The following is a 57,671-nucleotide window of genomic DNA, read 5'->3' as shown; positions in this document are numbered from 1 at the left end:
GGCGACCAGGCGGGCGCCAAGACGCACCTCGATGAATCAATCGCGTTGTACGACACGATCGGCGCCCCGCCGATGGGACGCGGGCAAGCGCTGTTCTGGCAGGGTATGCGCCTCTTGGCGGCGGGCCGGCACGAGCAGGCGGCGCCGCTGTTCGACCACGTCCTGACGATCACCGCCGTGCTGGGAGACCGGCACGGGCAGGCCCAGGCGCTGCGCGGACTCGGCATCTGCCAGCACCGGGCGGGCCGGATCCCGCAGGCGCGGGCGACGCTCGACGAGGCACTGCGGCTGGTCCGGCAGCCAACGCCCTCGATCGTGGAATCGTTCGTGCGGCGAACCGTTCGCGATCTCTTCGGCGGCGGTGATTGACCTGGCCGGCAGCAATGGACACCACGAATGCGGCATAGACGTTACGATCCTGCTGTCCATCGACACATCGACATAGGAGACCAGTTTTGAGGAAGCGTATCGCTGCCGTGGTAGCTGCTTTCGCCATGGCTCTGACCGTCTCCGCTCCGCAGGCGGCCCCGACCTCGCCGGCATCACCGTCCGCCGCCAGCCTGGCGACGGGCTGCGACTGGTGCGCGCCGGAGAACTGAGCCGGCTCACGCACGACGACGGCCCTCGATGCGTCCGCGGGCTATTCCGAGTGCGTGCGGGTCACACCGGATGACCCGGTCGGCCGACGGTCGCCCCTCCGGTGCGAGGGGCGACCGTCGGCCGACCATTCCAGCGTCAGTTACCGAGATGCTTGACCAGAAACTCGCCCGCGTCCGCGAAGGCCTTGGCCTGATTCTCGCGGCGGAGCAAGCCGTGCCCCTCGTCCTCGAAGATCTCGTACCGCACATCCACGCCACGCGACCGCAGCCGCTCCACGATCTGATCGCTCTCCCGCTGGGGCACCCGGGGATCGTTGGCCCCCTGGATGACAAGCAACGGGGCCCGGATCTGGTCCGCGTGGGTCACCGGTGAGCGGGCCATCAGCCGGTCCGCATCCGCCTCCGGGTCGCCGATCACCGCCGCCACGAGTGACCGCCACGTCGGCGGCGACGCCTTCGCCAGAGTGACGAGGTTGCTCGGTCCGTACAGGTCCACGCCGGCCGCCCAGTTCACCTCGGGCAGCCGGCTCAGGCAGGACAGCACGGCGAACCCGCCGTACGAGGCGCCCATGACCCCGATCCGGGCGGGATCGACCCACTCCTGGGTGCGCAGGAAGGCGACCGCGTCGGCGAGGTCCGTCAGATCTCCGCCGCCCCAGTCCCGGTTCACCAGGTCGGAGTAGGCGCGGCCGTATCCGAGGGAGCCGCGGATGTTCGGGGCGAAGACGCCGATCCGGTGCGCGAGGAGGTACTGGTAGAAGCCGTCGTACATGTAGACCGGCAACTCCTGCCAGGCCGGACCACCGTGGACCGAGATCAGGACTCCGGCTGGCTCACGGTGCTCGGGACGGTAGAGGTAGCCGGGAATCCGGCGGCCGTCGCCTGCCGGATAGCGGACCAACGTCGGCTCGACGAAGGTGGCAGGGTCGGCCGCGACCGGCCGGGCGTCGCTGAGCCACCGGAGTTCTCCGGTCTTGAGGTCGATCAGGAGGATGTTCCACGGCTGGGTCGCGGTAGAGAACCGCAGCACGACGAAGCGCCCGTCCGCGGAGACGGTGAGGCCGGTCGCCGCCCCGGCGGGCAGGTCCGGCATCCGGAGGTCGGCACCGGTGCCGAGGTCACGGCCGCGCAGCTGGCAGAAGCCGTCGACGTTGACGTTCCACACCAGCACCCGCCCGTCACCGGAGAGGGCAACCTCCTGCACATCCCAGTCCGGGGTGTCCAGCCAGGTGAGGGCACCGGTGTCCGCGTCCATCACCGCCAGACCGGTGAACTCCCGATCGGCGTTCGACAGGACCAGGAAACCGCTGCCGTCCGGCAGCCACGGGCCCAACCAGTACGTCGCCACACCGTCCGGCGACGTCAGCGAACGCGGCTCGGCGCCATCCAGGGACGCGACGTACACCAGGTGGTCGCTGTTGGTGGTCCTCCACTCGGCGACGGTGAGCCTGGTCCCGTCGGGAGACCAGTAGCCGGGGTACGTCCGCCCACCGCCGTCGTACACCCGGCGTACCTCGCCGGACGCCAGATCGAGGACCAGCACGTCCTGGTCGGCCGGCGTCCGATCGTTGCCGCAGTAGGCGACGAACCTGCCGTCCGGAGAGAACGGATCACCCTCGGCCGCGGCGAACTGCACGTCCGGTGTGTCGGTCAGCCGCACCGGGTCCCCACCCTCGGCGGCAATCCGGTGCAACTGCGTGTTCTCGTTCCCGTGGTCATCGGCCAGGAACAACAGCCACTCGCCGCTGGGGTGCCAGGCAACCCGACGGACTGTCGAGTCGGTGCTGGCGGTCAACCGACGCGTCCCGCCATCCGACAACGATTGCGTGACCAGGTTGAACTGGCCGTTCCGGTCGTCAACGTACGCGATCTGGGTGCCGTCGGGGGCGATGACCAGCGTCGGCAGGAATCTCAGGCCTGACTGAAAGTCGCGATATCCGGGCATGCAGAAGATCCTAGGCACTCGATGTCCCGCAGTGCTCGACCGATAGCCGGCGGCCGATCCCGGCCCTGAACGCGACGCGGATAGGATGCCGTCGATGAAGGTCCTCACCTGGATCCCGGCGACACCAGAGGATGCCGTGCCGCTGGCAGCTCTCTTCCGGCACGCCGAGGCGATCGCACCGGTCGGCCTGGACCAACACGCCGAGATCGTCCGCACGCGCCTGGCGGGACTCGGCCCGGACCTCGCTCGGCACACCCGTGTCGGCCTGGACGGCCAGGGGGCCGTCGCCGCGTACGCGGAAGTCGCGGACATGGGGGTGGCGGACGGCGTACTCCGGATCCGGCTGACGGGTGTGGCACACCCCGAGCTGGCGGGCGACGGCCGCGCGGAGCTACATCGGTGGCTCGTCGACCAGGCCGAGCAGTTGCGGCGGGCCGGAGGGCCGACCCAGGCGGCCGTTCTCGGCACCCGGTGCGCCGAGAACGACAGCACCGGCTTCCGGCTGCTGACCGAGAACGGCTTCACGCTGGTCCGGCACGAACGAGACCTCGTCCTGACGGTGCCGGAGCTGCCACCCACCGTGGGGCTGCCGCCCGGCCTGGCGCTGGAGCCCGTCGACGAGCGCTACCAGGAACTCGCGCGGCTGGCCCACAACGAGGCCTACGCCCAGAGCCCGGCGGCCGTCCGGCCGGACCAACGCACGTGGCCACAACACGCCATCGCACACCCGCAGTTCCTGCCCGACCTCTCCTGCCTGCTGCTCGCCGAGGAGGACCAGGACGAGAACCCGGTCGCGGCCTTCCTGTTCGCGTTGACCGACGACGACGCGGACGAACCGACAGCGATATTGCACTGCCTCGGCACCCGACCTTCCTGGCGCCGCCAGGGCCTGGCTACCGCGATGATATTGCGCGCCGTGCACCGGGCACGATCATCGGGCTTCCGCCGACTGCGACTCCAGGTGAGCGACACCAACCAACCGGCGCTGGCGCTGTACCGAAGGATCGGCTTCACCGAATCGGGACGCGGGTACGCGGTGCTGATGCGCCAGCTCGCCGGGCCGACAGCCGAGTGACGGCGTGGCGCCACTGCTCTTTGGGCGGTGTCGGCGTACGGGTTCCAGTACAGCGGCGGATACGCCCAAATGTGCGGAGGTCCGGGCACCCGATTGGAATTCGCCGGGCCTTCGGACCGCCGCCCCACTTGTGTCACCGAGCCTTCCGTGCGGAAGAATGCCCTCATGACCGAGGACCGGGAGTTCCCGTCGGGCTCCAAACTGGACACCACGGTTCCGCACTCGGCGCGGATCTGGAACTACTGGCTCGGCGGCAAGGACCACTTCGCGGTCGACCGGGCCGCCGGCGACGAGGTGATCGCACACATCCCGGATATCCCCATCGGGGCCAAGTCCGAGCGCGCGTTCCTCAAGCGCGTGGTCCGGTTCCTCGTCGAGGATGCCGGCATCCGTCAGTTCCTCGACGTCGGCACCGGCCTCCCCTCGGCGGACAACACCCACGAGGTCGCGCAGGCCCTCGACCCGCACTGCCGGGTGGTCTACATCGACAACGACCCGCTCGTCATGGCGCATGCGCGTGCGCTCCTGACCAGCGCGCCCGAAGGCCGCTGCGACTACGTCGAAGCCGATCTGCGGCAGCCGGACACGATACTCGCGTCCGCGCGACAGACGCTCGACTTCTCGCAGCCAATCGGGCTCATGCTCCTCGGCGTCGTCAACCACCTCATGGACGACGACGTGGCGTACGGCTCCGTCGCGCAGCTGGTGCGGGCAATGCCCACCGGCAGCCACCTGGTGCTCACCCACTCCACCGCGGAGATCCACGGCGAGCCGATGCTGCGCGTGATGCGGGAAACCACCGAGCGCGGCGGCACGCCGATCCGCGCCAGGACGAAGACGGAGCTCGAACGCTTCTTCGACGGATTGGATCTGCTGGAGCCCGGCGTCGTCACGTGCTCGCGCTGGCGTCCCCACCCCGAGTCCGACGAGCCGGAGGTCTACCTGTTCGGCGGCGTCGGCCGCATCGGCTGAGCTGAGCCTCCGCACGTCGCGATCCTCGCCCGGTCCGAGAACCGGACGCAGAGCAGGGAGGGCTACCCGTCCCAGCGCGTGCACTGCGCGGGCCGCCAATTCCCACCGGGTCGGATCAGTCCGGGTCGGGCATCAGACCCTGCTCACGGAGATCGTGGACCTGCCGGGCGGGCGGTGGATACGAATCGAGGTCCGAGGGGCGCGGCCCTTCCGGCCCGTCCGGTCCAACCCGGACGAAGGTCTCGACCCGGGTCACCCGGCACGGCACGCCCTGCACCTCGAAGTCGTCTGTGGACGGCGGCCGGTGCGCGGCCCGCGCACGCTCGTACGCCGCCATGACCTCCTCGATCGGGGCATTCTCGCCCGGGGCGAAGGAACCCACGGAGAAGGAACCCGCGTCCCGTGCCGCCTGCGGCGTCGGATAGGTAGCCGCCGTTCGGGGTCGCCAACCGCCGTCGACATACGCCCCGATGGTGTACTCGACCGGGAGGAGAACCACGTTGGGATGGGTGCTCACCGCGAGGCGGGAGTCGGCGCGGACATCCTCGCCGACGACGTCGGTCTGCAGGTAGCCCGAAATCATCTCCATCCGGACCAGCCCGTCGGTGAGCCCGGTACCCGCGGTCGGGTCGATGACGAACCCCTCCATCGGCGAGTTGCCCCGCTCCGCCTGGCCCGGCGGGTAGGGGTCCGGGTCGGTGGGCCGAGGCGGCTCCGGCCCGTCCGGGCCCATCCGGATGAACGGCTGGGCGCGGATGATCCGGTAGCGGCGGCCGTTGACGGTGAGCTCGTCGAGCGGCTCCCAGTCGAGCAGCTCGTACGCCGTCTCGTACGCCGCTCTCTCGGTCGCGTGCTCGGCGGTCTCCGGCAGCGCGCTGTGCAGCTTCCGGAAGTGCGACGCAAGGCCGTCGCGGGCATGCTGGGGCTCATCGTCACCGAGCTGGAGCAGCCGCCACCGACCGTCGACCTGCTCGACGAAACCGAAGACCGGCAGACCCCACATCAGCGTCGGATAGGCAAATGATCGCTCCCGGGCGTCGTCCTCGGAGAGCTCCGACACCGGGTCGTCCCGCTGCTCGATCCTGACCAGCAGATGATCAGGCACCCGCTCATCGTGATACGTCATGTACGCATTGTGTCGCCTGACCGCAGAGGCGCCGACTCGCACCGCCGCAGTGGCTGACAGACATCGTCGTGCGGTCTGCAACCCATCACGTTGCGCACGGCAGGCTCGGCTGCGGCGCTTTCGTCCTCGAACGTCACAGCACCACCCGCGTCGGTCCGAACGTCAGCCCCGGAAACGACGCAGGCGGTAGTACGCGTACCCGCAGAGAAGCACTGTGAGCAGCACGAACAGCGCCAACTCCCACCATTGAAACGTCCAATAGCGGTCGCCGGGTTGGTAGGTGACGACCTCATGGTAGTTCTCGCCGATCCGCCTGACGCAGTCGTACATCCGCTGCCGAGCGGCTTCCGAAGCCGGGCCGGCCGGGCCTTGGGGCCCTTCGCCGAGACCCGGGCAGGTCGCCCGCAGCACCTGGTCGGTGAGCGGCAGGCCGGCGGCGTTGACGACGCGGACGGACTGGATCCAGGCGTTCGGGATGTCCGGCGTCGTCGGTTCCAGTGCGCTCGGCCCGACGCCAAACAGGATGTTCCCGCCCGAGCCGTACCCGGTCGTGGCGGGGTCGAGCGGCATGGACACCACCCGCGGAGCGATCGGCACGATGTCGCGTTGGTCGAAGGTGCCGTAAACCGCCGCGGCCGCGCGGTCCAGCGGTGTGGCCCACCACGTGACGAGCGCGCTGAGCAGCGCGGTCGCCACGACGGTCACGGTGCCGACGACCGCCAGCTTCACCGCCAGCCAGCGGCTCCGACTGATGCTCTGTGTCCAGACCAGTCGGTAGGTGCCGGCCTCGAACTCCCGAGCGACCAGCGGCGCACCCCAGAACGCGCCGATCAGCGGGGGTACCACGGTCACGACGAGACCGAAGACGGTCCGCGGGGTCGTGTTGTCGAGTACGAACGCGGTGAGGGCGGGGCAGTGGGGGTCCGATCCGCAGGCGCGCTGTGCGGCTGCCGCGGCGTCGGCGAAGTGCGGCCGGGTCGCCAGGGCTACTGCGGCGACGGCCACGAGCCCGAGCACTGCGGTCCACGTCGACGTCCGGAACTGGCGGAGCGCGAGGCGGATCATGGGGCCTCCCCCGTGGTCGTGGCGATTTGGTTCGGGTGGCCTCGTCGGTCGCCCGGCCGAGCTGGTCAAGGACCACGCGCTCCAGCTCGGCCGGGGTGCCGCACAGACCGGCGATCGCGGCGGCGAGCCGGATCTGGCCCCCGGCGACGACCACCACGTCGGTGCAGATGTGGGCCAAATCGGCGACCAGGTGCGTGGAGAGCACCACTGCGCTGCCGGTGGCCGTCGCGGTCGCCACCGTTTCGTCCAGGAACGCACGGCGCGCGAGCGGATCGAGGCTGGCCACCCAAGAACCGGAGTCACCCGGTGGTCGCGGAGGTCCGTTCCGACCGGGGATCCACGACAGTGGCTGGTGGGATAGAGGCGTGCGGGTCGAGCCGGCGTTGGAGTCGTCGCAGCGGGGCGGGGGCCCACCAGTTGGCTCGCCCGGCGAGGCGCATGAATGCCGGCACCAGCATGGCGCGGATGATGGTCGCGTCGATCAGGATCGCGATCGCGATGCCGATGCCGATCATCTGGAGGTACATGACCCTGCCGGTGGCGTAGAGGGAGAATGACACGGCCAGGATGACAGCGGCAGAGGTGATCAGGGGAGCACTACGCTGCAACCCCTCCAGCACCGCTCGGGTGTTGTCGCCGGTGGCCTCGTACCGCTCCTTGATCCGGGAGAGCATGAACACCTCGTAGTCCATGGATAGTCCGTAGGCGACGCAGAACATCAGGATCGGGAAGGCGGGGTCGAGAGTGCCGATCGGCGTGAAGCCGAGCAGTGACGAGAACGCTCCTTCTTGGAAGACGAACACCAGCGCGCCGAACATGACGGAGAGGCTGAGCAGGTTCAGCACGGTGGCCTTGACCGGGATGAGCAGACTGCCCGACATCAGGAACAGCGGCACGAACGTGATGGCGAGGATCAGCGCGGCGACCAGCGGCACCCGTTCCATCAAGGTGGAGCGGAAGTCGGTCAACTCGGCCGGGTACCCGCCGACCAGCACGCGCTCGAACGGCGCCGGCTCGGCCCGGATCCGCTCGACGAGTTCGGAGACCTCGGTGCCGGCGAGCACGTGGCGGGTCGGGATCGCCTCCAGACGGGTGCCCGTGGCACTGGTCAACCGTTCTGGTTTCGGTGCCGGGCGTGCCAGCGTACCGTCGACGAAGACGCCGACGGCCGAGTTGACCTGCGCGATGCCGTCGATGCGCGAGAGTCGGGCGGCGTAGTCGGCGGCCCTGGCGTCCGGGCGTCCGGCTGGGGCGAGGATGTGAATGGCGTCGTTCGCCTCCTGGGCGAAGTTGGCCCGTAGCTCGTCGTACGCCTGGCGGGTGGACGCCGACGGCGGCAACACCCGGTCGTCGGGCAGGCCGATCCGTAGCCCCAGCGCCGGCGCGCCGAGCACCGCGATCAGGACGAGCCCGGCGGTGCCGAACAGCAGCGGCCGTCGCATCACGCGGGCACCGAAGCCGTACCAGCGCCGGCCACTGGCCGCGCCGGGCGATGCGCCGCGGGGCATCGCCCGGGGGCCGAGCACGGCGAGCGCCCCGGGCAGCAGGGTCAGCGAGCCGAGCACCGCCATCGCGACGACCAGGACGCCCGCGTAGGCGAAGGAGCGCAGGAAGGGGTACGGGAACACGAGCCGCCTACGGCGGTGACCGGCAGCTACGCCGCGACCTGCAAAGCCACGGAGTGGGTTACGTCCTGGCCGTGGCCAAGAGTCACCGCGTCACCGCCCGCCCGGTCGACGGTCCGGTCCGCGCCGACCGCCTCGCCACCGACCTCCCCGCCCGAGCGTGAAACCGGCTGTCCGCCGGAGCCGGTCAAAAGGGGCCCGCGACTACGACTGGGCCTGGACCGGCATCACCGCACCCCTCGACGAGAGCACCGGCCATCACTGGCTGCTGATCCGCCGCCGGATCAGCGACGGCGAGCTGGCGTTCTACCGCTGCTGGTCACCCCGACCCGTCCCGCTGCGAGTGCTGGTGCGGGTGGCCGGGACCCGCTGGTCGATCGAGACCTGCTTCCAGACCGGCAAGACCATCAGCCTGGACGAACCCCCGGTCCGCCGCTGGCACGCCTGGCACCGACACGTCACCCTCGTCATGCTCGCCCAAGTCATCCTGACCGTGATCGCCGCCCACGAACGTGACGACCGTCCCGCAACCGACCAGAGAGCGATCCCGTTGACCCTGCCCGAAATCCGCCGCCTCTTCGCGAAGCTGATCACCAACACCGTCCACCCGATCAGCCACTAGCTGACCTGGTCACACTGGCGACGCCAACACCAAGCACGTGCCCGGACCAGCCACTACCGCAGCCGCACCCAGCCGACCAATCAACCAGCATCTACATAACGATCCCGGGCTGCCGTGTTAAGCAGCCGTCAACGGTTACGCGTCGATCTTGGTGGGCCAGGCGAGCATAGCGGCTTCGGCAACGGCGAGAAGTTCATCCGTGCCAGCGCCGTCGCGCGCGTGCTGGGACATGCCCTGCAAGATGACGCCGACGAGGACGGCCAGACGGTCGACGTCGGTGCCGGCGGGCAGCCGGCCGTCGGCGACATCCGCCTCGATCCGCTTTCGCAGCGCGGTGATGTTGGCGGCCCGTTGGGCGCGCAGCAGTTCGGTGATGTCAGCCGACGCTGCGGTGCAGTTGACGGCCGCGCTGATGACGAGGCAACCAGGTGGATGCTCGGGCCGGGTGTACTCCACGGCAGCGGCGCGTAGCGCGCGGGCGACGCCGTCGCGCACGGACTCCTCCGCCGCGAGTGCCGTCGCGAAGAACGCGCCGTGAGTCTGCTGATAGCGCTCGACCACCTCGCGGAACAAAGTCTTCTTGTCGCCGAACGCCGCGTAGAGGCTGGGTGGCGTGATGCCCATGGCCGCGGTGAGTTCGGCCACCGACACCGGCTCGAAGCCCCGTTGCCAGAACTCGTGCAGCGCCGTCAACAGGGCCTGGTCCCGATCGAAGGCTCGGGGCCGGCCACGCCGGCGGGGACGATCATTGGCCATTGACACATTCTATAGCGCTCGCTAGCCTGATGCTCAGACAATACATAGTGAGCACTACAGAAAGGTCTCACGGCAACATGGCACTGCTCAACGGCAAGACTGCTCTGGTCACGGGCGGCAGCCGAGGCATCGGTCGGGCAATCGCCACACGACTCGCGGCGGACGGCGCCCTCGTCGCCGTCCACTACGGCACCAACGAGGCAGCCGCGAACGACATCATCACTGCCATCACCGAATCCGGCGGCCGCGCGTTCGCGGTCCGCGCTGAACTGGGTGTACCCGGCGACGCACAGGCGCTGTGGTCCGCCTTCAACGCCGGCCTCACCGAATCCGGCGCCGAACCGGGCGTCGACATTGTGGTCAACAACGCCGGCATCGCGAACTCCAACGACCTAGCCCGCACGACCGAGGCCGAATTCGACAAGATCTTCGCCGTGAACGTGAAAGCCCCGTTCTTTATCCTTCAGCAGGCCCTGAACCAGTTGCGGGACAACGGCCGGGTCATCAATATCTCCTCCGGCACCACCCGCATCGCCGCACCCGCGATCGTCACCTACTCGCTGACCAAGGGCGCCATCAACACTCTCACTTTCACCCTTGCCAAGCAGCTCGGCGAACGCGGTATCACGGTCAACTCAGTGGTCCCCGGCATCGTCGACGTCGACAGCAACGCCGCATGGCTGCGGGACAACCCCGAACAACTCGCTTTCTGGGGCTCCTTCTCCGCGTTCAACCGGGTCGGCCAACCCGCCGACATCGCCGACGTGGTGGCCTTCCTCGCTTCCGACGAGGCCCGCTGGGTCACCGGCCAGCATCTCGACGCCACCGGCGGCGCACACCTGTGAACACATCCCTATGCGGAAAAGCCGCATTGCGGGCACTGTCGGGACTCGTTGGCCAGCACGTCTGGACGGCCCTCAGTGCTGACCCGGCACCCGTGATTCTTGCGTCCAGACGCCCGCTCGATCAGGTGCGCACATCTGCCGCAGATAACGCGCAGTCCCGGCAGCACGAGTCGTCACTGTACGTGAGCGAGCTGCGGTCGGATTGACGACCACGCGGGACTGGTCTATTTCGTAGCGCGGCCAAGTCCGACCAGCCCCAGGCCACTAGATGGGCGACCGAGCCATCGGCACGGTGCCGCCCTAACCAACAGGCCGCTGCCGTGAGGCCGGCATCGGAATTGTCAACGCCCGCAATCGCCCGCAACGTCGGCATCTTCAGCATCGCCGAACAACCACTGCCAGCCAACGAGGCTGACAACGCGGTCCGTGGCTTCCACCGCCTGCTCTGCCAACCCGCATGTTTCGGTTGCCGCGCAACGCAACTGTCGCCATGACGCTCCGCCAGGGTTGTCGGCAACGCTACCCGTAACGGCACAGCGCCTCCGGATAAGCAACCGCTAACGGGCAACGGACATCGTCCAAGTCATGGCGCGGCTCCACACCCTCGAAGCCCTCGCGCGGTTGAACCACGACGACCGCCGGCGCGGGCCCGGCCAACGCGCTCATCGAGAAAACGACAGATCGGTGAGAAGATGCGACCGACAAACGGTAAGAACGTCCGGCCGACCGCAGGTCATCGGCCTGCCCGACGACAGGATCACCGAGGAAGTCGACCGACACGATCCACTCGACCGGTTGGCCGCTCGTCGAACACGATCGCTCAAGGATCCCACCGATGAGGTCGGCGGAACACGATCTGCCGGCCGTGCAGCGCTCGGGCGACCAGGATCAATCTGCTTGGGAGCGCGGGGCGGCGGCTCGATTGCTGCGGCCCGGTGGGATTGTTCAGCTTGTGGGGTGGGGGTCCTCGGTGAACGCCGCGGCGTGGTCGGCGGCCCACTGCCGGAACGTTCGCGGCGGCGTTCCGAGGATGTCGGCCACCGTGGAGGTGACATACGCCGGCTGCCCCATCGCGGCGTTCCATGCGGCCAGCAGCATGTCCACCGCCGGGCGCGCGGCTTCCGGGGTCTCGCGCCGGAACTCGTCGGACGACAGTTCCTCGAACGCGATCGGGCGGCCCAGGACGTCTGCGATGATGTCTACCTGTTCGGCCTGACTGAGGGACTCGGGGCCGGTCAGGACGTAGTCGCCGCCGGCGTGTCCGTCCTCGTACAGCGTCCGCGCGACGACCGCAGCCACGTCTCTATCGTCGATGGGGGCCGTCTCGGCCGCGCCGTACGGCCACCGGACCGGGCTGTCGGCACGGATCGCGGCGGCCCACCAGAGCAGGGTGTTCGACGCGAACATTCCCGGCCGGATGATCGTCGAGTCGAGTCCGGCGCCGGCGATGAGCCGCTCGATCTCGGCGTGCAGCGCCGCCATCGGGTTCGGTTGCTGGAAGAACGGGTGCGGGGTCCGGTGCGGCGCGGACAAATAGACGACCCGCTGTGCGTGGGCGGCCAGCCGGTCGACGACGGCCGCCGCGCTCTGCGGCGGGGCGGTCCACACCAGGAAGACCGTACTGACGGCGTCCAGCGCGGCGTCGAGCGATTCGGGCACGGTGAGATCGCCGGTGACGATCTCGATGTTGGTGGGCAGCGTCGCCGCCGTCTCGGAACGGCGCACGAGGGCCCGGACCGGCACGCCCGCGTCGGTCAGCAGGTCGACCACGGAGCGTCCGACCCGGCCGGTCGCCCCGGTGACGAGCACTCGAGGTCCGTCAACAGGTGTCATGGCAACCTCGCCAGCACTGACGTGGCGCGGCGGGTGTCTGTCTGTTCCATGGTCCGATCAAATCGTTACCGAGTTAAAAATGCAACCCGGTAATGGATGTTACCTTGGCGGGGTGACCGAACCGGTCGGGCTGCGGGCCCGCAAGAAGGCGCGAACCCGGGACGTGATCGCTGATGCGGCGATCTCGCTGTTCCTGGCGAACGGCTTCGACCAGGTGTCGGTGTCCGACATCGCCGCGGCGGCCGAGGTGTCGAAGCCGACCCTGTTCCGCTACTTCGCGACGAAGGAAGACCTGATCCTGCACCGGTTCATGGACCACCAGGGCGAGGCCGCACGCGTGGTACGCGACCGCCAGTCCGACCTGGCACCGCTGACGGCGTTGCACCGGCGCTTCCGGGCCGGCCTCGAACGCTTTGAGCCGGTCACCGGCCTCAACGACCACCCCGAGGTGGTGGCGTTTCACCGGCTGGTGTTCGCCACACCGAGCCTGGCGGGACGACTCATGCAGTACATGCTCGACGACGAGGACGCGCTGGCCGCCGTCCTCGACCGAGGCATCGCGGCCCGACTACAAGCCGCCCAGGTGATCGCGGTTCAACGCGTACTGGCCCGGACCAACTGGCAGAAGATCGCCGACGGGCGGACCGCACGCGATGTCCAGCCCGAGGCAGTCACCGACGCGGACCGGGCCTTCGCCCAACTACGCCATGGAACGGACAGCTCCTAGCCCCGCTGCGGCGACAGCTCACGATCGATCTCGGCCTGCACCTGCAGCGCATCAGCCCTTCAGGAGCTCCCGCGCCATGACGATCCGCTGCACCTGGTTCGTGCCTTCGTAGATCTGGGTGATCTTGGCGTCGCGCATCATCCGCTCGACGGGGTAGTCCCGCGTGTAGCCGTAACCGCCCAGCAGCTGCACCGCGTCCGTGGTGATCTCCATGGCGGCGTCGGAGGCGAAGCACTTGGCCGCCGCGCCGAAGTAGGTAAGGTCGGCGTCGCCCCGCTCGGACTTGCCGGCCGCCGCGTAGGTGAGCTGCCGGGCGGCTTCCAGCTTCATGCCCATGTCGGCGAGCATGAACTGGACGCCCTGGAACTCGGCAACCGCCTTGCCGAACTGTCGACGCTCGGCCACGTACCCCTTGGCGTAGTCGAGCGCGCCCTGCGCGATCCCGACGGCCTGCGCGGCGATGGTGACCCGGGTGTGATCCAGGGTCTTCATCGCGGTGGCGAAGCCGGTGCCCTCCGCGCCGATCATCCGGTCGGCGGGGATCCGCACGTTGTCGAGGTAGACCTCGCGGGTGGGCGAGCCCTTGATGCCGAGCTTCTTCTCGGGTGCGCCGAAGCTCACGCCGGGATCGGACTTCTCGACTACAAATGCCGAAATGCCCCGAGAGCGGGCGGTCGGGTCGGTGACGGCGAAGACGGTGTAGAACTCGGACACGCCCGCATTGGTGATCCACCGCTTCACGCCGTTGAGCACCCAGTGATCCCCGTCACGAACCGCGCGGGTCGTCATCGACGCGGCGTCGCTGCCCGCCTCGGGCTCGGAGAGGCAGTACGAGAACATCGCCGCACCGGAGGCGACAGGCGTCAGGTAGCGGCGCTTGATCTCCTCGGAACCGGACAACAACAGCGGCATCGTGCCGAGTTTGTTCACCGCGGGGATCAGCGAGGAGGACGCGCAGGCGCGGGCCACCTCCTCGATCACGATGGCGGTGGCCAGCGCGTCGGCGCCGGCACCGCCGTACTCCTCGGGGATGTGCGGGGCGTGGAAGTCGGCGGCCCGCAGCGCCTCGTAGGACGCCTTGGGGAACTCCCCGGTCTCGTCTGCCTCGGTGGCGTGCGGGGCGACCTTCGCCGTGCAGACGGCACGTGCGGCCTCCCGGATCGCCTGGTGCTCCTCGGGCAACTGGTAGACGTCGAACGACTCGCCTGCGGCCATGTTGGCCCCTCCCCTTCACCGCTATCATGCGCAGTCTCTGACGACTCCGGACCGCCGACCGCGCAGACTGAAGACTAGCGACTGCAGTTCAAGTGATGTTACCGGCGCGTAGGTATGGGCATGAGGGTGCACCCAGGCCGCTGGGCAATGATGGAGGACAACAGTGAGCCACCCCTCCGGTGCCCCGCCAGGCGCCGCAGCAGAATGCGACGCGACGACGCGCCGCCAGTGCGAGCGGAGAAGACAGGCGTGACGATCCCCTACCCCACCATCCAGCCGACCCCCGCCATCGCCGCGGTGACACCGCCCTCGGGCGCGCCTCGGCCGCGGGTGACGTTCCTGGGGACTGGTTACCTCGGTGCGACGTACGCCATCTGCTACGCCGAACTGGGCTACGACGTGCTCGGGTTCGACGTCGACGCCGACAAGATCGCGATGCTGAACGCCGGGCAGGTGCCGATCCACGAGCCCGGCCTGGACGAGCTGCTGCGGCGCAACCTCGCCGCCGGCCGCCTCCGCTTCAGCACCGACATCGCCGAGACCGCCGACTTCGGTGACGTGCACTTCATCTGCGTCGGCACCCCGCAGCGGGCCGACGGGATGGGCGCCGACCTGTCGTACGTCGAGGCGTCGGTCACCAGCCTCGCGCAGCACCTGACCCGCAAGGCGCTGATCGTCGGCAAGTCCACGGTGCCGGTCGGCACCGCCGAGTGGGTGGAGCAGCTGGTCGGCAAGCACACCCGCCTCGACCTGGGCGTCGAGGTGGCGTGGAGCCCCGAGTTCCTCCAGGAGGGCTTCGCCGTCGACGACGTCCTGCGCCCCAACCGGATCGTGGTCGGCGTCAAGAGCGAGTGGGCCAACGGCATGCTCTACGCCGCGCACAAGGGCGTGTTCGACCTGGCCGCCACCGAGGACCGCGAGGTGCCGCTGGTGGTCACCGACTTCGCCACCGCCGAGCTGGTCAAGGTCGCCGCGAACGCCTTCCTGGCCACCAAGATCTCGTTCATCAACGCGATGGCCGAGGTCTGCGAGGCCTCCGGCGGCGACGTCACCCAACTGGCCCGCGCGATCGGTTACGACCCACGGATCGGCAACCGGTTCCTCCAGTCCGGCCTCGGCTTCGGTGGCGCCTGTCTGCCCAAGGACATCCGGGCCTTCCAGGCCCGCGCCCAGGAGTTGGGTGCCGGCGAGGCGCTGCGCTTCCTGCACGAGGTCGACCTGATCAACCTGCGCCGTCGTACCCGGGTGTTGCAGCTCGCCGCGGATCTGCTCGGCCGCCGCTCCGGTCCGGCCGGTCCGGACTTCTCCGGCACCCGGATCGCCGTGCTCGGTGCGACCTTCAAGCCCAACACCGACGACGTCCGCGACGCTCCGGCGCTCGCCGTCGCCGCACTGCTGCACAAGGCCGGCGCCGAGGTGCACGTGTACGACCCGCAGGGCACCGAGAACGCCCGCCGTGCGGTGCCGGAGTTGACCTACGAGACCGGCATCAACGAGGCGGTCACCGGCGCCGACCTAGTGTGCGTCCTCACCGAGTGGGCCGACTTCCGCAACGCCGACCCGGTCGCGCTCGGTGAGTTGGTCAACGGCCGCAAGGTGGTCGACGGTCGAAACTGCCTCGACTCGGCGCTCTGGACCCAGGCCGGATGGGAGTACCGGGGCATGGGCCGCCCCTGATCGACAGGCGTTCGCCGGCCGGCCATCGAGCATCTCGGTGGCCGGCCGGTGTCGTTGTTTGCCCCGGACCCGCCGACAAGAGTCGAAATCCGCGCCAGCTTTGGGCATGCTGCGACAGTGGGAGTCCACAGTGCGGGTGGAGGGGTGTCGTGGCGACCTTTCAGTGCTCCTCGTGCGGTCGGGAGATCAAGCCGGCCGTCCAGTGCCCGCATTGCGGGGCTGACCAGCCGCAGTGGGTCGAGCACCTCGCGGATATCGAGCGTTCGATCGCGGAGATGAAGGCGCGCGACGCCGCCATCGCCCGCGAGCAGCGGCAGATCGCCGCGAAGATGCAGGCCGCGCTCTTCCAGCGGGACATCCTCGCGCACGCCGGGGAGGAACGACTCAAGCAGGCCACCCGGCCGCGCCGGGTGCTCCGCCGCCGCCCCGGCCGTCGGCCGCCGACGGCCACCACCGGGGCGCCGCCCCGGGTGCCCCGCCAGGGCACTCCGCCCGCGCCGGAGGACCCGCCGCCTCCGCCGCCGCGGGCGAGTTGGCTGGACGCGGACGATCCGGAGCATCCTCCGGAGGCCTCGTCACGCGAGGTACAGAACATCCCCCTCGGGTTGGGCGCGTTGCTGCTCGCGGTCTCCGCGGTGGTCTTCGCCGTGGTCGCCACCAGCTCGATGGACGCACTGGCCCGGCTCGGCATCCTGCTCCTGGCCACCGTGCTGATGCTGCTCGCCCCGCCGGCGCTGGCCCGCCGGGGGCTCACCTCCACCGCCGAGACCATCGCCGCGGTCGGCCTGCTGCTGGTGCCGCTTGCCGGCAACGCCCTCTGGGCCGTGGACCGGATCGGCGCCGGCGGCGCGTCCGGCACGGTCTTCGCCGGGGTGATCTTCGCGGTCACCGCCGCCGTCGCGTTCGGGTACGCCGGCTGGACGGGTCTGCGCGCGCCCCGCTTCGCCACCGTGCTCGCCGCGCAGCCGGTGCTGCCGCTGCTGGCGTACGACCGGATCACCGGCCCGGGCGGCTGGGCGCTGGTGCTGGCCCTGGTCGCCCTCGTCGACCTCTGGCTGGCCCGCTCCGGCGTTGCCCTGGAACGCCCCGTCCCGCAGGACCTGCCGCCCTCGGACACCACCACGTCGACACCCCGGCAGCGCGGCGCCGAGACCCGGCCGGAGGGCGACCCGGAGGAAGCCGCCGAGCTGATCGACGCCAGCGCGGGTTCCGCCGACACACGACCGTCCCGTCCGGTTCCCGGCCTGCGCGAGCTGACCTGGCTGCTGCACGCGGTGGCGGTCGCGGTCGCCCTGGCGTACGCGACCACCGCCCTCCTCCGGGCGCAGACCGTGCCGACCGCGACCGGCGCCGGGGTGGTGCTGCTGCTGGCCGCCATGGTCGGGCTGGCCGGCGCGCTGGTGCTGCGCCGACCGCCGCTGCCCGACGTCGCGGCGGGCATCGTCACCCTCGCCGTGATCGGCGCGCTCAGTCGGATCGCCTCGGTGGCCTACCCGGGTCGTGCGCTGCTGTTGATCGCGGCGGTCATCACGGTGACCGGGCTGGCCGTGCGTGCGGTGCCCGAGGCGGCCCGCCGCGGCCCGCAGATCGCCTCGGCGGTGGCGCTGACCGTCAGCGGGCTGGTGGTCGCCGGAGGCGCGCTACGCGCCGGGTTGGCACCGGTCCGGGCGGCACTGCCCGCCTGGGATGCCGACCTCGGCCGGTATCCGGCCGAGTTGGCGGCGGCCGTCGGGCCGACCTCCTGGCAGTTGGCCGGCGCGGCGTTCCTGCTCACCATCGCGGCGGTGCTGGCCCTGCCCACGGAGATCCGCAGCGAGTTCGCGGTCGCCGGCGCGGCGCTGACCGCGTTGGCCGTGCCGGCGTCGCTCGGCCTCGGCTGGGCGATGGCGCCCTGGCCGATGGTGGTCACCGCGATCGGCATCGGGGTCATCGGCCTCTCCGCCCGCACCGACCGGGCCGCGGCGGCGCACGCCATCGGGGCGGCCGTGGTGGGCCTGCTCGGCGCCGGCGCCAGCCTGTCCCGCCCCGCCCTCACCGCCGCGGTCCTGCTCACCCTGTTCGCGGCCGGCACGCTTGTCGCGCTGGCACCCCGGATCCGGATCGCCTCGGCCGCCTCCGACACGGTCACCGCCTGGGCCGCCGGAGGCGCGGCGTTCGCGCTGCCCGGTGCGGTGGCCGCGTTCGTGGCCGCCAGCATGCCGATCGACCCGACCCCCACCCCGGCCAGCCTCCGGGAGGTGACAGTCCCGGTCCTGGCGGCCAGTTTCCTGGCGGTCTGCGTGACCCTCGGCTACGCGGCCATCGTGCAGGTCTCCCAGCGCCGCATCCCCGCACCGCTGTCGGTCGGCACCGGGTTGGGCGCGTTGCTGGTCACCGCCGCCGCGTTCGGGGCGCCCGGTGCGACAGTCGCCGACGCCTGGGTGGGCGCGTTACTGCTGGTCGCGGCGGTGCTGCTCTTCCTGGCCCCGTCCATCGACGCCGGCCGTCGCGCCGACCTCACCCTCGACGGCTCGGACCTGGCCGCCGCGGCGGTCACCACCGCCCTGATCGCCACGCTGGTGCGGATCGGGGCGGTGTTCGCCCCGGGCGGGCAGTTGGCGGTGGCCGCCGCCCTGCTCCTGGTGGTCGCCGTGGGGGCACGCACCATGCCGGAGGAGTGGCGACGCGGGCCGATCCTCGGCCTCGCCGTCGGCGGTCTCCTCATCGGCGTCCTCGCCGGTTGGTCGGCGGCGCGCGGTGGGGTCGGCGTGCTGGCCACGCCCGGTCCGATCTGGCAGGGCGACCTGAGCGGCTGGCCGGCCTCGCCCGTGGGCGGCGCCACCTGGCAGGCACCCGTCGCGCTGGCGCTGTTGGCTCTCGCCGCCGGCATCCTGCTCCCCCCGCCCTGGCGGTGGGACGTGTCCGGCGGGGCCGTGGTGCTGGCCACGATCGGCGCGCCGGCCGCGTTCGATCTGGCCTGGTGGTCGCCGGTGCTGGTGGGCGGAATGGTCGCCACCGTCTACGGGATGGCCGCGGTGGCCACGGAGGAGGCGCGGGCCGGGCTGTCCCGGGCGACCGTGGCCGGGGTGGTCGCGCTGCACGCCGCCGGAGCCGGCCTGGTCCGGCCCTGGACCACGGCACTGGCCCTGGGCAGCATCGCGCTGATCGGCGTGGTGGTGGCGATGCTGGCACGTGTCCTGGCCGGCCCACAGGTGACCGACATCGACACCGAGGGGATGCCACCGCACCTGGTGCTGATCGGTGGCGCGGCGATCGGTGGCGCGTTGCTCGCCCTTCCCGGTGCGGTGGCGGCACTGGCCGCCGAATTCGACAACTCGACGCAGGTGGTGCTGACCGCCGCGCTGGCCGCGTCCAGCCTCGGCCTGGCCGCCGTGGCCGCGGTCCGCCGGCAGGTGCCGCAATATCTGCCCTGGGTCAGCGTCGCGGTGGTCGGCGGGGCCAGCATCAGCGCCCTCGCCGCCATCCCCACCGGCCTCCCCGCGGGTGTCTACGCGGCCGCCGCCGCCCTGCTGGGCGTGCTGGCCGAGCTGATCCGCGCGGCCACCGTGCCGCCCGCCGGCTCCGCCCAGCCGGTCCGGCGCTGGGCGGTACGCCTCGACGGCGCGCTACGGCGACTGCCGGACGACCCGGAGCGACGCCGTTGGCGGGTCAACCCGGCGGCGGGTGCGCTGGCCGCGGCGGCCCTGCCGACCGCCCTGGCCCTCGTCTCGATCGCACCCGCGCTGTTCACCGCGCTTGTCGAGCCACACCGCACCCTGACCCGGATCTGGCAGGGCCCACCGCCGGAGCTGCTCACCCCACCACCGGACGTGGTCAATCCGACCCACGTGCTGACGGCGCTGCTGCTCACCGCGACCGCGGCACTCGCCGCCACCGGCTTCAGCGGTGGTCGACGTTCCCGTGCCGTCCCGGTGGTGCTGCCCGGAGCCGCCGTCACGCTGCTGATCGCACCCATCGCGCTGGGCTGGGCCTGGCCCGCCAGCACCGTTGCCGCGCTCTCCGTCTTCACCATCGCGATGCTCGGCCTCGCGCTGACCCCACCGCCGCCGCTCGTCGAACGGGCCCGCTCGCTGCGGCTGGCCCGGGTGCTGGTGTTCGTCATGGGTCTGGCCGGTGGCAGCGCCGGGCTCGCCGGCAGCCTGGCCGACCGGCACATGACCCTGTTCACCCTCGGCAGCGGTGTCGGCGTCGGCATGGTGGCGGCCCTGTTCGGCACCACCCAACGGGCGCGCATCCTCGGCTGGCTCTTCGCCTCACTCATGGCGCAGCTCTTCGTCCTCACCGTCGGCCTGGTCGCCGGGCTGGCCGCGGTCTGGTCCGCGTTCGGAGTGCTCGCCGTGGGGGCGGTCCTCCAGGTGCTCGCCGCGACCCTGCCTCGGCTGCGCCGCCCCGAGGCGCAGCGGGAAGCCTCCACCGTGGAATGGACCGGGTACGCTGCGGCGCTCATCGCGTTGGCGCTCGCCTTCGACTCGCCCCGACACATCGCCGCCCTGCTGGCCGCCTGGGGTGCGGTCCTCGGCGTGGCAGCGACCCGGCCCGGTCGCCGGCCGGTGGAACGCCGGATCCTGTTCTGGGCGGTGGTGGTCTGCGAGATCACCGCGTGGTGGATCCTGATGCGGGTCGCCGAGGTGGCGCTGCCCGAGGCGTACACGCTGCCGTTCGCCGCGCTGGCCCTCCTCGTTGGCGTCCTGGAGCTGCGGCACCGACCGGACCTGAGCAGTTGGGTGGCGTACGGGCCGGCACTGGTAGCCACCTTCGTGCCGACGTTGGCCATCGTGCTGGCCACCGAGTCCAGCACGCTGCGGCAGATGCTCCTGCTGCTCGGCGCGGTCGCAGTGTTGATCTTCGGCTCGTCCAGCCGTCAGCAGGCACCGGTGATCGTCGGCGCGTCGGTCACCGCGATCACCGCGATCCACGCCCTGTTCAGCCTCGGCCCGTGGCTGGTGCTCATTCCGGTGGGCATCCTGCTCCTCGTGCTCGGCGCGAGCAACGAACGCCGCCGCCGCGCCCAGGAACGCCTACAAACCGCCCTACGCGGCATGAGATAAACCGGAGGGTCACGGCAGTCTGCGTGAGTGGGCGCGGCGAGTGGTCCGGGTTCCGGGACCAACCGCCCTCGTGTGTCGATCATGGAGTTGTGGTGGGTGACAAAAGCCCCGTAGTGCCTGCTTGCCGGCACCACAACTCCATGATCGACGCGGCTGCGGCCTGATCGGGAGGGGTTAGGGGAGTGTTGCTTGGAGGGCGGCTTCCTTTTTTGCTACCAGCTTTTCCAGGTCCTGTTGGTAGGTCGCCATCTGGGCGCGCAGGGTTTCGTCGTTGGCGCCGAGGATCCGCACGGCGAGCAGACCCGCGTTGCGGGCGTTGCCGATCGACACGGTGGCGACCGGGATCCCGGCCGGCATCTGCACGATGGACAGCAGCGAGTCCATGCCGTCCAGGTGCTTCAGCGGCACCGGCACACCGATCACCGGCAGCGGCGTCACCGAGGCGACCATGCCCGGCAGGGCGGCGGCACCGCCAGCCCCGGCGATGATCACCTTCAGGCCCCGGTCGGCGGCGTCCCGGCCGTACTCGATCATCGCGACCGGGGTCCGATGCGCCGAGATCACCCGCACCTCGTACGCCACGCCGAAGTCGTCCAGCACCTCGGCGGCGGCCCGCATGGTCGGCCAGTCCGAGTCGCTGCCCATGATCAGCCCGACCGTGGTCACCGGGGTCTCCTTCTCGCCCGAGGACGTCACTCGTGCCCCTCGCGCAGCCAGCGGGCGGCCCGTGCGGCCCGTGCCCGTACGTCGTCCAGGTCGTCGCCGAGCACCGTGACGTGCCCGATCTTGCGGCCGGGTCGCACCTGCTTGCCGTACAGGTGCACCTTGGCACCCGGTTCGGCGGCGAAGAGGTGGTGCAACCGCTCGTCGATCGACATCCCACCCGGCTCGCCGCCCAGCACGTTCGCCATCACCACCACCGGCGCGGTCAACGCGGTGTCGCCCATCGGGTAGTCCAACACCGCCCGCAGATGCTGCTCGAACTGCGAGGTCCGGGCACCCTCGATGGTCCAGTGCCCGGAGTTGTGCGGGCGCATCGCCAGCTCGTTGACCACGATCGCGGGCCGACCGGCCTCGTCACGCACCTCGAAGAGCTCCACGGCCAGCAGACCGATCACACCGAGCGCGGTGGCCAGGTCGATGGCGAGTTGCTGGGCGGCGACCGCCAGCTCCTCGTCCAGGTCGGGTGCCGGGGCCAGCACCTCCACGTTGATGCCGTCCCGCTGCACCGTCTCGACCACCGGGTACGCGGCCACCTGGCCGAACGGCGAGCGGGCCACCTGCACGGCCAACTCCCGCCGCAGCGGCACCCGCTCCTCGACGATCAGCCGGGTGCCGCCGGCGAGCAGCGTGGCTGCCAGCTCGGCGGCCTGGTCGGCGTCGTCGACCATCCAGACGCCCCGACCGTCGTAGCCACCCCGAGCGGCCTTGAGCACCACCGGCCAGCCGACCCGCGCACCGAAGCCGACCAGGTCGGCGGGCTCGCCGACCGGGCGCCACGCCGGGTTGGGCGCACCCAACTCGGTCAGGCGTTCCCGCATGACCTGCTTGTCCTGGGCGTGCAGGAGCGCGTCCGCCGGCGGATAGAGGGTCACCCCTTCCGCCGCCAGCGTGCGGATGTGCTCGGAGGGCACGTGCTCGTGGTCGAAGGTGACCACATCGCAGCCCTTGGCGAAGGTGCGTAGGGCGGCCAGGTCGGTGTGGTCGCCGTACTGGACGTCGGCGGCGACCAGCGCCGCGCCGTCTTCGGGGGCGGTCGCGAGCACACGCAGTGACTGGCCGAGGGCGATCGCGGCCTGGTGGGTCATCCGGGCCAACTGGCCACCACCCACCATGCCGACAACAGGCAGACCGGTACGGGAATCCATAGCGCGGCCAGCCTATCCGGGCCCTCGGCACGTCCACCCGGTGGGCCGGCGACCCGCCCCGGAAGCGCCGCGGCGGCCACCCGGCGTGCGACGTGGGCAACTACTGTGCGCTCAGCCCAGCTCGGCGACCAGCTCCTCCACCGAGGTGACCGGCCGCTGGCAGACGAAACCCCGGCAGACGTACGCGGCGGACCGCCCGTCGACAAGCGGCCGGTCGGCGAGCAGCGGCACACCGGGCTGGTCCGGACGCCCGGCGACGACCACCGCCCCGGGCGGGGCGTGCCGGTGAGCGGCGGCCACCAGGGGGTCGCCGGCCGGGTCGTCGGTCGCCACGGCGATCTCGTACGGCCCGGAGAGCAGCGCCTCGCCGACCATGGCCGCGTACCCGGCGAACCGGGGGTGCTGCCCGACGATTGGCGCGACCGTGGCGAGCGCCGCCTCGGCGGCCTCCCGGTAACGCGTCTCCCCGGTCAGCGCCGCGTACGCCACCAGCCCGGCGATCAGGGCCGACCGGCCGGACGGGGTGGCATTGTCGGTCGGGTCGGCCGGGCGGGCGACCAGCCGCTCCGCGTCGTCGGCGGTGTCGTAGAAGGCACCACCGGGCGCGGCGAAGTGTGCCAGGGCGGCGTCCAGCAGCTCACCGGCCAGCGTGAGCCAACGGCCCTCGCCGGTGAGCTGGTGCAGCGCGCAGAAGGCCTCGGCCACACAGCCGTAGTCCTCCAGAACACCGGCCGGATCGCCGACCTTGCCGTTGCGGGAGACCCGGCGCAGCCGGCCGTCCACCAGGTGTACGGCGGCCAGGTGCTCGGCGGCGTCACGCAGCGCGCCGTCGGCGACGATGGTGACGCCCTCCATCAGGTTGGCGTCCTCGTCCTGCGGGGAGGCGGACAACGCGGCGACCTGGAGGAACTCGACGATCGCGGTGATCGCCAACCCGTTCCAGGCGGCCACCACCTTGTCGTCGCGCGCCGGCTGCGGGCGGGTGTCCCGGGCACTGAGCAGCCGCCCGACCACCTGCTGCCAGCGGGCCCGGGTCTCGGGCGCGGCGTCGTCGACGTCCCGGGCGAGCCTGAGCACGCTCATGCCGTGTTCAAAGGTGCCCTCCTCGGTGACGGCGAAGAGGTCGGTGGCCCAGCGGCCGTCGTCCTCGCCCAACGCCTCGACGAGCTGCGCGGGAGTCCACGCGTAGGTAAGCCCCTCGACGCCCTCGGTGTCGGCGTCCAGCGCGGACGCGAAACCCTCCCCCGGCCGGTGCAGCTCGTCGGCGAGGAAGCGGGCGGTGTCGCGGGCCACCCGACGGGCCAACGGGTCACCGGTGAGCCGCCACACCTGGGTGTAGACCCGCAGCAGCAGCGCGTTGTCGTAGAGCATCTTCTCGAAGTGCGGCACCGTCCAGTGCGCGTCCACCGAGTAGCGGGCGAACCCACCGGCGAGCTGGTCGTAGATGCCGCCCCGGGCCATCGCCTCGGCGGTGTGTCGGGTGATCTCCAGGCTGCGCGGGTCACCGGTGCGCTGGTGGTGACGCAGCAGGAAGAGCATGTTCATGTGCGGTGGAAACTTCGGGGCGCCACCGAAGCCGCCGTTCGTCGCGTCGTACTCACCGGCCAGCCTGCCCGCCGCGGCGTCGAGCAGCGGCGCGTCCAGCGGGGCGGTGGGGCCACCCACGGCCTGCGCGCCACCGATCGCCTCGACCACCGCGGCACCCTGGCCCAGCACCGCCTCGCGCTGCTCCCGCCAGGCGGTGGTGACCGACTGGAGCAACTGGACGAAGTTGGGCCGCGGGAAGTAGGTGCCGCAGAAGAACGGTGTGCCGTCCGGGGTGGCGAAGACGGTCATCGGCCAGCCACCCTGGCCGGTCATCGCCTGGGTCGCGGTCATGTAGACGGCGTCCACGTCCGGGCGTTCCTCCCGGTCCACCTTGATCGACACGAAGTTGTCGTTCATCAGGGCGCCGACCTGCTCGTTCTCGAACGACTCGTGCGCCATGACGTGACACCAGTGGCAGGCGGCATAACCCACCGAGATGAGCACCGGCACGTCGCGCCGTTTCGCCTCGGCGAACGCCTCGTCCGACCAGGGCCACCAGTCGACCGGGTTGTCGGCGTGCTGGAGCAGGTACGGGCTGGTGGCGTCGACGAGTCGGTTCACCTGACGACCATAACCAGCCCCGCCGCGGATCGCGCGGGCTCCACCCGGAGACCGTCAGGAGGCGCCGTCGGCGCGCAGCCGGAACACGTTCGACTCCGCCGAGTCCCGTAGCGACCCCAGCACCGCACTGATCTTGTCCGCCGGCATCGGCTTGAAGAAGTGGTAGCCCTGCGCGGAGGTGCAACCCAGCTCGGCCAGGGCCATCCGCTGCTCGGCGGTCTCCACCCCTTCGGCGACCACCCGCAGCCCCAACTCGTGGGCGAGGCCCACTGTCGTCCGGACGATCGCGGCGGCCTCCGGTGAGTCGGCCATCCGGATCACGAAGGAGCGGTCCACCTTCAGCTCGTCGACCGCGATGCGGGTGAGGAAGGTCAGCGACGAGAAGCCGGTGCCGAAGTCGTCGACCGCGAGCTGCACGCCCATCGACCGGAGCGTGGCCAGCACCTCGTCGATGACCTCCAGCTCGCTCATCACCACCGTCTCGGTGATCTCCAGGACGAGCCGGTGCGGTGGCACCTGATGGCGGCGCAGCGCCTCGGCGATCTCCGCCGGCAGGCGGGGGTCGAGCAGGCTGCGCGCCGACAGGTTGACCGAGATCGGGACGTCGAGGCCCTCCCGGGCCCAGCCGGCGGCCACACCGAGGGCCTTGTCCAGCACGTAGCGGGTGAAGGTGCCGAGCTGCTCGCTGTTTTCCACCGGCCGGATGAAGTCGGCCGGGCTCAGCCACCCGCGCCGGGGATGCTGCCAGCGGATCAGCGCCTCCACCCCGGTGGGCGCGCCGGTGGCCAGGTCGACAGCCGGTTGCAACGCCAACACCAGTTGGTCGTCGACCTTCAGCGCCTCGCGTAGTTCCGCCAGCAGGGCAAGCTGATCGGTGCTGGCGGCGTCGCGGGTGCCGTCGTACGCGGCGACGTTGCCGCCGCCCTCCTTGGCCTGGTACATCGCGATGTCGGCCCGGCGCAGCAGCTCGGTCAGGTCGGCGGTGCCGGCATCGGCCACCACCACCCCCACGGAGACCTCGATCGACATTCGGACGCCGGCCACCTCGGTCGGCGCGGCCAGTCGCTCGGCGATCTCGCGGGCCTGACGCAGTGCGTACGCCATCGGGGCGGCTCGGTCGCCGAGCACCGGCACCGCGGTGAGCAGCAGCGCGAACTCGTCGCCGCCGAGGCGGCCGAGCAGATCGCCGGGGCGGGCCAGCACGTTGAGCCGGTTCGCGGTCAGCCGCAGCAGTTGGTCACCCGCGGCGTGACCGAGGGTGTCGTTGACCTCTTTGAACTGGTTGATGTCCAACAGCAGCAGTGCCACCGGATGATCGTGCGCGAGCTGCCGCAGCGACTGATCGCCCTTGCCGAGCATCGCCGCCCGGTTCGCCAGCCCGGTGAGCGGGTCGTGCACCGCCTCGTACGACGAACGGGCGGTGACCAGTCGCAGCTCTCGGTGCGTCGCGGCGTCGTGCAGGGCGGCGGCGAGCGCGTCGCCGAACGCGGCCACCGCGTCGCGTTCCCGGGCGTTGGGCGGGGCAGAGCGGGGGAACCGGACCCGCAGCCGACCGACCGGCGCGGCACCGACGGACAGCGCCCGGCTCAGCTCGTGCTCGTCCGGCTCGGGCCGGTCCGGTGGGCCCGTCTCCCGGTCGACGAACTGGCCGGTGGCGTCTCCCCGGTACCGGTGCCACCGGCCTTCGGTACGAGCCACCTCGACGTCCACCAGCTCGGCGTTGAACAGCGTCAGCGCCCCGGTGACCGCCGCACTGGCCACGCCCCGCTCGTCGAGCTGGTTGAGGGCCGCCGTGGCCTCGGCGAAGGCTCGCCAGGTGCGACGCTCCTGATCGGAGCGCAGCCGGTAGCGGTAGGTCTGCTGCAGCAACCACAGCAGCGGCGGGAGCAACAGCAACCAGCGCGCGTCGAGCTCCAACAGGGCTACGACCACCAGACCGACCGCGACGTTGCCGACGAACATCAGCAGCTTGCCGCGCAGCGCGGCGAGCAGCGGCGGCCCGATCGGCAGCCCGTGCCGCAGGCCCAACGTCACCCCGCCCAGCCAGGCGGTCACCAGGAGGTAGGTCACCGACCCGGCGATCACGGCCAACGCCAGCATCGGGGTGGGCGGGGCGAGTAACGGCCGCCCCAGCGCGGTGGCCACGGAGACGGCAAGTGCCGACGCGGCGGCCAGCGACGCGGCGATCCGGACGATCTCCAGGGCCGGACGGCGGTCGGTGTGCAGGGAGAGCACCGTCCAGGCCAGGCCGGTGCCGAGCAGCGTGGCGGACGGCAACCAGCCGGCCGGTGTCAGGTAGAGGCAGACGATCAACGCCGCCTCGCCCCAGGTGATGCTGACCATGCCCGCGGCCGACCGGAACCGCAGCCGAGCGAGCTGGGCGAGAGCGAGGACGGCGACCGCGATGCCGAATCGGGCCGGCCCACCGAGGAGGTCGTCGGCCGGCAGCCGGGCGGGAAGCGTCAACCCGACCGCGGAGGCGACCAGGGCGGTCACGGTGACGGCGGCGGTGAGCACGAGCAGGCGGCCTGGGGTGCCCCGCACCCCGAGCCGGTCGAACGGAGCGCCGGCCGGACCGGAGGTCATCGACCTCCCCCGTCAGCCGACCGACCCGCGATACGGCGGGCGGCCGGTGCTGTGCTGGTCATCGGCGCCCCCTTCCGCACACGGCTCGGAGACTTTTGGTCCCCCGGCGGAAGGCGAAGCCAAACCGGGTGGTCGCAACAGGGGGCGACCACCCGGTTCGGCGTGATTCACGTGCGGGCTACCCGTTCCGGTGCTGCTGGTGCCCATTGGGACCAGGGGCGGAGGAATCACGCCCGCCGGTCCCGTCTGTCGGATCGACGACTGCGGCATCGACCCTGGTCGAGTCGACCGGCCCGGTCTGCTGCGGAAACCGGTCCGGTAGGCGGCGCAGCCGAGAATTCATGTTGCGGATCAGCAGGATGGTCGCGGCGGCCAGCAGCAGGATGAGGAAAAGGCCCATCGGCCCGGCCAGACCACCCGTGCGGGTGTCTCCGAAGTTGTTCTCCGCGAGCACCTGGGCAGCGGTCAGCATGGCGTTCCTCCGATGTGCGGTTGGTTACCAGGGTAGCTCCGCCCGGAATCAGCGTGCGTGCGCCGTCTCCCGCACCCCCGCGAAGAGATCAGACTCGGGCAGCGGACTGTCGACCACCGAGCGGGCGAGCTGGAAATCCTCGGTTGGCCAGGCGTGGCGCTGCAACTCCATCGGAACGTGGAACCAGAAGCCGTCCGGGTCGACCTGGGTGGCGTGGGCGCGCAGCGCGTCGTCGCGGACCGGGAAGAACTCGGAGCACTCCACCCGGGTGGTGATCCGCGGGCCCTTGTCCGGACGGTCCTCCCAGCGCTGGAGCCACTCCTCGTAGGGCGACTCCTTGCCCGCGGCCAGCATGCCCTCGTGCAGCGCCATGATCTTGGCCTTGGAGAAGCCGATGTCGTAGTAGAGCTTCAGCGGCTGCCAGGGCGCGCCCAGCTCCGGGTAGCGCTCCGGGTCACCGGCGGCCTCGAACGCGGCCACGCTCACCTTGTGGCACATGATGTGGTCCGGGTGCGGGTAGCCGCCCTCCTCGTCGTACGTGGTCACCACGTGCGGACGGAACTCGCGCATCAGCCGCACCAGCGGGCCGGCGGCCACCTCGACGTCCTGCAGGGCGAAACAACCCTCCGGCAGCGGCGGCAGCGGGTCACCCTCGGGCAGCCCGGAGTCGACGAAGCCGAGCCAGGCCTGCTCGACACCGAGGATCGCCCGGGCGGCGTCCATCTCGGCGCGGCGGATCTCGCCAATGTTGGCCCAGACGTCGGGGCGGTCGAGCTTGGGGTTGAGCACGCTGCCGCGCTCCCCGCCGGTGCACGTCACGACCAGGACATCCACGCCCTCGGCGACATATTTGGCCATGGTCGCCGCACCCTTGCTCGACTCGTCGTCCGGGTGCGCGTGCACGGCCATGAGTCGCAGCTGCTCTGCCAACTTTGGCACTCCTCGTCTGTGCCGGACGGTGGACCCGACCGGGCTCGACCGGCTGACCTGCCGGGATCGTTGCTCTGCTCACCGCACCCTGTCGCCGGCCAGCACCGCAGGTCGCGACCTGCCATTCCTGCCTCTGGACCGGGTGGGAGGATGGACTCTGTCATTCTTGCCGACGCCGCCGACAACAACGCCAGGAGATACCCGCCGGTGACCGAGACGCACGCCACAATTTCAGCCGGCGCTCCGGTTTTCCCGGCCGGACGCTACGGCCGTCGCCGGGCGCCCGGCGGAGAACGCCGTCGTAGCCTGCTGGCCGCGTTGGTGCTGCTGGCGCTCGTGGGAACGCTTACCGTGATCTCGGTGCGGCTCTACCGCCAGTACGGCGACCCGGTCTACGACGCCCAGGTGATCACCTACACCAACATCACGGACACGCAGGTGGTGGTCGACTTTCGGGTGACAGTTCCGGCGGGCGGATCGGCGCTCTGCGTGCTGCGCGCCCGCGACCGCGCGGGTGTCGAGGTGGCCCGTGACCAGATCACCGTGACCGCGCAGCCCGGCAACCGGCACGTGACGACCCGACACCGCCTCACCACCACCGCGCGGCCGTTCATCGGCGAGGTTCTGCGCTGTCGACCCCCAGCCTGAGCTGCCCAAACAGCCTTCGCCACCGGGCTCGGAGGGCGCCTACCCGCGGTGTCGGATCCGGACACCCGCGGTGATGGCCGACACGCTGTGTCGTACCGCACTGGTAACTTGGTAGTTCACCTGTCAGCCAGCCACGCACAACTGAGGAGAACGCCTGTGTCCACTGGCAACGAGGCGCCCGCCACCTGGCTGTCCCAGGACGCGCACGACCGTCTCCAGGCCGAGCTCGACGAGCACATCGCCAACCGCCCGGTGATCGCTGCCGAGATCAACGCTCGGCGTGAAGAGGGCGACCTGCGGGAGAACGGCGGCTACCACGCTGCCCGCGAGGAGCAGGGCAAGGCCGAGGGTCGCATCCGCTACCTGCAGGAGCTGCTGCGCACCGCGAAGGTCGGCGGAGCGCCGGCAGCGGACGCGGTGTCACCCGGCATGGTCGTGACGATCTACTTCGACGACGACGCCGACGACACCGAGACCTTCCTGCTCGGCTCGCGGGAGATCGCGGCCACCACCGACCTGACCGTCTACAGCCCCGAGTCCGCGCTCGGCAAGGCGATCCTGGGCGGCCGGCCGGGGCAGACCTGCACCTACACGGCCCCCAGCGGCGCCGACATCAAGGTGACAGTGGTCAGCTTCGAGCCGTTCTCCGGCTGACGTCGCCGGCTGCACCGCAAACCCAGACGCACCGCCCCGAGGCGTGGCACCCACCGGTGTCACGCCTCGGCGGCGAAGACCACCTGGTAGCCGCTGGCCCGCAACGCGCTGATCAGCGTGTCCGAGTGCTCCACGCCCCGGGTCTCCACCGACAACGCCACCTCGACCTCGCCGAGGCTGAGGTGCGGGTTGGCCCGCTGGTGCTCCACGTCCACCACGTTGGCCCGGTGCTCGGCGATCTGGCTGAGCAGCGACGCGAGTTGTCCCGGCCGGTCCGAGCAGCGCACGGTCACCCGAAGGTAGCGACCCGCGGCGGCCAGACCGTGCTCGATCACCCGGAGCATCAGCAGCGGGTCGATGTTGCCGCCGGAGAGCACCGCGACCACCGGCGTCTCCACCTCGACCACGCCGGCCAGCAGCGCGGCGACGCCGACCGAGCCGGCCGGCTCGACCACCTGCTTACCGCGCTCCAACAGCATCAGCAGAGCCCGGGAGATGTCCTCCTCGGAGACCGTGACGATCTCGTCGACGAGCTTGCGCACGTGGTTGAAGGTGATCTCGCCGGGCCGGCCGACCGCGATGCCGTCGGCGATGGTGAAGAAGGCGGGCAGCCGGACCGGCTCCCCGGCCACCAGCGAGGGAGGGAACGCCGCCGCGCCGGCCGCCTGGACGCCGATGATCCGGACGTCCGGCCGCAACGCCTTCACGGCGACGGCCATGCCCGAGATGAGACCGCCGCCACCGACCCCGGTGATGATCGTCTTGACGTCCGGGCACTGTTCGAGGATCTCCAGCGCCACGGTGCCCTGGCCGGCGATCACGTCCGGGTGGTCGAACGGGTGGATCAGCACCGCACCGGTGCGCTCGGCGTACGTGTGCGCGGCGACAAGTGACTCGTCGACGGTGTTGCCGGCCAACTCCACCTGCGCGCCGTACCCCTTGGTGGCGGCCACCTTCGGCAGCGGCGCGTTGACCGGCATGAAGACTGTGGCGTGCGTGCCGACCAGGCCCGCGGCGAGGGCCACGCCCTGCGCGTGGTTGCCCGCGCTCGCCGCGACCACGCCGCGCGCCCGCTCCGCCGCCGACAACCGGGAGATCCGCACGTACGCGCCGCGCACCTTGTACGAGCCGGCGCGCTGCACGTTCTCGCACTTGAGCCAGGTCGGCCCGCCCAGTGCCGCGCTGAGCGGACGGGAGGGCTCCAGCGGGGTGGTCCGGATGACACCGGCGAGCAACTCCCGTGCAGCCCGCACGTCGTCAAGACCGACCAGTTCCGTCATGCCCCGATCGTGCCACCCGCCTCCGGAGCCCTCTGCGGCGACACCGCTTCCGGCAAAGCCCCGCACCGGTTGATCCACTCAACATCACCGAAACCGCGGTATCAACCTCGTGTGGACAGCGCGGTTTCCGCAATCCCGTGTCGATCATGCCCCGGGCGGGGCCCCCGGACGGACGGGCGGGGCCCCCGGACCCACGGGCGGAACCGCCGGACCCACGGGCGGAGCCGCCGGCCAGGTCTGAACCGCCGGCCAGCCGGGGGCGGTCGGCCACGCGGGCTGTGCGCGGGCGATGCGGGCCTCCTGTGCGGCGGAGATCCGCTGGATCAGCAGGTAGAACGTCACTGCGGCGAGCACACAGGCCACCGCCGGCACCGCGTTGTGAAGGAGTGAGTCCCGGTAGTAGTCGACGTACGCCTGGTAGTCCCCAGCGGTGGCGGGGTCCCTCGGCAGGTCGTCGTAGGCTCGGCTGTCGAGGCGACTGGCCAACCGTTCGCCGACGAGGAACACCAGCCAGGAGCTCCACCAGACGACCACCAGGGGCGGGGTGACCCGCCGCCAGAGGCTGTCCCGCGCCACGTTGCCCACCACGCGGGCCGGCACCACGAAGTTCGCGAACGGCACCAGCCAACCGGCGATCGCCCACCCGGCGCCGAGCGTCGGCAGCGCACCCGGGAACGCGTCGGTGTTCTTCCGCGCCCGCCACGTCCAGATGATCACCAGCACGGCGGCGGTGAGGTACGCCGCCACCATGGGCAGCACCACCAGCAACTCGATGACCACCGCACCGAGCAGCAGATCCGGATCGGCGTCGGCATGGGCCCGCCGGGCCATCGCCAACCCGAGCAGCGGGGAGAGTGCCACCAGGAGGTACAGCACGGCTGTCGCGCCGACCGCGATGCGGGCGGCCAGCCCGATGCCGCGTACGGAGTAGGTCGGCAGCCCCGGGGTGACGGCGGGTTGGCCGAGCGGCGTGTGGCAACGCTGACACTCGTGGTGCGCGGAGGACGTGGTGTCCCCGCAGGTCTGGCAACGCATGGGGTCTCCCGGTCAGCGCGACGATGCGCGCACACCGTAGACGATCATGCGACCGCCGGCGACCCCGTTCCGACCCGGGGGTAACCAGGGGCGTGGCGTGCCCACGGGGCGGCCATCTCGAACTGGCCGGCCACACCGAGCAGCAGCAGCTCCGAGCCGGGCGGACCGACGATCTGCACGGCGACCGGCAGGCCGTCCGGGCGGCGGCCGACCGGCACCACGATCGCCGGCAGGCCGGCGATGTTCCACGGTGCGCCGTACGGGGCGTACCGAATGCTGGCTGTCATGTTCGCCCGCCAGGACCGCTCCGACCAGCGTGCCGCCTCCGGAGGCGCGGTCGCCAGCGCCGGGGTGAGCAGCAGGTCGACCGAGTGGTCGGTGAAGAAGTCGACCGACCGCTGCCGCCACGCGGCCCGGTCCGCCTCCCGCACGTAGCCGCGACGCTGCGCCCACTCGCCCAACGCGACGTGCCGCCGGGTACGCCGTTGCAGGCCACGGCGGTCCAACCCGGCGGCCCGCACGTCGGCGGCGGCGGCGGCGAGCCAGGTGGCGATGCCCTGTAGACCCAGCGCGGTGGGATAGACCGGATCGGCGGGCACCGTGTCGTGCCCGGCGGCGGCGAGCAGCCGACCGGCGGCGGCGACCGCGTCCCGGTTGGGCGCGTCCGGTGCGACACCCCGCACCGGGGAACGCAGCGAGACACCCACCCGCAGCCGCTGCGGCGGGACCAGCTTCTCGGGACGCCGACCGGCGAGCACCGAGAAACCCACCGCGGCGTCGGCGACCGTGCTGGTCAGCACGCCGTGCTCGGTCAGGCCGAACCAGTCGTCCGCGCCGAGCTGGCAGGGCACCACGCCCCGGCCGGGCTTGAGCCCGACCAGCCCGCAACAGGCGGCCGGGGTCCGGATCGAGCCGAGACCGTCGTTGGCGTGCGCGATCGGCACCAGCCCGGCGGCCACCGCGGCGGCCGCGCCGCCGGAGGAACCGCCGGGGGTACGCGTGCTGTCCCACGGATTGCGGGTCACCGCGTTGTCGTCGTCGGTGACCGCCCACAGCCCCAGCTCCGGCATCCGGGTCACACCGAGGATCACCGCGCCGGCGCCGCGGAGCCGGCGGACCACCTCGTGGTCGGCCTCCGCGACGTCGCTGCGTGCCGCCGCCGACCCGTTCCAGGTGGGCAGACCGGCGACCGGAGTGTTCTCCTTGACCGCCACCGGCACCCCGGCCAGTGGCAGGTTGGCCAGGTCCTCCTGCTCGTCGACCTTCTCCGCCTCGGTGATCGCCTCGCCGCCGCGTACGGCGCGGAACGCCGCCAGCTCACCGTCGGCACGGGAGATGTACTCCAGGTGGTCGGCGACGACCTGCGTGGCCGACACGTCACCTCGGCGTACGCCCCGGGCGATCTGCTTGGCGGTCGCTCCGACCCAGGTCGCCATGATGTCCTGCACGGCCATCCTTCCCAGCGGTCAGCCCAGCGCCTGCTCCAGATCGGCGAGTAGGTCGTCGACCGTCTCGATGCCGACAGACAGTCGCACGAGATCGCCGGGAACTTCAAGCGGCGAGCCGGCAGCACTTGCGTGTGTCATCCGACCCGGGTGCTCGATCAGGGATTCCACACCGCCCAGCGACTCGGCGAGCACGAAGAGCTTGGTGCGGTTGCAGATGTCCACCGCGTGCTCCTCCCCACCGGCGGCGCGGAACGAGATCATGCCCCCGAACCGGCGCATCTGCTTGGCGGCCACCTCGTGACCGGGGTGCGACGGCAGCCCGGGGTAGAGCACCTGGGCCACTTCGGCGTGCCCGTCGAGGTACGCGGCGAGCCGCTCGGCGTTGTCGCAGTGCCGGTCCATGCGTACCCCGAGGGTCTTGATGCCGCGCAGGGTGAGCCAGGCGTCGAAGGGGCCGTTGATCGCGCCCATCGCGTTCTGGTGGTAGCGCAACTCCTCGCCGAGCGCGGCGTCCGCGACGACCAGCGCACCGCCGACCACGTCGGAGTGCCCACCGATGTACTTGGTGGTGGAGTGCACCACCACGTCCGCGCCGAACGCGATCGGCTGTTGCAGGTACGGCGAGGCGAAGGTGTTGTCCACCACCAGCAGTGCGCCCGCGTCGTGTGCCACGGCGGCCAGGGCGGCGATGTCGGCGATGCCGAGCAGCGGGTTGGTCGGCGTCTCCAGCCAGACGATCTTCGTGCGGCCGGGCTGCACGGCGGCCCGGATCGCGGCCGCGTCGGAGACCTTGGCCGGGGTGAACTCCAGGCCCCAGCGCTGGGCGACCCGGGCGAAGAGCCGGTACGTGCCGCCGTACGCGTCGTCCGGGATCACCACGTGGTCACCCGGTTGGCACACGGCCCGCAGCAGGGCGTCCTCCGCCGCCAGGCCGCTGGCGAAGGCGAGCCCCACCGACCCGCCCTCCAGCGCCGCCAGGCACTCCTGGAGGGCGTCCCGGGTCGGGTTGCCGGAGCGGCTGTACTCGTAGCCGAGCCGGGGCGCGCCGACGGCGTCCTGGGCGTACGTGCTGGTCTGGTAGATCGGTGGGATCACCGCGCCGGTCCGCGCCTCGGGGTCCTGACCGGCGTGGATGGCGAGCGTCTCGAAGCCGTGGTTCATGCTGGTGAGGCTAGTGCCCGCCGGAGATGGCCGGAACGGAACCCGCGCTCCCCGGCGGGGCCGGACCGTCCGGCCCGGCCCCGCGCTGGCCGACCAGGGTCGGCGGGCCGGTCAGCCGGCCGGAACGGGCAGGACGTGCAGGGTGACCGGGTGGTCCCCGGTCCAGTCGTAGGAGACCGCGTAGACCCGGGCTCCGTTCGGTGCCCAGGCCAGCGCACCCGGGCTGAGATCGTCGTTCAGCTCGAAGTGGGCCAACTCGGTGCCGTCGGCCCGGAAGAGGAAGACGTCCGGGTCGTAGGAGGCGTCCGCCCCGCCGGCGATCTTGGTGCCGTCGCGGGACACCTCGACCGCATTCGGGTACGCACCGGTGGGATAGGTCACCGACGGGGTGCTGATGTCGGCGAACGGGAACGCCTGCACCACGTACGGGGCACCGGACGCGGTGAAGACGGTGGTGCCGGTGGGGTCGAGCGCGACATCGCGCAGGTTGCTGCCGACCGCCATGAACTCGTTCTCCCTGGGCGCGCTCAGTGTGCCCCCGGTGCCGATGGTGTACGCGTACACCGACGCGGGGCTCAGCCCGGGCTGCCCGGCCAGCAGCACCGAACGGTTCTGGCTGGCGGCGGTCAGCAGCGGCGCGTCGTAGAAGTCCTGACCGGTGGCCACCCCGGTGGTCACCACTGCCGGTTGCCGGCCCAGGTCGATCCGGCCGATGTTGCCGCCCCACTGGTCACAGCCGTAACCGAACCACAGGTACCGCCCGGTCAACGCGAGCGACGACGGGCACTCCCCCGCGCCGGTGTCGTACCGGGCCGACTCGGTCAGCGACCCGGTGTTGAAGGCGGCGATGGCGTTGGCGCTGGGCAGCGCCACGTAGAGCGTCTGCCGGTCGGCGCTGAGCAGCAGGTCGCTGGGGCCGGGCAGCCCGGACAGGGTGCCGACCACCGTGCCTGTCGCGCTGGTCACCACGACCTCGGTCGAGGAGTAGCCGCCACTGACGAAGACCCGGTCACCGGCCGACACCACGTCGGCGACGCCCGGCAGCGACAGCGGGGTGGCCGTCTGCGCGGGAGCCGCCTGCGCGGGGGTCGAGATCGTGGCGGTCAGCAGCCCGACGGTCAGGGCGGCCAGCGCCAGGGTCGGACCTCTTCTGATCTGCAAAGGTGCGTCCTTTCGGAGTGTCGACGACCCGAACCCACGACGGCCCGGGGTCCTGAGGCCGCAGCAAGGAACAGATCGTCGCCGTGAGGGCGCCGTCCAGGCGACAGCCCGCCTCGGCCGACCGGCCGGGCGTCACTGTCGCGACAGCACGTTGCCCCCGTGTGCTTATCCAGACCGGTCAATGACTATCACAGTCGATGCCGGCGTGGGGGGCACCGTGATCCGTCGGACCGTCGGCATAGCCTGAGCCGATGAGCGGTTGCGTGTTCTGCGGGATCGTGGCGGGTGAGGTGCCGGCGGTCCGGGTCGCCGACACCCCGGACGGGGTGGCGTTCCTGGACACCCGGCCGGTGTTCAAGGGGCACGTGCTGGTGGTGCCGCGAGTCCACCTGGTGACCCTTGCCGAGTTGCCGGCGGACCTGCTGCCCGGCTACTTCGCGCTGGTCCGGCGACTGGCGGTGGCCGTGGAGACCGGTCTCGGGGCCGGTGGGACGTTCGTGGCGATGAACAACAAGGTGTCCCAGTCAGTGCCCCACCTGCACACACACGTCGTTCCGCGGACGAAGGGCGACGGGTTGCGCGGCTTCTTCTGGCCACGCACCCGGTACGCCGACGACACCGAGGCCCAGGCGTACGCAGACCGGATCGCGGCGGCGCTCCCCGGTGGGGCCTGACTCACTGTCACGCGGGTAAGGAAGCTAGACCCTCCGGTGTTACACGCTGGGAGAGGTACGAGAGGAGATCCCCACCGTGTTTTTGCGTCGCATGAACGCCGAGATGGTTTCGCCCGACCAGGCCCTGCCTGGCCGCTCGATCGCCATGCCGGTCGCCGATCGCCACGAGGTGCTGGGCACCCCGCTGAAGGGCCCGTTCCCGGAGGGCCTACAGGTCGCGGTCTTCGGCATGGGCTGTTTCTGGGGGGCCGAGCGGCTGTTCTGGACGCTGCCCGGCGTCTACACCACCTCCGCCGGCTACGCGGGCGGCAGCACCAAGAACCCGACGTACGAGGAGACGTGTTCCGGCCGCACCGGGCACGCCGAGGTCGTCCAGGTGGTGTACGACCCCAGCAAGATCACCTATGAGGATCTGTTGAAGGTCTTCTGGGAGAACCACGACCCGACCCAGGGCATGCGCCAGGGCAACGACGTGGGCACCCAGTACCGGTCGGCGATCTACACCACCACCGACGAGCAGCGGGCCACCGCCGAGTCGTCCCGGGACGCCTTCCAGCCGATCGTCACGCGAGCCGGCAAGGGTGAGATCACCACCGAGATCGCCCCGCTCGGCGATTATTTCTTTGCCGAGGACTATCACCAGCAGTACTTGGCACCGACGAAGAACCCGAACGGTTACTGCAACCACGGCCCGAACGGGCTGAGCTGCCCGGTCGGCGTGGCCCGTACCGCCGGCTGACCACCACCTCCCGCACACACGTAATGCCCGGTCGCCGACAAGGCGGCCGGGCATTCCCGTTTGGCCCTGTGATCGAAATCCGTTGCAGACCCCGCCGGAGACTCGATAACGTGGCCGTACACGTGAAAGGAGGTGGTCCAGACTTGTATAGCAATCGGACTCGTGAGGTGGCTGTCAGCTAGCCGCTGTCCTCGACAGTGAACGGTCCGCCGCAAGGCGGGCACCAGCACCATCGTCGAGACCGTGTGGCAGCGGTGCGGCGAATCCACGACAGCCACCCGACCCCCGGGGTGCCGGCCAAGTCCAGCCGGCCCGCGCACCAGCGCGGAGCGCCCCGGGGGTCGCTCCATATCCGGGGGAGCGGCGATGTCCATGCGCGAGCTGGTGATCCTCGGAACGGCCAGCCAGGCGCCGACCCGTCAGCGCAACCACAACGGGTACGTGCTGCGCTGGGACGACGAGGTGATCCTCTTCGACCCGGGCGAGGGCACCCAACGCCAGTTCCTCTACACCACGGTCACGGCCAGCGACCTGACCCGGATCTGCGTCACCCACTTCCACGGCGACCACTGCCTCGGCCTGCCCGGCACCATCCAGCGCCTCTCCCTGGACCGGGTTCCGCACCCGGTCGCCGTGCACTTCCCGGCCGGCGGCGCCGAATACTTCGCCCGGCTCCGGCACGCGACCTCCTTCTACGAGACCGCCGAGCTTCAGGTCACCCCGATCGAGGAGGACGGGCAGCGGATCGCCCTGCGCTGCGGCACGCTGGAGGCACGCCGGCTGCGGCACCCCATCGAGACGTACGGCTATCGGCTTGTCGAGCCGGACGGCCACCGGATGCTGCCGGAGCGGCTGTCCGCGTACGGCATCAGTGGCCCGGCCGTCGGCGAGCTGATCCGCGTCGGGCACCTCGACCTCGACGGGCGCCGCGTCACCCGCGACGAGGTGAGCGTGCCCCGACCGGGGCAGCGGTTCGCGTTCGTGATGGACACCGGCCTATGCGACGGGGTCTACGCCCTGGCCGAGCACGCCGACCTGCTGGTCATCGAGTCGACGTTCCTGGAGTCGGAGGCCGCGCTCGCCGCCGAGGTCGGCCACCTGACCGCGGCGCAGGCCGCGCGGGTGGCCACCGAGTCCGGGGTACGCCGGCTCGTGCTCACCCACTTCTCCCAGCGCTACCCCGACCCGCGCCGGTTTCACGACGAGGCACGCGCACACTTCGACGGTGATCTGATCATCGCCGAGGACCTGACCACGGTGCAGCTCCCACCGCGCCGGGTAGCCTCGGCCGGATGACCGTCACGCTCCGCCCCGCGACCGCTGCCGACATGATGGCGGTGGGGGCCCTGCACCAGCGCTCCCGGGTCGCCGCCTACTCCGCCTTCCTGCCCGCGGACGCGTTGGCCGACCCGACACCGGAGGCGATGGGGCGGTACTGGGCGGAGCGGTGGCAGTGGGAGCGGGACACCCACCGGATGATTGTGGCCGAGCGGGCCGGGGCGCTGGCCGGGTTCAGCCACCTGGGCCCGGACGACGAGGACGACCCGGCCACCGGGCTGCTCAACGCGATCCACCTGGACCCGGCCGAGCAGGGCCGCGGCACCGGCCGTGCGCTGATGGTCGACGCCCTGGACGCCATGCGTGCCCGGGGCTGGCGTCGCGCCGTGCTCTGGGTGCTTCGGGACAACGCCCACGCCCGCGAGTTCTACCGCCGGGGCGGCTGGACCCCCACGGGAGACGAACGGGACGAGGCGATCGGGTCAGCACAAACCCGACAACTACGCTACGCCCGCCCCCTCTAACCCGCCCTGCCCCACCCTCGCCCTTGACCCGGTCGATCAAGGACTTGTGGTGGGCGCTTTGGGCACGGGTGCCTGCTTTGCGCACCACCACAACTCCATGATCGACACGGGCGGAGGGCGGGCGGGGCGGGGGCGGGCGGGGCGGGGTGGGCGGGGGCTAGTGGGCTCCTAGGTGGGCTAGGAGGTCTTGGCGGGTTAGGACGCCCTTGGGCTTGCCGTCGACCAGGACCAGGGCGGCATCGGACTTCTCCAGCATGCCGACCGCCTCGCTCACCGGCTGACCACCGCCGATCATCGGCAGCGGGGCGCCCATGTGCCGCTCGATCGTGTCGTGCAGGTGGGCCTGGCCGGTGAACAGCGCGTCGAGCAGGTCCCGTTCGGCGATCGAGCCGGCCACCTCACCGGTCACCACCGGCGGCTCGGCCTTGAGCACCGGCAACTGCGAGACGCCGTACTCGCGCATGTAGTCGATCGCGTCGCGGACGGTCTCGGTCGGGTGCACGTGCACCAGCTCGGGCAGGCCGCCCGGCTTGCTGGCCAGCGCGTCGGCCACGGTCGGCTCGGCCCCGGAGTTGTCCAGGAAGCCGTACCGGGCCATCCAGGAGTCGTTGAAGATCTTGGAAAGGTAGCCCCGACCGCCGTCGGGCAACAGCACCACCACCACGTCGTCCGGGTTAGCCCGGCGGGCGACCTCCAGCGCGGCGACCACCGCCATCCCGCAGGAGCCGCCGACCAGCAGCCCCTCCTCGCGGGCCAGCCGGCGGGTCATCTCGAAGGACGCCTTGTCGGAGACCTCGACGATCTCGTCGGCGACATCCCTGTCGTACGTCTCCGGCCAGAAGTCCTCGCCGACGCCCTCCACCAGGTACGGACGGCCGGTGCCGCCGGAGTAGACCGAGCCCTCCGGATCGGCGCCGATGATGCGCACCCGACCCTCGGAGGCCTCCTTGAGGTACCGCCCGATGCCGGAGATGGTGCCGCCGGTGCCGACGCCCGTCACGAAGTGGGTGAGGCCGCCCTCGGTCTGCTTCCACAGCTCCGGCCCGGTGGTCTCGTAGTGCGAGCGCGGGTTGGCCGGGTTGCTGTACTGGTTGGGCTTCCAGGCGCCGGGGATCTCCCGGGTCAGCCGGTCGGAGACGTTGTAGTACGAGCGCGGGTCCTCCGGGGCGACGGCGGTCGGGCAGACCACCACCTCGGCGCCGTACGCCCGGAGCACATCCTGCTTGTCCTGGCTGACCTTGTCGGGGCAGACGAAGACACACTTGTAGCCCTTGAGCTGGGCCACCAGGGCCAGCCCGACGCCGGTGTTGCCGCTGGTCGGCTCGACGATGGTCCCGCCGGGCTTGAGCAGGCCGGCGGCCTCGGCGTCCTCCACCATCCGCAACGCGATCCGGTCCTTGACCGAGCCGCCCGGGTTGACGTACTCCACCTTGGCCAGCACGGTGGCCTGGATGCCCTCGGTGACGTTACGCAGTCGCACCAGCGGGGTGTTGCCGATCATGTCGACGACGTTGTCGTAGTACTGCACGGTGTGCCCTTCGTTGCGGCGCCGGCAACGGCGGCCGGGCAGACGTTTCCTCGTCGCCCAGCGTACGTGTCGTCAGGGCACCAGCCCCCCGGGGATGACCGACCTGCGCACCGCCTCCCACTCCAGGAACCTGTCGGTCTCGGCGAGCACACTGCCCGCCAACCACGTGATCATGACCGCGTCGTCGGCCAGCCCGAAGATCGCCAGCGGAATCTCCGGGAGCAGGTCGATGGGCGAGACGATGTACGCCGTCGCCGCCGTCATCAGGGCCAACCGGAGGCCGCCGTCGTACTCGCCCCTGGTGGTGGCCCGGATCATCCGGGGCAGGGCGGCCAGCCGGGTGCCCAGCGACGGCCCCCCGCGTGCCCCGGCCATCAGTGCCCGCGCCAGGGCCGTGAACGCCGCGCTGCGCTTCAGTGTCTTACCCATCGTCGCGCTCCTCTCCGCCGGATCAGCGTGGCGGGTCGGCGCAAATCGGCCGGCCTCTGCCGCAGAGATACCCCGCCGCGTCGGTTTCCAGGCACCCGGGTGCCGTCACGACGACAGCGGCGTGTCGGGGCGGCGCGATAATGTCGCGGTATGGGGGTGGCTGATTCCGTCGTACCCGGTGAGCGCTGGCGGCAGACCCGGCGCTTCGCCCGCCTGGCCGCGATCGGGACGGGCGCCACGGCGGCGGCCGCGGTGGCGACCGGTGGGGTGCTGCTCGGTCAGGCCCGCCAGGCCCGGCGCACCATCCCGATGGCCGAGGCGCCGCCACCGCGTTGCGACGGGATTTACGGCGCGAAGTTCCCCGGCCCGGCACTCACCATGGTCGTCCTCGGTGACTCGTCGGCTGCCGGCTACGGGGTGCACCGCCGTCGGGAGACGCCCGGCGCGCTGCTCGCCACCGGCCTGTCCCGTCGACTGCACCGGCCGGTGCAACTGCACCGCTTCGCGGTGGTCGGTGCCATCTCCTCGGCGCTGCGCCACCAGGTCGAGGCGGCGCTGGAGTGCCGACCCGACATCGCGGTGATCCTCATCGGCGGCAACGACATCACCAACCGGACCCCGCGCGGGCTGGCGGTGCGTTATCTCGTCGAGGCGGTGCGTACGCTGCGCGCCGCCGGGTGCGAGGTGGTCGTCGGCACCTGCCCCGACCTGGGTGCGATCCGCCCGATCCAGCCTCCGCTGCGGTGGTTGGCGCACCGGTGGAGCCGCCAACTCGCGGCTGCCCAAACGGTCGCGGTGGTCGAGGCGGGCGGTTGGACGGTCTCCCTGGGTGATCTCCTCGGCCCCCGGTTCGTGGCGGAGCCGACCCGGATGTTCGCCTGGGATCGCTTCCATCCCTCCGCCGAGGGGTACGCGATGGCCGCCGCCGCACTCCTGCCGACGATGCTGTCCGCACTCGGCGCAGGGCAGGAACGACGGGCCACGCCGACGTGGGCAGAGGGCGTACGGTCGCTGCCGGAGGCCGCGCAGGAGGCGGCCCGGCACGCCGGCACCGAGGTCAGCGGCACCCAGTTCCGGGGCCGTGACCGGGGGCCGGCCGGCCGGTGGGCGCAGTTGCGCCGCCGGGCGTTCTTCGGTGTCGGCGCGGTGCCGCAGCACGGGTCCGCCCCGGACACCTCGACAGTGGAGGGACTGGCATGAACGAGCGCAGCGAGCGGGGCGTGATCACCGGCCTCGCCGGCCGGCTGGGTCGGGCGGCGGCGTTCTCGCTGCTCGCCGGCACCGTCGGTGGGGCCGCCGTCCTGGCCGGTGAGGCGTTCGCCGCCCGGCACCGGCGCTACGCCCAACCGGAGCTGGGGTTGGCCCTGCGGGCCACGGTCGGCCGGGCGGGTGCCCCGCCGCTGCGGCTGGTGCTGCTCGGCGACTCGTCCGCGCTGGGGGTGGGTGTCGACCGTCTCGAGGACACCATCGGTGGGCAGTTGGCCCACCTGCTCGCCGAGGGTCCGACCGGCCGGCGCGTGCACCTGTCCAGCGTCGGCGTCTCCGGTTCCCGCTCGACCGACCTGGCCACCCAGGTGGCTCGGGCTCTGCTCGGTGACCGGCCCGACGTGGCGCTCATCCTGATCGGCGCGAACGACGCCACCGGGCTGCGCCGACCCGCGGACGCCTCGGCCTATCTCGCCGCGGCGGTGCACCGGCTGCGTGAGGCGCGGGTCGAGGTCGTGGTGGGCACCTGCCCCGACCTCGGCGCGGTGCGTGCCATCGCACCCCCGCTGCGCCAGGTGGTCGGCTGGTCGGGGCGTCGGATGGCCCGCGCGCAGACCGCGGCCGTGCTGGACGCCGGCGGCTCGGTGGTCGACCTCGCCACCGAGACCGGGCCGGTGTTCCGGGCCGACGCGGGGACGCTCTGCCACGACGGCTTCCACCCCTCCGCCGACGGCTACCGGGTGTGGGCGCACGCGTTGCTGCCCGCCATCGTCGCCGCGGCGGCGGCCACGACCCGACGCTAGAACGCCCCGGTCAGGGTGACATTTCCCGCCGACCAGGCTTCTTCCGCGCGATGTTACTGGCGGGTTAACGTTGGCTCATGCCGATTGAGTCGTCCCGCGACGCCGTCATCGTCGCCACCGCCCGCTCCCCCATCGGCCGGGCGCACAAGGGGTCCCTGCGCGACGTCCGCTCCGACGACCTCGCCGCGACAATCGTCCAGGCGGCCCTGGACAAGATCCCCCAGCTCGACCCGACCACGATCGACGACCTCTACCTCGGGTGCGGCCTGCCCGGGGGCGAGCAGGGCTTCAACATGGCCCGGGTGGTGTCCACCCTGCTCGGTCTGGACACTGTGCCCGGTGCCACGCTGACCCGCTACTGCGCGTCGTCGTTGCAGACCACCCGGATGGCGATGCACGCGATCCGGGCCGGCGAGGGTGACGTGTTCGTCTCCGCCGGCGTGGAGATCGTTTCCCGTTACGCCCGGGGCAGCTCCGACGGGTTGCCGCCCGAGGCGCAGGCCCTCGTCGGTGGCGGCTGGGAAAACCCGCGCTTCGGCGCGGCCGCCGAGCGCTCGAAGCGCCGCGCCCAGGGCGGCGCCGAGGTCTGGGCCGACCCGCGTGCGGCAGGTGACCTGCCGGACATCTACCTGACCATGGGGCAGACCGCGGAAAACCTGGCCCAGGTGTACGACGTGACCCGCGCCGACATGGATGAGTTCGGCGTACGCAGCCAGAACCTCGCCGAGAAGGCCATCGCCGACGGCTTCTGGGCCCGGGAGATCACCCCGGTCACCACGCCCGATGGCACCGTGGTGAGCACCGACGACGGGCCCCGCGCCGGTGTCACGCTCGACGCGGTCTCCGGCCTGAAGCCGGTGTTCCGCCCGGATGGTCGGATCACCGCGGGCAACTGCTGCCCGCTCAACGACGGCGCGGCCGCCGTGGTGGTGATGAGCGCCCAGCGGGCCGAGGAGTTGGGGCTGACCCCCCTCGCCCGGATCGTCTCGACAGGCGTGACCGCACTGTCGCCGGAGATCATGGGCCTCGGGCCGGTCGAGGCGTCCCGGCAGGCGCTGCGCCGCGCCGGCATGACCATCGACGACGTCGACCTCGTCGAGATCAACGAGGCGTTCGCCGCGCAGGTCATCCCGTCCTACCGGCAGTTGGGCATCCCCGAGGACAAGGTGAACGTGATGGGCGGCGCGATCGCGGTCGGCCACCCGTTCGGCATGACCGGCGCCCGGATCACCGGCACCCTGCTCAACGCCCTGGAGTGGCACGACAAGACCATCGGCCTGGAGACCATGTGCGTGGGCGGCGGCCAGGGCATGGCCATGGTGCTCGAACGGCTCAACTGAGCTGACGCCGGGCCCGCCCCGCGGCTCGCGGGGTGGGCCTTCGAGCGCGCCGCAGCTCGCGGGGCGGGCCTCAGAGCACGCCGCGGGTCGCCGTCACCTCGGCGGCGGCCCGCGCCAGCACCTCGTCGTCGGCCCCGGCGGCCACCAGGTCGGCCGCCACCACCCGGAGCTGATCGGGCAGGGCCAGGTCGTTGTCGAGCCGGGGCACCACCCGGCGTGGCTGCCCCTCGGCGTCGGCGGCCAGGTTGGCGACCTCCTGCACCAGACGGTGCACCAGGTCGGCGCGGGGCACGTTGCCGGTGGTCGCGACCGCCGCCCACCGTGGCTGCTGCCAGTGCCCGACCTGACCGACCAGCAACCGCACGGCCTGGTCCAACTCTGCTGCGCTCATCGGCACCGAGTCTACGGCCGGCCGACGCGCCGCCCGAGATCGACTCGACTTCCTGAAAACCGTGGCATCACCGCGACCCGGACACCCCGACTTCATGAAAACCGAGTCGATCATGCGGCCAGGCCAGGCCAGGGCAGGCCAGGGCAGGCCAGGCCGGGGCAGGGCCGGGGCAGGGCCGGCGGGCCGGGGCAGGCCAGGCCGGGGCAGGGCCGGCGGACCGGGGCAGGCCAGGCCGGGGCAGGGCCGGCGGACCGGTCAGCGGCGTAGGTAGCTGAGCAGCCGGAGCAGCTGCCAGTACAGGAAGACCAGCCCGGTGAGCAGGCCGAACGCGCTCAGCCACGCGTACCGGCGGGGTCGACCGTCGCGCACCGAGCGCTCGACGAGGTCGAAGTCCAGGATGAAGCTGAACGCCCCGGCGATGATGGCCACCACCGAGAAGGCGTACGGGAGCCAGCCCACCTGCCCACTGACGCTGTAGACCTCCAGACCCGGCCGGCCGGAGATCAGGTACGACACCAGGTTGACCACGCTGAGCACGGCGATCCCGAGCAACGTCCCGATCACCAGGCGGGCCAGCCGGGGCGTCGCCCGGATCACCCGGGCCCGGTAGAGCGCCGCCATGCCGAGGAAGACGCCGAACGTTCCGGCCACCGCCTGCACCACGATGCCCGGGTAGACCTGCTCGAAGGTGCGGCTCGCCACCCCCAGCAGCAGGCCCTGGAGCACGGCGTAGCCGACGATCGGCACCGGGTTGGTGATGCCTCGCAACGAGATGACCAGGACCAACGCGATCGAGGCGAGCGCGCTGCCGGCCAGCGCGGCGCCAAGCCAGGCCGCGTCGGGGATCACCGCCCAGGACACCGCCGCGGCCACGCCGGTGACCAACAGCAGTCCGACGGTACGGGTCACCACATCGTCGACGGTCATGGGCTCGACGTCGCGGGCACCGAGCACCCGGGCCTCCACCCGGCCGGTTTCGTCCAGCCGGTTGAGCACCGGGTTGTTGCTGCGCACCGCCGCCTCCTTCGCCCGCGTACCCCCAGCAGTCACTCTGCCCCGGACGGACCGGCGGCGGCGGGGAAACGGCGCCGACGACGGCGCCCGCCCCCACCGAAGCGGGAGCGGGCGCCGGTCGGCGGTGCGGACGAGGTCAGTCGTCGCCCTGGAAGTAGCTCAGCAGGCGCAGGATCTCGATGTAGAGCCAGACCAGGCTGACCAGGATGCCGAACGCGGCAGTCCAGGAGTAGCGCTGCGGCAGGCCCATCCGGACGCCGTCCTCGATCTCCTTGAAGCTGAGCACGAAGCTCAGCGAGGCCACCACGATGCAGACCAGGCTGAAGCCGATGGCCAGCGGGCTGCCGTCGCGCAGGCCCGTGTTGACGCCGAACAGCGCCAGCACCAGGTTGATCAGCATGACCGCGAAGAGGCCGACCATCACCGCGATCATGCCCTTGACGAACGCCGGGGTGGCCCGGATGACCTTCGCCCGGTAGAGCATCGCCATCAGGAAGAAGATGCCGAAGCTGGCGGCGGCGGCCTGGAGCACGATGCCGTCGTACGCCGTCTCGAACGCCTTGCTGACCATGCCGACGAAGACGCCCTCGACCACCGCGTACGCGATGACGAGCGCCGGGTTGGCCATCCGGGAGAACGAGATGATCAGGCCGAGGACGAGGCCGACCACTGCCGCGCCGATCCAGGCGGTACCGACCAGCGCGTCGGGCACGAGCACCCAGGCTGCCGCGGCGGTGATGCCGAGGATGCCGAGGAGAGCGACGGTCTTGACGACGACGTCGTCGACAGTCATCGGCGCCACGGTGGGCGGCGCGGCCGGGTAACCGGCCTGGGACGGGTACTGCTGGGGAATGCCGGGCTGTCCGTACGGCCCGGCCGGGGCGTACCCGGCGGAGCGCTCCCGCTCGGCCGCCTGGCCGAGCCGGGCGAGCACCGGGTTCGAGGTCTTCACTGTCTGGCCTCCCTCAGGGGGTCGTTAGCACGTGAACGTGCCCTTCAAGAGTAAACGGCACAGCCAAGTACTGGTGATCGCGAACGAGAATGGGTTGAGCTGGTTGGGTGCCCGGGGCGGGGGTCGAACCCGCACGCCTTGCGGCAGCCGCTTTTAAGGCGGCCGTGTCTGCCTTTCCACCACCCGGGCGGGTGGCACCGGCGCGCCGACACGCACGGTGCAGTGTCACCGTAGCGGGTTGGCGGCGACCCGACGTACCCAGCAGGGCTTGCCACATTAGGGTCGAGGCCGTGAGCAGCGCAGCCCCCACGGCCCCCGACGCCACCCCTGAGCAGGCCCTCCGCCTCGCTGGTCGGGTCGACCGTCGGCCCCTGGTCGCCCGGCTGCTGGCCGCCGTCAACCGGCACCGTGCGGATCTGCTCGTCGCCCTGGTCTGGGTGGTGCTCGCCGGCTGGCTCACCCACGGGCTGTGGCCCGATCCGGCCGGCCGCACCCTGGCACTCAACCCGGAGGACCAGACCCTCTACGAGTGGTTCCTGGCGGTCGACGCCCGCGCGTTGCTCGGCGATTTCCACCTGCTCACCGACCGACTCAACGCGCCCGACGGGGTCAACCTGATGGCCAACACCACGGTGATCGCGCTCGGCGTCGCCGTCGCGCCGGTCACCCTGCTGCTGGGCGCACCGGTCAGCTTCGCGCTGCTCGCCGCCGCCAACCTCGCCGGCACCGCTCTCGCCTGGTACCTGCTGTTCCACCGGACGCTGCGCGTCCGCCGGCTCGCTGCCGCGCTCGGCGGCGGGTTGTGCGGGTTCGGCCCCGGCATGGTCTCGCAGACCAACAGCCACCTGCACATGACTGCCCAGTGGTTGGTGCCGGTGATCGTTTGGCTGGTGGTCCGCCTGCTGCGGGCAGCCGATCCGGGTCCCCCGGCACCCGACGGAACCAATCGGGCGCAGCCCGTCGGGCCGGATCGCCGGCGGATGCTCACCTCGGCGGTGGGGCTGGCCGGCGCGGTCAGCGCGCAGGTCTTCATCGGCGAGGAGGTGCTCTTCCTCGCCGCGCTCACGCTGCTGCTGATGGCGATCGGGTACGCCGCGGCGGACCGGGAGCTGGCTCGGCGCACGCTACCCGGCTTCGCCGGTGGGCTGGCGGTCGCCGCCGGGCTCGCCCTGCTGGTGCTCGTCTATCCGCTGTGGTTCCAGTTCGCCGGGCCGCGGGGTGTTGCCGACGGACTGTTCCGGCCCGCGAACTTCTCCGCCGACCTGAGCAGCTGGTGGGCGGTCTCCCCGCTGTCGGTGGCCGGCAGCGTCGAGTCCGCCCGGCTGACCACCGGTCCGGCCGAGTACAACACCTTCCTCGGCTGGCCCCTCCTGCTGGCCGCCGTGGCCTGCGCGGTCTGGGTCGGGCGACGCCGGCTGGTCTTCGCCTGCGTGGTGGCGGGCCTGGTGATGGGTACGCTCTCACTCGGCCCCGAGGTGGTGCTCGGCGGCACCCGGACGGCGCTTCCCGGCCCGTACGCCCTGATCGGCGGGTTACCGGTGGTGGACGGCGCGTTGCCGATGCGGTTCGCGCTGGCGGTGCTGCCGATCGTCGCGACGCTGCTGGTGCTGGCGGTCGACCGGGCTCTGCGCGGCACCGGTCGGGCGCGGCGGCTGGTGCCACTGGCCGTCGGCGCGGCGCTGCTGCCGATCTTCCCGACACCCCTGCCGACGATCGAACGGCCCGCCGTGCCGGAGTTCGTCACCGGCGGGCACTGGCGGCAGTGCGTACGCCCCGGCGGGGTGTTGGTTCCGGTGCCGCTGCCCACGCCCAGGGAACCCGGGCCGATGCGCTGGTCGACCGCCGCCAACGCCGCCTTCGGTCTGCCCGAGGGGTTCTTCATCGGCCCGTACGGGCGGGGTGGCACCGCGGCGATGGGCACGTTCAAGCAGCCCACCTCGGCTCTGCTGGCGGACGTGGCCCGGCGCGGTGACCAGCCGGCCATCGGCGACGAGCAACGCCGCCAGGCCGCCCGGGACGCGGACTTCTGGGGCGCCTCCTGCGTGGCGCTCGCCGACGACGCCCCGCACGTCGAGAGCCTGCGAAACACCCTGGAGCAGCTCTACGGCCCCGCGACCCGGGTGGCCGACGTGTGGATCTGGCGCGTGTAGCCCTCAACCCAAAACCCCGCCGATCTGCACTTCGGCGGGGTCAGTGGGCGGGGTCAGGGGGGTCAGACGCGGGGGGCGCCGACCGGCTGGGACGCCTCGACGAACTCCTCGCGCGGGTCGTGCAGCTGCCCCAGGGCGACCACCTCACGCTTGAGGAAGAACGCCAGCGACCAGTCCACCACGACCCGGACCTTGCGGTTGAACGACGGGATCCGGCTCATGTGGTACGTCCGGTGCATGACCCAGGCCGGCCATCCGGTCATCTTGATCCCGTACACCTGGGCGACGCCCTTGTGCAGGCCGAGGCTCGCGACGCTGCCCACGTGCTTGTGCTTGTAGTTGACCGGCTCGCGGCCACGGATCACGGCCACGATGTTGTCGGCCATCTTGGCGGCCTGACGCACCGCGTGCTGCGCGCTCGGCGAGCAGAAGTTACCCGGCTCCTTGGTGAGGTCCGGCACGGCGGCGCAGTCGCCGGCGCTCCACGCGCCCTCGACCAACCGGTCGCCGTCGACCACCTGGAGGGTGGGCAGGCAGGTGATCCGCCGACGGTCGTCGCGGGGGAAGTCCGTCGCGTCCAGCATCGGCGACGGCTTCACGCCGGCCGTCCAGACGATCGTGTCGGACCGGAAGCTGTCCCCGTCGGAGAGCTTGACCAGCCCGTCGACGCAGGACTCGAGCCGGGTGTCCAGCCGGATGTCCATGTTTCGCTTCAGCAGCTGCTGGACGGTGTAGGCGCCCATGTCCCGGTCGACCTCGGGCAGCACCCGCTGGGTCGCCTCGACCAGCACCCAGCGCACCTCGTCCTGCTTCAGCTCCGGGTAGTAGCGCAGGGCGTCGCGAGCCATGTCCTCCATCTCGGCGAGCGCCTCGATGCCGGCGTACCCACCGCCGACGAAGGTGAAGGTCAGCGCGGAACGGCGGACGTCCGGATCCGGCGTGGCGGCCGCCACGTCGAGCCGGTCCAGTACGTGGTTGCGCAGGTAGATCGCCTCGCCGATGGTCTTGAACCCGATGCCCTGCTCGTGCAGGCCGGGAATCGGCAGGGTGCGGGAGACCGACCCCGGGGCGACGACCACGTGGTCGTACGGGATCTCCCGGGCCGGGCCGCTGATCGGCTGGACGGTGGCCACCTTGCGGTCGTGCTCGATCCGCGTGACCGTGCCGGCCACCATCTTGCACCGCTTCAACTCGCGGCGCAGCGGCACCACGGAGTGCCGTGGGGAGATGTTGCCCGCCGCGGCCTCCGGCAGGAACGGCTGATAGGTCATGTGTGGCTGGGGGTCCACCACCATGACCTCAGCCTCACGGGAGCTGAGCTTCTTCGACAGGCGCAGCGCCGCGTAGAGACCGACGTGCCCGGCACCAACCACAAGGATCCGCTTCGGATTCACGTTGTCTATCATTCCCCGGCCGGCTCGGGTAATCCCGCTCGCGCCCCCCATCTGTGACGGAGCACAACCCATGTGACCTGCGTAACCCTCCTGTCGCAGTGGTCACCGGCGCCGCAGGAGCCAGCCCAGTAGCCCTGCGGTCCCCACCGCCACCACCAGCCCCAGCAGTGTCACCCACTGGTAGCCGCTGTCCCCACCCATGCCAGCGGCCTGCAACAAGAGCACCCCCAGCACCGCGCTGCCCAGCAGGACGGCAGCCGCCCGCAGCAACCACCGGGTGATCAACTCGGGGTCCACCACCGCGTCGTAGGGCAGCAGTGCGGCGAGCGCGCAGAGGGTGTGCCCCAGGTAGAGCAGGGCGGCGACGGCGAGCAGTCGCCAGAGGGCGACCGGGCGGCCGTACCCGTCGGTGGCCAGCAGCCAGCCGCCGACGGTGACCAGGGCCGTGAAGGTCGCCCAGATCCGGCGCGGACCGAAGGCGGGCAACAGTGCGGCGACCGCCAGGAAGAGGAGCGGCCGACCGGACAGCACCTCGGCGGGAAAGGCCAGGGCGAACCCGGCAAACACGATGACGAAGATCCCGGCCCGAACCAGCAGCGGGGCGACGCTGACGCGGGCCACGGCGTTCTTGGCGGCCCGAGCCCGCCCGGTCACCACGTCGATCATCTGCCACCAACCCTCGGAGCGGTCGCCAACCGGGCCACGTCCCGCAACACCAGGTCCAGGCTGCCGGCACCGGCCCAACGCACCACCGGTACGCCGTGCTCCCGGAGCTGCCCGATCATGACGTCACGATCCAGGCGCCACAGCCGGTACGCCACCTCGGCCCAGCCCCGGTCCTTCGGCGGGGGCAGATCGGTCGGCAGGGTGTCGACGGCCACCACGAACCGCCCGGCGCGGGCCAGCCGGGCGAGCATCTGCGCCGACCGTTCGTCCAGTAGTGGAGTCAGCACCACCACCAACGCGTCCGAGGAGAGCAGTTGCGGACCGAAGACCTGGTCGTACGGCTCGTGCGAGGACGGGTGGACCCGGACGTCGAGCAGCCACTCCAGGACGGTCAGGTACTGCCGACGCCCGGCGGCCGGACGCAGCCGGCGAGCTGCCGGCCCGTACTCCAGCAGCGACACCCGGTCGCCGCGGTGCAGGTAGTGCTCGGCGATCGCAGCAGTGGCCCGGACTGTGGTGTCCAGCACCGAGGCGGCGCCACTCACCCCGCCGGAGCGGCCGGCCTCGGCGAGCACGTCGAGCAACACCACCACCTCGGCGTCGCGGTCGGAGAGCGTGGCGGCCACGTGCAGCTGCCGGGCCCGCAACGACACCCGCCAGTCGATGCGACGCAGCCGGTCCCCGGGGCCGAAGCGCCGTACGCCGGCCAACTCGCCACCCTCGCCGGGCCGGCGGGAGTGGTGCGCCCCGACCAGGCCGGCGGCGCGGGGCATCGCCTCGACCGCCTCGAACGGCTCGGTACGCGGGTAGACCCGCACCCGGACCGGCTCGGTGATCACCGCCCGGGAGACCAGCAGGCCGCCCGCCGTGGCGACCCGGGCACCGGCCGGACCCACCGGATGCCGGCCCCAGCGCAGGGCGTTGCCGGCCAGTTCGAGGTCCACCACGGCGCCGGTGGGCACCGACGTCACGAACGGCCGGTCGGCCACGGAACGGCCCGTGTTGGCCGGAACCGTCGCACCGGTCGCCGCAGTGGTGCTCGGCGGCGCATCCTCGACGGCATCGTTGCGGGCGAAGCCGGCCCGGACGATGCGCAGCCACGGCGACACGCGGGAACGCACCACCACCAGGTCGTAGTCGACCGTGTCCGGGTTGCCGACGCTCACCGCCGCCGTCACGTCGCCGCCCTCGACGAGCGGCCCGCCCTCACCCTGGGTGACCCACACCTGCGGCAGCGCGGTGGGCCGCCGACGCAGCGCGTACGCGGTGCCCAGCGCCAACGGGGCGGCCAGCACGATCAGGTCGACCCGGCCCAGCAGCACGCCCGCCACCAGCAGCAGGCCGGCGAGCAGCACCGCCCGACCGAGCGCCCGGGTGGGTGCCCAGCCGGCAGCCGGTTCCGGCTCGGTGGCCATCGGCACGGTCGGTCCGGTCATCAGTGCCGAGGCCCGCCCGCGGCGTAGCTGGGCAGCGCGCCACTCGCCGGGGCGGGAGTGGACTCCAGCACCTCACCGACCACGAACGCCGGGTCGACCCGGCGCAACCACATCTCCGGGCGCAGGGTGATCCGGTGGGCCAGCGCGGGAGCCGCCACCTCCTTGACGTCCTCCGGCACCACGTAGTCCCGTCCGCCGAACACCGCGCGGACCCGGGCCAGCAGCAGGAGCGCCAGCGAGCCGCGAGGCGAGGCACCGACCAGCACCGACGGGTGCTCACGGGTGGCCGCGGTGAGGGACACGATGTAGCGACCGATGGAGTCCTCCACCACCACGTCCTCCAGGGCGGCCTGCATGGCCCGCAGCGTGGCCGCATCGACCACCGCCTTGATGTCCGCCTCCTCGCGGCGACGGCTCATCCGGCGGCGGAGCACCTCCCACTCCTCCTCGTGCTGCGGATAACCGAAGGAGACCCGCAGCAGGAAACGGTCCAGCTGCGCCTCGGGCAGCGGGTACGTGCCCTCGTACTCGATGGGGTTGGCGGTGGCCAGCACGTGGAACGGTTCGTCCAGCTTGTAGGTCACGCCCTCCACCGAGACCTGCTTCTCCTGCATCGCCTCCAGCAGCGCGGACTGGGTCTTCGGCGGCGTCCGGTTGATCTCGTCGGCGAGCAGCAGGTTGGTGAAGACCGGCCCGGCCCGGAAGGTGAAGTCGCCGTTGCGCTGGTCGTAGAGGAACGAGCCGGTGACGTCGGCGGGGAGCAGGTCGGGGGTGAACTGCAACCGGCGGAAGTCCAGGCCCAACGCCTGGGCGAACGAGCGTGCGGTGAGCGTCTTGCCCAGCCCCGGCAGATCTTCGAGCAACACGTGACCGCCCGCCAGGATGCCGGCGAGGACCAGCTCCAACGCGTCCCGTTTGCCGACCACGACGGTGCCGACCGCGTCCAGGACCGCCCGAGCCAGGTGACCAACCTCGGCGGGGGCAATGCTCCGGTCCACGTCGTTCATCAGATTTTCTCCAGTTCGGCGACGATCACCGCGAGGTCGCGCGGCGACGGGGTGCGGTGAGGCGGGGTCTCCAGGAACGTCCACAGCCGGTCACCCAGCAGGACACGGGCGCGGGCCGGATCCGACTCGCGGGTGACGCCGTGCTTCAGGCGCATCCGCTCGTCGGCCAGTTCGCCGATCCGGGGCAGGACCACCCCGGTGAAACGTTCGGGTCGGGTCATGGACCAGTCCAGGGGCCATTCCCAGCGGTTGATCGCGGTGCGCAACGCGTCCCGGGCGCCCCAGTTGTAGCTGCCGTCGTCGTCACCCGTCCCGGCCCGGCCACCCGCCGGTGGCGGAGGTGGCGGCGCGAGCAGGGCGGTGACCCTGCGGATCGCCAGCACGGCGAGCACCCCGGCGATGAGCACCGGCAGCGAGACCTGGAGGCCGACCGCGCGCAGGCCGACGAGCAGCACCGCGACCACCGCGGTGGCCCACGCGATCGCGCGCACCACCGGCCCGGTCCGGGAACGGGGCTCCTGCGGGCCTCTGGGCGCGGCCTCCTCCTCGAACGCGAGCAGGTCGTCGATGCTGGTGCTGCTGCTCATGGGGTCACCACCGTGAGCTCTCCGCGCAGCCGGCGAAGTGCGGCGCGGGCCTGGTCGCGGGTGCGTTCGTCGACCGGTCGGGTCGCGTAGCGGGCCTCCCGGTAGACGTGCGCGAACTCGGCCAGCACGTCGGCGCTGACGATCGCCGGAACACCGGCCGCCGGGTCGCCGCGCAGCAGCCGGCTGACCAGGTCGGTGGGGGTGTCCCCGGCGAGCCGTGGCACACCGGCCGCGGCGGCGGCCTCCTCCAGGCGCACCCAGCAGGCGATCACCGCCACCCGGGGATCGGTGTCCCGGTCGTCGAGTTCCACCAGGCCCGCGTCGAGGGCGGCGGCCACCTCGCGGGCGGTGCCCTCGGCGGTACGCTGGGCCCGCTGCGCCGGCAGGGACCGGGTGGTGCGGCGCAGTGCGCCCCGGATCAGCACCCAGGTCAGGTAACCGAGGGCGGCGAGGATGGCCAGCCCGAGCAGGACCATCGCCACCTTGGCGATCCACTCCGGTATGTGTGCCTGGGTGGCCTCACCGGCATCACGCGGCTCGACCCGAATGGACGGTGACGGCTCGGCGGTCGGGTACTCGGGCACCCACGGAACGTTGTCCGCGGCCGGCGGGATCCGGCTGGCCCCGATCGACGAGTGGGCGGACGCCAACGCGGCACCGGCGAGCAGTGCGGCGATCGCGGCGACCGGCCACCACCGGCGAAGCAGGCCGAGTGCCGGGCGCAACACCCCCGGCTCGGCGTCCGCGAACGGCGTGGGGGGCTGTGTCCGGTCTGTCATCGCCACCGCCCCACGCGTGTCTCAGTCCACCCCGGCCAGCTGCTTAGCCTGGTCGAAGACGTCGTCCAGCATCTCTGGTGTCAGCCGCCCGGTGAAGGTGTTCTGCTGGCTGACGTGGTAGCAGCCCAGCAAGTCCGGAGCGTCCGTGCCGGACCAGTGTGCCCCATGACCGAACGCCGGTCGCGGGCTGGGCGGGCGCTGCCCGTACACCTGGCGAAGCACCGGCCACCACGCGGCCCAGGCGAACGCGCCAAGCGCGACGACGACACGCAGCGTGGGACGGATGAGGGTGACCTCGCGGTGCAGCCAGGGTGCGCAGGTGTCCCGTTCCGGCGGGGTCGGCTTGTTGTCCGGCGGCGCACACCGCACGGCCGAGAAGATCCGCAGGTCCCGCAGGGTGAGCCCGTCGTCGGCGGCGACACTTGTCGGCTGGTTGGCCAGCCCGGCCCGGTGCAACGCGGCGAACAACACGTCACCGGACCGGTCACCGGTGAAGATCCGGCCCGTGCGGTTGCCGCCGTGCGCGGCGGGCGCCAGCCCGAGAATGGCGATCCGCGCGTCGCCGGTGCCGAAGCCCGGCACCGGTCGACCCCAGTACTCCTGGTCGCGGAAGGCGGCCCGGCGGGTGCGGGCCACCTCCTCCCGCCACTGGACCAACCGGGGGCAGGCGAAACAGTCGCTCACCGCCGCGTCCAGGTCGGCCAGGTCGGTCGCCCGCGCCGCGCGGGCGACCACCTGCTCGGGGGTACGCGACTCAGCCAAGCTTGGCCCGGAAGAGTTCCAGGGTGCGGGCCCAGGCGCTGGACGCGGCGCGCTGGTCGAACGCCTCCGGACGGTCGTCGTTGAAGAAGGCGTGCGAGGTGCCCGGATAGTCGTAGAGGTGGCAGTCGCCGCCGGCCTCCTCGATGGCCCGGCGGGCGGTCTGCACGCCCTCGGTGGCCGAGGTGCCGTCCTCTTCGGAGCAGTGGATGACCGCGGCCTTGCCGGCGTAGTCGGCCCAGTCGGGGCGCATCGACTCCCACGGCAGCACGGGATAGAAGCCGACGGTGGCGACGATCCGTTCGGAGATGGTGGCCGACCAGAGGGCGAGGCTGCCACCGGCGCAGAAGCCCACGGCGCCGACCTTGCCGGTGACCTCCGGCCGCCCGGCGAGATAGTCGGCCGCGCCGGCGATGTCCTTCGCCGCCTCGTCCATCCGCATCGCCATCAGCAACCGCTGCGCCTCGTCCGGCTCGCTTGTCGTCTCACCGTGGTAGAAGTCCGGGGCGAGGGCGACGAACCCGGCGTCGGCGAACCGCTCCGCGACCGACCGGATGTGCGGAACCAGGCCCCACCACTCCTGGATGACGATGACGGCGGGGCTGGCCATGCCACTGGCGGGTATCGCGAGATACCCCTCGCTCGTACCCCCGTTGCTGCGGTAGGTCACCATTTCGCCCATGGGCCGTCCTCCTAGCGGTCAGTCATCGTTGGCTGGTCGCCCAGTGGTCCTAGTGCCGGTAGCCTGCCATGCCGCGCCGCCCCCCGGGAAGACGCCGGAACAGTGGCATTCACCTCCCGTTCGCCCGCCGATGACCGCGGGTACGCCGACGGCGGCGGGTAGGCTCCCGCCGCCGTCAATGCTGATCTACCGCCGCGGTCAGGCCTTCTTGGTCAGGCAGAGCACGTAGCCCGTCTTGCCGGGCTTGATGCTGGAGTAGATGTACCCCTCTTCGCCCGGCTTGAAGAACTGCTCGCAGGCGTTGGGGGCCTTGGCCTGGGCCTCGGTCTGGTCGTCGACCCGACCGACCACGTTGTACGCCGCCTCGGTGGAGGTGCACTCGACGATCCTGGCGTTGGTGACCTTCTCCTGCTTGGTGCCGGTGACCTCGGGCAGCTTGGCGATGCAGTCACCGGCCTTGGCGTCCGCCGTCTCGTCCCTGTTGACCAGGTTGCCGATCGCCGAGACGACGCCGAACTTCAGGCCGGCGACGACGAGTACCGCGAGGATCGCGCCCACGATGCCGAGGGCCTTCACCGCACCGGACTTCTTCGCCTCCGGCTCAGCAGCCTCCGGCTCGCCCGACTCCGACCCGGTCGACTCCGCCTCGGCCGCACGCGGCTCGGCCGACTCCGGCTCGGCCGCTTGCGACTCGGGTGACTCCGGCTCGGCCGACTTCGGCTCGGCCGCTTGCGACTCGGGTGACTCCGGCTCGGCCGACTTCGGCTCGGCCGCTTGCGACTCGGGTGACTCCGGCTCGGCCGACTTCGGCT

At 71.6% G+C, this 57,671-nt stretch carries 50 protein-coding genes and 1 tRNA gene (1 of these 51 only partly in view); 18 read left to right on the top strand and 33 right to left on the bottom strand.

From position 1 onward, the window contains the following. Window positions 1-369, top strand: partial view of a BTAD domain-containing putative transcriptional regulator gene (locus tag AB0B57_RS33220; protein ID WP_357079062.1) — the end only. 2,514 nt of this gene lie to the left of the window's left edge; 369 of the gene's 2,883 nt are visible here — the last part of the coding sequence; its start codon lies beyond the left edge, outside the window; the stop codon is at window positions 367-369. 366 nt (window positions 370-735) lie between these two features. On the opposite strand, the gene AB0B57_RS33215 is transcribed toward AB0B57_RS33220, so the two are convergent. Next, window positions 736-2,544, bottom strand: coding sequence for a S9 family peptidase (locus AB0B57_RS33215; protein WP_357079059.1), 1,809 nt, complete (start codon window positions 2,542-2,544; stop codon window positions 736-738). A 94-nt stretch (window positions 2,545-2,638) separates the two neighbouring features. On the opposite strand from AB0B57_RS33215, the gene AB0B57_RS33210 reads away from it, so the two are divergent. Both AB0B57_RS33210 and AB0B57_RS33205 read left to right on the top strand, forming a co-directional pair. Further along, window positions 2,639-3,619, top strand: a complete 981-nt coding sequence (locus AB0B57_RS33210) for a GNAT family N-acetyltransferase (protein WP_357079056.1) — start codon at window positions 2,639-2,641, stop codon at window positions 3,617-3,619. 165 nt (window positions 3,620-3,784) lie between these two features. Then, a complete protein-coding gene (locus AB0B57_RS33205; RefSeq protein WP_357079053.1) occupies window positions 3,785-4,591 on the top strand; it encodes an SAM-dependent methyltransferase in 807 nt (268 codons plus the stop codon). A gap of 115 nt (window positions 4,592-4,706) precedes the next feature. On the opposite strand, the gene AB0B57_RS33200 is transcribed toward AB0B57_RS33205, so the two are convergent. The 3 genes from AB0B57_RS33200 to AB0B57_RS33190 form a co-directional block, all read right to left on the bottom strand. Further along, complete coding sequence (locus AB0B57_RS33200) at window positions 4,707-5,717, bottom strand: DUF5954 family protein (protein ID WP_357079050.1); 1,011 nt, start codon at window positions 5,715-5,717, stop codon at window positions 4,707-4,709. A gap of 162 nt (window positions 5,718-5,879) precedes the next feature. Continuing rightward, window positions 5,880-6,782 (bottom strand): hypothetical protein, encoded by a 903-nt coding sequence (locus AB0B57_RS33195; RefSeq protein ID WP_357079047.1) that lies wholly within the window; start codon window positions 6,780-6,782, stop codon window positions 5,880-5,882. Window positions 6,783-7,081: 299 nt separating this feature from the next. Further along, on the bottom strand, window positions 7,082-8,410 hold the full coding sequence (locus tag AB0B57_RS33190; RefSeq protein ID WP_357079044.1) for an MMPL family transporter: 1,329 nt from the start codon (window positions 8,408-8,410) through the stop codon (window positions 7,082-7,084). A 157-nt stretch (window positions 8,411-8,567) separates the two neighbouring features. On the opposite strand from AB0B57_RS33190, the gene AB0B57_RS33185 reads away from it, so the two are divergent. Continuing rightward, the gene (locus AB0B57_RS33185) at window positions 8,568-9,029 is read left to right on the top strand and encodes a hypothetical protein (protein ID WP_357079041.1); all 462 of its coding nucleotides are present in this window, start codon (window positions 8,568-8,570) and stop codon (window positions 9,027-9,029) included. Window positions 9,030-9,164: 135 nt separating this feature from the next. Here AB0B57_RS33185 and AB0B57_RS33180 read toward each other — a convergent pair whose 3' ends face one another. Further along, window positions 9,165-9,722: a TetR/AcrR family transcriptional regulator gene (locus tag AB0B57_RS33180; protein WP_357079037.1), complete on the bottom strand. Its 558-nt coding sequence runs from the start codon at window positions 9,720-9,722 to the stop codon at window positions 9,165-9,167. A gap of 140 nt (window positions 9,723-9,862) precedes the next feature. Here AB0B57_RS33180 and AB0B57_RS33175 point away from each other — a divergent pair, with 140 nt between their 5' ends. Beyond that, the gene (locus tag AB0B57_RS33175) at window positions 9,863-10,630 is read left to right on the top strand and encodes an SDR family oxidoreductase (protein ID WP_357079034.1); all 768 of its coding nucleotides are present in this window, start codon (window positions 9,863-9,865) and stop codon (window positions 10,628-10,630) included. A gap of 945 nt (window positions 10,631-11,575) precedes the next feature. Here the strand turns inward: AB0B57_RS33175 and AB0B57_RS33170 are convergent. Beyond that, window positions 11,576-12,463: an NAD(P)H-binding protein gene (locus AB0B57_RS33170; protein WP_357079031.1), complete on the bottom strand. Its 888-nt coding sequence runs from the start codon at window positions 12,461-12,463 to the stop codon at window positions 11,576-11,578. A 112-nt stretch (window positions 12,464-12,575) separates the two neighbouring features. On the opposite strand from AB0B57_RS33170, the gene AB0B57_RS33165 reads away from it, so the two are divergent. Next, on the top strand, window positions 12,576-13,190 hold the full coding sequence (locus tag AB0B57_RS33165) for a TetR family transcriptional regulator (RefSeq protein WP_357079028.1): 615 nt from the start codon (window positions 12,576-12,578) through the stop codon (window positions 13,188-13,190). A gap of 51 nt (window positions 13,191-13,241) precedes the next feature. On the opposite strand, the gene AB0B57_RS33160 is transcribed toward AB0B57_RS33165, so the two are convergent. Then, window positions 13,242-14,405 carry an acyl-CoA dehydrogenase family protein gene (locus AB0B57_RS33160; RefSeq protein WP_357079025.1) on the bottom strand — a complete coding sequence of 388 codons (1,164 nt, stop codon included), beginning with the start codon at window positions 14,403-14,405 and terminating at the stop codon, window positions 13,242-13,244. A gap of 249 nt (window positions 14,406-14,654) precedes the next feature. On the opposite strand from AB0B57_RS33160, the gene AB0B57_RS33155 reads away from it, so the two are divergent. Continuing rightward, a complete protein-coding gene (locus AB0B57_RS33155; protein WP_357079022.1) occupies window positions 14,655-16,082 on the top strand; it encodes a UDP-glucose/GDP-mannose dehydrogenase family protein in 1,428 nt (475 codons plus the stop codon). A 149-nt stretch (window positions 16,083-16,231) separates the two neighbouring features. Continuing rightward, window positions 16,232-21,130, top strand: a complete 4,899-nt coding sequence (locus AB0B57_RS33150; RefSeq protein ID WP_357079019.1) for a permease — start codon at window positions 16,232-16,234, stop codon at window positions 21,128-21,130. Window positions 21,131-21,304: 174 nt separating this feature from the next. On the opposite strand, the gene purE is transcribed toward AB0B57_RS33150, so the two are convergent. The 6 genes from purE to mca all read right to left on the bottom strand — a co-directional run bounded on the left by purE (window position 21,305) and on the right by mca (window position 29,134). Continuing rightward, window positions 21,305-21,796 (bottom strand): 5-(carboxyamino)imidazole ribonucleotide mutase, encoded by a 492-nt coding sequence (gene purE / locus AB0B57_RS33145; RefSeq protein WP_357079096.1) that lies wholly within the window; start codon window positions 21,794-21,796, stop codon window positions 21,305-21,307. Between the two features lie 26 nt (window positions 21,797-21,822). Beyond that, window positions 21,823-22,998: a 5-(carboxyamino)imidazole ribonucleotide synthase gene (locus AB0B57_RS33140; protein ID WP_357079016.1), complete on the bottom strand. Its 1,176-nt coding sequence runs from the start codon at window positions 22,996-22,998 to the stop codon at window positions 21,823-21,825. A gap of 111 nt (window positions 22,999-23,109) precedes the next feature. Next, window positions 23,110-25,146 carry a thioredoxin domain-containing protein gene (locus tag AB0B57_RS33135; RefSeq protein WP_357079013.1) on the bottom strand — a complete coding sequence of 679 codons (2,037 nt, stop codon included), beginning with the start codon at window positions 25,144-25,146 and terminating at the stop codon, window positions 23,110-23,112. Between the two features lie 54 nt (window positions 25,147-25,200). After that, window positions 25,201-27,732, bottom strand: a complete 2,532-nt coding sequence (locus AB0B57_RS33130) for a bifunctional diguanylate cyclase/phosphodiesterase (protein ID WP_357079009.1) — start codon at window positions 27,730-27,732, stop codon at window positions 25,201-25,203. 178 nt (window positions 27,733-27,910) lie between these two features. Next, a complete protein-coding gene (locus AB0B57_RS33125) occupies window positions 27,911-28,204 on the bottom strand; it encodes a hypothetical protein (protein WP_357079005.1) in 294 nt (97 codons plus the stop codon). Window positions 28,205-28,252: 48 nt separating this feature from the next. Next, window positions 28,253-29,134 carry a mycothiol conjugate amidase Mca gene (mca, locus tag AB0B57_RS33120; protein ID WP_357079001.1) on the bottom strand — a complete coding sequence of 294 codons (882 nt, stop codon included), beginning with the start codon at window positions 29,132-29,134 and terminating at the stop codon, window positions 28,253-28,255. A gap of 207 nt (window positions 29,135-29,341) precedes the next feature. Between mca and AB0B57_RS33115 the strand changes: the two genes are divergently transcribed. After that, entirely contained in the window at window positions 29,342-29,782 is a 441-nt protein-coding gene (locus tag AB0B57_RS33115) for a DUF4307 domain-containing protein (RefSeq protein ID WP_357079093.1), read from the top strand. 156 nt (window positions 29,783-29,938) lie between these two features. After that, window positions 29,939-30,436: a transcription elongation factor GreA gene (gene greA, locus AB0B57_RS33110; RefSeq protein WP_357078998.1), complete on the top strand. Its 498-nt coding sequence runs from the start codon at window positions 29,939-29,941 to the stop codon at window positions 30,434-30,436. Between the two features lie 59 nt (window positions 30,437-30,495). Here greA and ilvA read toward each other — a convergent pair whose 3' ends face one another. The 5 genes from ilvA to AB0B57_RS33085 form a co-directional block, all read right to left on the bottom strand. Further along, window positions 30,496-31,716 carry a threonine ammonia-lyase gene (gene ilvA, locus AB0B57_RS33105; RefSeq protein ID WP_357078995.1) on the bottom strand — a complete coding sequence of 407 codons (1,221 nt, stop codon included), beginning with the start codon at window positions 31,714-31,716 and terminating at the stop codon, window positions 30,496-30,498. 144 nt (window positions 31,717-31,860) lie between these two features. Continuing rightward, window positions 31,861-32,751: a DUF4328 domain-containing protein gene (locus tag AB0B57_RS33100; protein ID WP_357078991.1), complete on the bottom strand. Its 891-nt coding sequence runs from the start codon at window positions 32,749-32,751 to the stop codon at window positions 31,861-31,863. 44 nt (window positions 32,752-32,795) lie between these two features. Further along, window positions 32,796-34,205, bottom strand: coding sequence for an amidase (locus AB0B57_RS33095; protein ID WP_357078988.1), 1,410 nt, complete (start codon window positions 34,203-34,205; stop codon window positions 32,796-32,798). A gap of 12 nt (window positions 34,206-34,217) precedes the next feature. Beyond that, window positions 34,218-35,360 carry a cystathionine gamma-synthase gene (locus AB0B57_RS33090; protein ID WP_357078985.1) on the bottom strand — a complete coding sequence of 381 codons (1,143 nt, stop codon included), beginning with the start codon at window positions 35,358-35,360 and terminating at the stop codon, window positions 34,218-34,220. A gap of 111 nt (window positions 35,361-35,471) precedes the next feature. After that, window positions 35,472-36,521: a WD40 repeat domain-containing protein gene (locus tag AB0B57_RS33085; protein ID WP_357078981.1), complete on the bottom strand. Its 1,050-nt coding sequence runs from the start codon at window positions 36,519-36,521 to the stop codon at window positions 35,472-35,474. A 251-nt stretch (window positions 36,522-36,772) separates the two neighbouring features. On the opposite strand from AB0B57_RS33085, the gene AB0B57_RS33080 reads away from it, so the two are divergent. The 4 genes from AB0B57_RS33080 to AB0B57_RS33065 all read left to right on the top strand — a co-directional run bounded on the left by AB0B57_RS33080 (window position 36,773) and on the right by AB0B57_RS33065 (window position 39,736). Continuing rightward, window positions 36,773-37,195 (top strand): HIT family protein, encoded by a 423-nt coding sequence (locus AB0B57_RS33080; protein ID WP_357078977.1) that lies wholly within the window; start codon window positions 36,773-36,775, stop codon window positions 37,193-37,195. A gap of 76 nt (window positions 37,196-37,271) precedes the next feature. Further along, window positions 37,272-37,934, top strand: a complete 663-nt coding sequence (msrA, locus tag AB0B57_RS33075; RefSeq protein ID WP_357078973.1) for a peptide-methionine (S)-S-oxide reductase MsrA — start codon at window positions 37,272-37,274, stop codon at window positions 37,932-37,934. A 366-nt stretch (window positions 37,935-38,300) separates the two neighbouring features. Beyond that, window positions 38,301-39,230 carry a ribonuclease Z gene (locus AB0B57_RS33070; protein WP_357078970.1) on the top strand — a complete coding sequence of 310 codons (930 nt, stop codon included), beginning with the start codon at window positions 38,301-38,303 and terminating at the stop codon, window positions 39,228-39,230. Continuing rightward, complete coding sequence (locus AB0B57_RS33065; RefSeq protein WP_357078967.1) at window positions 39,227-39,736, top strand: GNAT family N-acetyltransferase; 510 nt, start codon at window positions 39,227-39,229, stop codon at window positions 39,734-39,736. The genes AB0B57_RS33070 and AB0B57_RS33065 overlap by 4 nt, the downstream gene beginning before the upstream one ends. Window positions 39,737-39,893: 157 nt before the next feature. Here the strand turns inward: AB0B57_RS33065 and AB0B57_RS33060 are convergent, their stop codons facing one another. Both AB0B57_RS33060 and AB0B57_RS33055 read right to left on the bottom strand, forming a co-directional pair. Then, window positions 39,894-41,264 (bottom strand): cystathionine beta-synthase, encoded by a 1,371-nt coding sequence (locus tag AB0B57_RS33060; protein ID WP_357078964.1) that lies wholly within the window; start codon window positions 41,262-41,264, stop codon window positions 39,894-39,896. Window positions 41,265-41,336: 72 nt separating this feature from the next. Continuing rightward, window positions 41,337-41,693: a YkvA family protein gene (locus tag AB0B57_RS33055; protein WP_357078961.1), complete on the bottom strand. Its 357-nt coding sequence runs from the start codon at window positions 41,691-41,693 to the stop codon at window positions 41,337-41,339. 150 nt (window positions 41,694-41,843) lie between these two features. Between AB0B57_RS33055 and AB0B57_RS33050 the strand changes: the two genes are divergently transcribed. The 3 genes from AB0B57_RS33050 to AB0B57_RS33040 all read left to right on the top strand — a co-directional run bounded on the left by AB0B57_RS33050 (window position 41,844) and on the right by AB0B57_RS33040 (window position 45,042). Continuing rightward, window positions 41,844-42,893 (top strand): SGNH/GDSL hydrolase family protein, encoded by a 1,050-nt coding sequence (locus AB0B57_RS33050; RefSeq protein WP_357078958.1) that lies wholly within the window; start codon window positions 41,844-41,846, stop codon window positions 42,891-42,893. Continuing rightward, window positions 42,890-43,702: an SGNH/GDSL hydrolase family protein gene (locus AB0B57_RS33045; RefSeq protein ID WP_357078955.1), complete on the top strand. Its 813-nt coding sequence runs from the start codon at window positions 42,890-42,892 to the stop codon at window positions 43,700-43,702. Before AB0B57_RS33050 ends, AB0B57_RS33045 begins: the two co-directional genes overlap by 4 nt. Before the next feature lie 77 nt (window positions 43,703-43,779). Beyond that, window positions 43,780-45,042, top strand: a complete 1,263-nt coding sequence (locus AB0B57_RS33040; RefSeq protein WP_357078951.1) for an acetyl-CoA C-acetyltransferase — start codon at window positions 43,780-43,782, stop codon at window positions 45,040-45,042. A gap of 70 nt (window positions 45,043-45,112) precedes the next feature. Here AB0B57_RS33040 and AB0B57_RS33035 read toward each other — a convergent pair whose 3' ends face one another. From AB0B57_RS33035 to AB0B57_RS33020, 4 genes are all read right to left on the bottom strand, one after another. Continuing rightward, window positions 45,113-45,433: a hypothetical protein gene (locus AB0B57_RS33035; RefSeq protein WP_357078948.1), complete on the bottom strand. Its 321-nt coding sequence runs from the start codon at window positions 45,431-45,433 to the stop codon at window positions 45,113-45,115. A gap of 255 nt (window positions 45,434-45,688) precedes the next feature. Then, complete coding sequence (locus AB0B57_RS33030) at window positions 45,689-46,447, bottom strand: Bax inhibitor-1/YccA family protein (protein WP_357078945.1); 759 nt, start codon at window positions 46,445-46,447, stop codon at window positions 45,689-45,691. Between the two features lie 136 nt (window positions 46,448-46,583). Next, complete coding sequence (locus AB0B57_RS33025; protein ID WP_357078942.1) at window positions 46,584-47,399, bottom strand: Bax inhibitor-1/YccA family protein; 816 nt, start codon at window positions 47,397-47,399, stop codon at window positions 46,584-46,586. Window positions 47,400-47,507: 108 nt separating this feature from the next. Continuing rightward, window positions 47,508-47,588: transfer RNA gene (locus tag AB0B57_RS33020), tRNA-Leu, on the bottom strand. A 101-nt stretch (window positions 47,589-47,689) separates the two neighbouring features. Between AB0B57_RS33020 and AB0B57_RS33015 the strand changes: the two genes are divergently transcribed. After that, a complete protein-coding gene (locus AB0B57_RS33015; RefSeq protein ID WP_357078939.1) occupies window positions 47,690-49,549 on the top strand; it encodes a hypothetical protein in 1,860 nt (619 codons plus the stop codon). Between the two features lie 62 nt (window positions 49,550-49,611). On the opposite strand, the gene AB0B57_RS33010 is transcribed toward AB0B57_RS33015, so the two are convergent. The 9 genes from AB0B57_RS33010 to AB0B57_RS32970 all read right to left on the bottom strand — a co-directional run. After that, window positions 49,612-50,943, bottom strand: a complete 1,332-nt coding sequence (locus AB0B57_RS33010) for an NAD(P)/FAD-dependent oxidoreductase (protein WP_357078936.1) — start codon at window positions 50,941-50,943, stop codon at window positions 49,612-49,614. Window positions 50,944-51,045: 102 nt separating this feature from the next. Then, window positions 51,046-51,609 carry a hypothetical protein gene (locus tag AB0B57_RS33005; protein WP_357078933.1) on the bottom strand — a complete coding sequence of 188 codons (564 nt, stop codon included), beginning with the start codon at window positions 51,607-51,609 and terminating at the stop codon, window positions 51,046-51,048. After that, the gene (locus AB0B57_RS33000) at window positions 51,606-53,045 is read right to left on the bottom strand and encodes a DUF58 domain-containing protein (RefSeq protein ID WP_357078930.1); all 1,440 of its coding nucleotides are present in this window, start codon (window positions 53,043-53,045) and stop codon (window positions 51,606-51,608) included. Before AB0B57_RS33000 ends, AB0B57_RS33005 begins: the two co-directional genes overlap by 4 nt. Beyond that, window positions 53,045-54,052: a MoxR family ATPase gene (locus tag AB0B57_RS32995; RefSeq protein WP_357078927.1), complete on the bottom strand. Its 1,008-nt coding sequence runs from the start codon at window positions 54,050-54,052 to the stop codon at window positions 53,045-53,047. The genes AB0B57_RS33000 and AB0B57_RS32995 overlap by 1 nt, the downstream gene beginning before the upstream one ends. Next, window positions 54,052-54,639, bottom strand: coding sequence for a hypothetical protein (locus tag AB0B57_RS32990; protein WP_357078925.1), 588 nt, complete (start codon window positions 54,637-54,639; stop codon window positions 54,052-54,054). Before AB0B57_RS32990 ends, AB0B57_RS32995 begins: the two co-directional genes overlap by 1 nt. After that, window positions 54,636-55,418, bottom strand: coding sequence for a DUF4129 domain-containing protein (locus AB0B57_RS32985; protein ID WP_357078922.1), 783 nt, complete (start codon window positions 55,416-55,418; stop codon window positions 54,636-54,638). The genes AB0B57_RS32990 and AB0B57_RS32985 overlap by 4 nt, the downstream gene beginning before the upstream one ends. A 21-nt stretch (window positions 55,419-55,439) precedes the next feature. Next, on the bottom strand, window positions 55,440-56,153 hold the full coding sequence (locus tag AB0B57_RS32980) for a uracil-DNA glycosylase (protein ID WP_357079090.1): 714 nt from the start codon (window positions 56,151-56,153) through the stop codon (window positions 55,440-55,442). A gap of 19 nt (window positions 56,154-56,172) precedes the next feature. Next, a complete protein-coding gene (locus tag AB0B57_RS32975; protein ID WP_357078919.1) occupies window positions 56,173-56,859 on the bottom strand; it encodes a dienelactone hydrolase family protein in 687 nt (228 codons plus the stop codon). A gap of 198 nt (window positions 56,860-57,057) precedes the next feature. Beyond that, on the bottom strand, window positions 57,058-57,671 hold a 614-nt coding region (locus AB0B57_RS32970; RefSeq protein ID WP_357078916.1), incomplete at its 5' end, for a hypothetical protein.

The sequence above is a fragment of the Micromonospora sp. NPDC049101 genome, assembly GCF_040648675.1.
Classification (GTDB): Bacteria; Actinomycetota; Actinomycetes; order Mycobacteriales; family Micromonosporaceae; genus Micromonospora.
This window is presented reverse-complemented; position numbering and strand designations above follow the sequence as displayed.

Excerpts from the sequence above, each read along its gene's own strand:
- AB0B57_RS33050 (WP_357078958.1), top strand. The coding sequence starts at position 41,844 with ATGGGGGTGGCTGATTCCGTCGTACCCGGTGAGCGCTGGCGGCAGACC.
- AB0B57_RS33200 (WP_357079050.1), bottom strand. The coding sequence starts at position 5,717 with ATGACGTATCACGATGAGCGGGTGCCTGATCATCTGCTGGTCAGGATC.
- AB0B57_RS33210 (WP_357079056.1), top strand. The coding sequence starts at position 2,639 with ATGAAGGTCCTCACCTGGATCCCGGCGACACCAGAGGATGCCGTGCCG.
- AB0B57_RS33070 (WP_357078970.1), top strand. The coding sequence starts at position 38,301 with ATGTCCATGCGCGAGCTGGTGATCCTCGGAACGGCCAGCCAGGCGCCG.
- AB0B57_RS33130 (WP_357079009.1), bottom strand. The coding sequence starts at position 27,732 with ATGACCTCCGGTCCGGCCGGCGCTCCGTTCGACCGGCTCGGGGTGCGG.
- AB0B57_RS33175 (WP_357079034.1), top strand. The coding sequence starts at position 9,863 with ATGGCACTGCTCAACGGCAAGACTGCTCTGGTCACGGGCGGCAGCCGA.
- AB0B57_RS32985 (WP_357078922.1), bottom strand. The coding sequence starts at position 55,418 with ATGACAGACCGGACACAGCCCCCCACGCCGTTCGCGGACGCCGAGCCG.
- AB0B57_RS33095 (WP_357078988.1), bottom strand. The coding sequence starts at position 34,205 with ATGGCCGTGCAGGACATCATGGCGACCTGGGTCGGAGCGACCGCCAAG.
- ilvA (WP_357078995.1), bottom strand. The coding sequence starts at position 31,716 with ATGACGGAACTGGTCGGTCTTGACGACGTGCGGGCTGCACGGGAGTTG.
- AB0B57_RS33005 (WP_357078933.1), bottom strand. The coding sequence starts at position 51,609 with ATGATCGACGTGGTGACCGGGCGGGCTCGGGCCGCCAAGAACGCCGTG.
- AB0B57_RS32975 (WP_357078919.1), bottom strand. The coding sequence starts at position 56,859 with ATGGGCGAAATGGTGACCTACCGCAGCAACGGGGGTACGAGCGAGGGG.
- AB0B57_RS32995 (WP_357078927.1), bottom strand. The coding sequence starts at position 54,052 with ATGAACGACGTGGACCGGAGCATTGCCCCCGCCGAGGTTGGTCACCTG.
- AB0B57_RS33065 (WP_357078967.1), top strand. The coding sequence starts at position 39,227 with ATGACCGTCACGCTCCGCCCCGCGACCGCTGCCGACATGATGGCGGTG.
- AB0B57_RS33170 (WP_357079031.1), bottom strand. The coding sequence starts at position 12,463 with ATGACACCTGTTGACGGACCTCGAGTGCTCGTCACCGGGGCGACCGGC.
- AB0B57_RS33205 (WP_357079053.1), top strand. The coding sequence starts at position 3,785 with ATGACCGAGGACCGGGAGTTCCCGTCGGGCTCCAAACTGGACACCACG.
- AB0B57_RS33100 (WP_357078991.1), bottom strand. The coding sequence starts at position 32,751 with ATGCGTTGCCAGACCTGCGGGGACACCACGTCCTCCGCGCACCACGAG.
- AB0B57_RS33000 (WP_357078930.1), bottom strand. The coding sequence starts at position 53,045 with ATGACCGGACCGACCGTGCCGATGGCCACCGAGCCGGAACCGGCTGCC.
- AB0B57_RS33055 (WP_357078961.1), bottom strand. The coding sequence starts at position 41,693 with ATGGGTAAGACACTGAAGCGCAGCGCGGCGTTCACGGCCCTGGCGCGG.
- AB0B57_RS33140 (WP_357079016.1), bottom strand. The coding sequence starts at position 22,998 with ATGGATTCCCGTACCGGTCTGCCTGTTGTCGGCATGGTGGGTGGTGGC.
- AB0B57_RS32990 (WP_357078925.1), bottom strand. The coding sequence starts at position 54,639 with ATGAGCAGCAGCACCAGCATCGACGACCTGCTCGCGTTCGAGGAGGAG.
- AB0B57_RS33090 (WP_357078985.1), bottom strand. The coding sequence starts at position 35,360 with ATGAACCACGGCTTCGAGACGCTCGCCATCCACGCCGGTCAGGACCCC.
- AB0B57_RS33160 (WP_357079025.1), bottom strand. The coding sequence starts at position 14,405 with ATGGCCGCAGGCGAGTCGTTCGACGTCTACCAGTTGCCCGAGGAGCAC.
- AB0B57_RS33040 (WP_357078951.1), top strand. The coding sequence starts at position 43,780 with ATGCCGATTGAGTCGTCCCGCGACGCCGTCATCGTCGCCACCGCCCGC.
- AB0B57_RS33215 (WP_357079059.1), bottom strand. The coding sequence starts at position 2,544 with ATGCCCGGATATCGCGACTTTCAGTCAGGCCTGAGATTCCTGCCGACG.
- AB0B57_RS33125 (WP_357079005.1), bottom strand. The coding sequence starts at position 28,204 with ATGCTGACCGCTGCCCAGGTGCTCGCGGAGAACAACTTCGGAGACACC.
- AB0B57_RS33195 (WP_357079047.1), bottom strand. The coding sequence starts at position 6,782 with ATGATCCGCCTCGCGCTCCGCCAGTTCCGGACGTCGACGTGGACCGCA.
- AB0B57_RS33080 (WP_357078977.1), top strand. The coding sequence starts at position 36,773 with ATGAGCGGTTGCGTGTTCTGCGGGATCGTGGCGGGTGAGGTGCCGGCG.
- AB0B57_RS33035 (WP_357078948.1), bottom strand. The coding sequence starts at position 45,433 with ATGAGCGCAGCAGAGTTGGACCAGGCCGTGCGGTTGCTGGTCGGTCAG.
- AB0B57_RS33045 (WP_357078955.1), top strand. The coding sequence starts at position 42,890 with ATGAACGAGCGCAGCGAGCGGGGCGTGATCACCGGCCTCGCCGGCCGG.